Origin of the sequence: Pseudonocardia sp. TRM90224 (genome assembly GCF_021245725.1) — a bacterium.
Taxonomy (GTDB): Bacteria; Actinomycetota; Actinomycetes; order Mycobacteriales; family Pseudonocardiaceae; genus Pseudonocardia.
This window is the reverse complement of the sequence record NZ_JAJGSX010000003.1, coordinates 454,962-511,000: the sequence shown is the minus strand read 5'-3', so window position 1 is coordinate 511,000 and position 56,039 is coordinate 454,962. Positions and strand designations below refer to the sequence as shown.

Here is a 56,039-nt window from a genome sequence, read left to right as displayed (position 1 = left end):
CGGAGCGGCTCGCGTTGCGGGCCTCGTTGGCGACGATCCGCAGCAGCCACGGCCGGAACTCGCGCGGCACGCCGTCCCGCTCGGGCCGGAACCGCGCCAAGGCCCGGTAGGCCTTCACCAACGCTTCCTGCACGACGTCCTCCGCGTCACCGCGCCCGGCGAGCAGCACCGCGGTGCGGTGTGCCGCGGGCAGGTGGGGGCGGACGAGCTGCTCGTAGGCGTGCAGGTCACCGTCCAACGCCTGCCGCACCAGCTCGCCGTCGCGCTCGCCCTGCTCGATCCCGCCCAGTCCCGCGCCTCCGCCCTGAAGGTCCTTCATGCTCTCCTACACCGCTGGAACCGGGCGGGTTCCCGCGGTGTATCACCGGCATGGGACTCCTCAGGATCGCCGCGGCCGCGACGGCCGCGTTGCTGCTCGGGGTGCTCGCGGCCACGCCCGCGTTTGCGGGCGGGTGGGCGAACACGCTCCTCGACCCGTTGCCCGCCCGCGTGGAAGCGGGCCCCACCTACACCGTCGGGTACTGGGTGCTGCAGCACGGCACCCACCCGTACGAGGGCGATCTGGGCGCGACCGCGATCGTCCTGGTCGCCGAGAACGGCGAGACGTTGCCCTTCGCGGGAGTCGCGATGGCCGAGCCCGCGCACTACGCGACGGCCGTGCGCGTGCCGCGTGAAGGCACGTGGAAGGTGGTCGCCCGGCAGGGTCTCTTCGCCGACTACGAGATCGGCACCCTCACCGTCCCGGGCGCGCTGCAGCCCAACCCGTTGCCCGACGACCCGACCCCCGCGGGCCAGAACTACTGGGGCGCGATCCGGCCGCCCGACGCGCCGCACGCCGGCCCGCAACCGGCGGTGCTGCAACCGGCAGCAGCCACCACCCCACCCCCGTCCGGGGCGCCGACGTTCCCGGCGTGGGCCATCACGGGGGTCGTGCTGGTGGCCGCGGCCGGCGCCGGCGCCCTCTACGTCCGCAAGCGGCGGGCGTAGGGAGGACCGTCGACAACGACATTTTGGCTGTTTGTGAGCGCTAACAACAGCCAGAACGTCGTTGTCGACGTCAGGTGGCGTGCGCGCGGGTGGCGAGCTGCTCGAACTCCGCGGCGTTGTGCGCCGAGAAGATCGTCACCTCGGACCCGTGCTCCGCGACGAGCGCACGCAACCGGGCCTGGTTGTCCAACCTGGCCTGCCGCTCCGCCTGCATGATCGACTCGAAGAGCGCGCTCCCGGCGGGCTGGTGCGGTGTCGACGTCAGGATCCCGGGGTGGAAGTAGCCGTCGCCCGCGTTCAGCAGCCAACCGTTGCCAGTGTCGACGGCCACCCCGGAGTGGCCGCGGGTGTGCCCGGCCAGCGGGATCATCAGGATCTCCGGTGGCAGCCCGTCGAGCTGGCGGGCAGCGGTGAAACCGAACCACGGCTCGCCGTCGGCGTCGTGCGGCGCCCAGCGCGGCCCGTGCGCGAACTGCACGTCCCGGTAGCGGCGCCGCTCCTGCTTGTCGCGCGGCGACCGCAGCGCGTCGAGCTCGGTCGCGGCGACGTGCACGGTGGCGTGCGGGAAGTCGGCGAGCCCGCCGGCATGGTCGAGGTCGAGGTGTGTCACCAGGATGTGCCGGACGTCCGCCGCGGCGAAGCCGAGCCGTTCGACGTGGTGCAGCGCGGTCTCGTCGGGCGCCATCACGGGCTTGACGTACCGCCGGAAACGCTCGCCGAGCCACTCGGGTCGGGTGGTGGCCTGCGCGCCGACCCCGGTCTCGACGAGCACCAGCCCGGCCTCGGTCTCCAGCAGGAGGCAGTGACAGACCATCGTGGCGCGGCGCATGATCCCCGGTTGCCCGTCGAACAGCTTCCCGCCTGCCGGGTGCATGGTGCCGCAGTTGATGTGGTGGACACGCATCAGCCGTTTCCTTCCGAGAGCAACGTCATGAGGTGGGCGCGGGCAGCGCGGACGGGCGCGATGTCCCGGTCGGTCTTGGCGAGCAGCAACGCGCCCTCGATCAGCGAGAGCACCACCATGGCGAGCCCCTCGGCCCGTTCCGCCGAGGCGCCGTGGCGCTCCAGCAAGCCGGCTATCGAGGCCCGCCACGACGCGTAGCCCGCGCTGCACGCCGCCGCGATCAGCGGCGCTTCCGGCCCCGCGTCCTGCGCGACGGCGGCCAGCGGGCACCCGCCGCGGAAGTCGCTCTCGACGAGCGCGGTGCCGAGCAGGTCTACGGCCGCGCCGATCGCCGTCGCCGCATCGGGCGCCGCCGCGGCGATCTCCTCGAGCCGCGCGCGGACCGTCTCGGCCGCCTGCTGCATGGCCTCGGCGGCCAGCTGCTCCTTGCCGCCGGGGAAGTGGAAGTAGAGCGACCCCTTCGGGGCCTTGCCGGCCGCGACGATCTGGTTGAGGCCGGTTGCGTGGTAGCCCTGCGCCTGGAAGAGCTCCCGCGCGGAGTCGAGCATGCGTTGCCTGCTGTCGGTCCGTGCTGCCATGCCAAGGACCGTACTCGAAACTATGACGACCGGTCTAGTTATTTCGTCAACGCGACCCGCAACGTCTCCGCGGAGATGTTCGCCCCGCAGCTCACGACGGCGACCCGCCGCCCGTCGGTCGGGACGTCCCGCAGCGCCGCGGCGATCGCCACCGCGGCCGCGCCTTCCACCAGCTGGTGCTGGGTGTCGATGAACAGGCGCAGCGCCGCGCCGATCTCGGCCTCCTCGACCAGCACCCACTCGTCGACGAGCTCGACGCAGAGCGGGAGCGTCAACGCGCCCGGCTCGACGGCCCCAGCGGTGGCGTCGCTCAGCGTGGGCCGGGCATCGACGTCGACAACCTGCCCCGCCGCGACGCTCGCAGCCATCGCCGCGTCGTTCGCCGGCATTGCACCGATGATCCGCACGTGCGGGGCCGCAGCCTTGATCGTCGCGGCGATGCCGGAGATCAGCCCGCCGCCACCGACGGCGACCACAACCGCGTCGAGGCCGTCGACACCCGCCTGCTCCAGCAGCTCCAGGCCGATCGTGCCCTGCCCGGCCATCACGTCGACGTCGTTGTACGGGCTCACGTAGACCAGCCCGGCTTCCTCGGCGTGCGCCCTGGCCAGCAGCTCCGACTCGCCGGCCGCCCGCCCGCGGTGCTGCACCTCGACGCCGAGCCTGCGGATCGCGGCGACCTTGACGGCCGAAGCGCCCTCCGGCACGTAGACCGTGCCCTTCCCGCCGATCGACGTCAGCGCGTGCGCCATGCCGAGCCCGTGGTTACCCGACGACGCCGCGATGAGGCCGCGCGACCGGGCGTCGGCATCGACGGCGAGCACCTTCGCGGTCGCGCCACGGATCTTGAACGAACCGGAGCGCTGCAGGTGCTCCTCCTTGATCAGCAGCTCACCCGAGCCCACCGGCATGGGCGTCAGCGCCGTGCGGACGACGTGCTCCGCCAACGCAGGCGCAACCGCGCGCGTGCGCCGGGCCACCTCTGCCGCAAGCTCCGACAGCTCCACCACGATGGCCTCCTAGACCTAGCTCCAACCCGACGACTGCGTGACCGGCCGGTCCGGCGCAGCGCGCTGGACCGGCCGTCCGTCGTACTGCGTGGAGAGCACGATGTGCGTCCGGATCTCGCCGTGCTCGCCGAGCCGCTCGATGAACCCTTCCAGGTGCGCCATCGAGGCCGCACGGGCTTTCAGCAACGTGCAGTGCTCACCCGACGTCTTGTGCACCTCGACGATCTCGGGGAACTCGGCGGACGTGGTGGTCTTCAGCAGGCAGCGGCTGAGCGCGCACCTCAGCTGGACGAACAGGAGCAGCGGCTGGCCGGCCCGTGCCGGGTCGACGGTCGCCGAATATCCGGCGATCACGCCGGCGCGTTCGAGCCTGCGCACCCGCTCGGCCACGGCGGGGGACGAGAGGTGCACACGCCTGCCGAGCTCGTTGAACGAGAGCCGCGCGTCGGCCTGCAGCTCCGCGAGCAGCGCCCAGTCGACATCATCGAGTGTTTCCGAAGGATAAGCATCCACGGCGATGACCTTCCTTTCGTAAAGGCGAACCGCGTGAACAGCGTTCATCGGCCATTCACCGGGTCGCTGCACCTTTCTACCGTATTCCCATGCACATTCTCTGGTCGGCGACCGTCCTCGGCGGGCTCGCCCAATCCGTCACCGGCGCAGCGCTCGCGCTGCTGGCCGCGCAGGCCGCAGGGTCCGACGCCGCGGCCGGGCTGCCCCAGACCCTGCTCGTCGTGGGCGCCGCGCTCGCTGCGATCGGCATCGGCGAGCTGACCCGGAGAACCGGGCGGGCCCTCGCGCTCGCGGCAGGCGCGGGCATCGCCGCGGCCGGCAGCCTCGTGACGCTGGCCGGAGCCGTCACGTCGAACCTGACCGCCGTGCTGGCCGGGAGCGTCCTGATGGGCGCCGGCAACACCGCAGTGATGCTCGGACGCTACGCGGCGGCCGAGCTGAGCGAGCCCGAGCGGCGGTCACGGGCGATGGCATCGGTGCTGGTCGCGACGACGCTCGGGGCCGTCGTCGGGCCGAACCTGCTGGCCGGCTCCGCCGCGCTCGGCGAACGGCTGGGCCTCGGCCCGCTCGGTGGCCCCTACGTGGTCGGCGCGCTCGCCTTCGTCATGGCGGCGGTGCTGCTCGGCGCCTTGCGCAAGCAGCTGCCGGCGGTCGCCCTACCCGTGACGCGTGCACCCGCCGCCCGGCCCGACCGGGCGACGGTACTCGGGATCGGCACGCTCGCGATCGCGAACCTCGTGATGGTCGGCGTCATGACGTTGGCACCGGTCCACCTGCACCACCTCGGCGTCGACCTCGGCATGATCGGACTGGTCGTCAGCCTGCACATCGCCGGCATGTTCGCGCCGTCGCCGCTCTCCGGGCGGCTTGTCGAGCGGATCGGCGCCGGTCGCGCGACGGCCGTCGCCGCGGGCACGCTCATCGCCGCCGGGCTGCTTGCGGCAGCAGGCGGGGAGTCGATGGTGCTGTTCACGTTCTCGATGGTGCTGCTCGGCGTCGGCTGGAACATCGCGTTGCTGGCCGGCAGCACGATGGTCACGGACGGCGCGCCGGCCACCGAGCGGTCGCGGCGCGAGGGCTGGGGCGAGGTCGGGATGGGCGTTGCGGCCGCGGGCGGCGGGGCGGTGGCCGGTCCGCTGGTCAGCAGCTCCGGCTACCCGACGCTCGCCGTGGCCGGTGCGGCTGTCGCCGTGCTGCTGCTGCCGCTCGCCGTCACGCGGCTCCATAACGCAGCACAGCTACGCCGGAGGAGTACTGCTTCGACTCCAGCAGCGTGAGCACCTTGCGCCCGGTCCCGGCGCTGAACAGCGTGCGACCCGCCCCGATGACCACGGGCAGCACCCGCAGCTGCAGCTCGTCCACGAGCCCCGCCGCGAACAGCGCGCGGGCGATCGAGATGCTGCCCCACACCATGATCGTCCCGCCGGGCTCCTGCTTGAGCGCGCGGACGTGCTCGACGGCGTCGCCCGGCACCACGGTGGCCGGCTTCCACGTCCCCCACGGGGCAGCCTGCAGGGACGCGGAGTAGACGAACTTGGCCGTGGTGTTCACGGCCTCGGCGACGATCTCCTCCGAGGTCGGCCAGACGTCCACGAACAACCGGTAGGTCGTCGCGCCGAGCAGCACGGTGTCGACGGCACGCAGATCCTCGACGCTCTCCCGATCGATGTCGCCGAAGTCCGGCACGGCGGCGAAGAACTCCAGCCCGCCGCCGGGCTCCGCGACGAACCCGTCGGCGCTCACGAGCTCCTGGACGATGAGGTGACGCCCCATGCTTCCTCCCCGATTGACGCTTCTCCAGGGGGCAGACCCGACCCGGGCGGTGAACTCATCGGTCCGATTCTGTCGGTGGTCGACCGCACACTCTCCGACATGAGCAGCCACGCGTCCGCGACGGCCGGCTGGAGCGACCTCGCCGCCAACGCTCCGGGCATCACGATCCTGCACGAGGCGGCGCGGCGGCGGCGTGAGGAGGGCGAAGGTGCCGACCGCTCGTGGAGGGTCGGTGCCGACGGCGAGCTGGCGGTCGCCGCGCTGCTCACCGAGCTCACCGGGCCGTCGTCGCTGCGGCGCCGCACGCCGAGCTGGCGGGTGCTGCACTCCATCCCGGTCGGCGAGCGGCCACGCGACATCGACCACCTCCTGATCGGGCCGCCGGGGGTGGTCACGATCAACACCAAGCACCACCGCGAGGGTCGGCTCGTCGTCGACGGCGACGCGATCAGGATCGACGACATCACGACCGAGTACGTCGCACGGTCACGGGAGGAAGCGGCGGTGACGAGCGCGCTGCTCGGGGCCGCGCTGCGCCGGGCCGGCCGCCACCAGCTCGCCGCCGCGCTCGACGTCCGGCCGGTGATCGCCGTGCTCGGTGGGCTGCTGCACGTCGTGCGGTGGCCGGCCGGGGTCACCGTCACCACCACGACACGGCTGGTCCACGCGCTGCGCACCTTGCCGGCGCGGATCGATTCCGCAGCCACCGACGCGATCTTCGAGGTGGCCCGGCGCTCGACCACGTGGCAGCTCGAAAGCGTCGGAAATTCTTGACATGTCGGAGATCTCCGACGTAATCTTGCGAGGTGTCCGACGACGACGTGTTCCTCGCGCTCGCCAACCCGGTCCGCAGGCGACTGCTGGAGATCCTCGCCGAGGGCCCGCGCACGGCGGGTGACCTCGCCGGCCAGTTCGACCTGAGCCGGCCGGCCGTCGCCGAACACCTCCAGGTGCTGCGGCGGGCGAACCTCGTCGCCGACGAACCCGTCGGCCGCCAGCGGCACTACCACCTCAGCGTCGAGCGACTCGTGCAGGTCAGCGACTGGCTGCATCCGTTCGAACGGATCTGGCGCGAGCGCCTGCGCACCCTCGCCGACATCCTGGAAGAAGAGGAATCACCATGAGCGAGACCGCCACCATCACCGTCGACCAGTTCATCGCCGCACCGCCGGCCAAGGTGTGGCACGGCATCACCGATCCCGAGATGCACGCCCGCTGGTGGGCGCCGGGCGACATCGCCCCGGTGGTCGGGCACCGGTTCCACCTCGAGATGCCCGGTTGGGGGTCCATACCGTGCGAAGTCGTCGAGGTCGAACCCGAGCAGCTGTTCGTCTACACCTTCAATGGCGACTGGACGCTGCGGTGGCGGCTGGTCGCCGAAGGCAACGGCACCCGGCTGCTGCTCGAACACTCCGGCTTCGACCTCGACGACAAGCGCGGCCGCGATGCCTTCGAGCGCATGGGCCCTGGCTGGCGCGAGGGCGTGATCCCGCGCCTCGCTGCGCTCGTCAGCTGAGTTGAGCTACCCGACGGCGGCACCCCGGCGGATCGGCATGAACGTCGGGGCGCTGTCGCCGGTCAGGAAGTCGGCGACGATCCCGGCGCAGAGCGCCGGCTTCTCGAACATCAGCAGGTGCGTCGCCCGCGGAACGACGGCGAGCTCGGCGTCGGGGAGGCCGCGGTAGAGCTCCAGCGTGTGTTCGAGCGTGACGATGTCGTCGTCGCCCGCCATCACGAGCGTGCGGCAGGTGACGCGCGCGAGCTCGTCGGCCGTCAGCGCCTGCTGCCCCTCCATGCCGCGCACGACCTTCTCCACCACCACCGGGAAGTGCTCGCGGCCGTCCGGGGAGATCGCCGCGTAGGCGTCGACGACGACATCCGGGAACTCGCCGCCGAGGCCGGGGCGCACGATCAGCCCGTCCAGGTCGGCCGCGCCGCTGATCAGCACGAGCCGTTCGACCAGGTCGGGGCGCTGCACGGCCACGTAGAGAGCAACGCCGGCGCCCGAGCTGTACCCGGCCAGCCGGGCCGGGCCGCCCGCCACCTTCTCCAGGAACGCGATCGTGTCCTGCGCCATCACCTGCAGCGTGATCGGACCGTCGACGTCGGGCGTGTGCCCGTGGCCGCGCCGCTCGGGCATGAGCAGCCGGAAGCGGTCGGCGAGGGTGTCGAGGCTGCCGGCGAAGTCCGTCGCGTTCGAGAATCCGCCGTGCAGCAGCACGAGCGGATCGCCGGCGCCACGCTCGTCGTACCAGGTCTGGATGCCGTCGAGGTTGATGTCGGCCATTTGCTGATCTCCTTGTCGTAGCCCGTTCGCACCTACTACGGGGCCACGACCCGGATCTCATCGGTCCCGGTCAGGCGATCTCCGACGGCAACCCGAACAGCGGGAACAGCCGCGCGCCGTCGAGGTCGGTGAACTCCTCGACGATCGCGCCGTCGCGGATCTCCAGCACGAGCAGCGCGAACGGCACGAGCCGGCCGTCTTCGTCGGGGCGGTACTGACCGAAGGCCGGCGAGCCGTTGGCGACCGTCGGGACCAGCCGGTCGTCCTTGCAGGCGTCGCCGAACGTGAGGACGGCCCGCACCGTCTCGCGACCCCGCAACCACCACCGGAACGGCGGCATCGACGTCACGACGTCCTCGTGCAGCAGCTCCACGAGGGTCGCGACGTCATGGCTCTCGAACGCCTTCACGTACCGCGCGAGGAATTCCTGCTGCACCCCGTCCATCGGCGCGTAGGGCTCGCCCGCCCTGATGTCGCGGGTCGCGAGCGTGGCGCGGGCCCGCTGCAACGCACTGGAGATGCCGGCGGCCGTCGTGTCCAGCATTGCCGCGGCCTCGACCGCCGACCAGCACAGGACGTCGCAGAGGATCAGCGCCGCGCGCTGGCGCGGCGGCAGGTGCTGCAGCGCGGCCACGAACGCGAGCCGGATCGTCTCGCGCTGCGCGGCGATGTCGGCCGGGTCGCCGTCGAAGGGCAGCACCATCGCGTCGGGCACGGGCCGCAGCCAGCGGTTCTCCGGCAGCGGCGCCCCGAGGCCGGCACCCAGCGCCGTCGCCGGACCGAGGTCCATCGCCCGTGCGCGGCGCTGCGCGCTGCGCAGCATGTCGATGCAGACGTTCGTGGTGATCCGGTAGATCCACGCCCGCAGCGGTGCGCGCTCCTCGTCGTACGTGTCGATGTTGCGCCAGGCGCGGACCATCGCCTCCTGCACGGCGTCCTCCGCCTCGAAGGCGGAGCCGAGCATGCGGTAGCTGTAGCCCGTCAGCTCGGTGCGGAACTGCTCGAGGTCGCGCACCCGGCCGAAGCTACCCGCAGACTGCGCTGGAGCAGAACGGTGTCGAGCCAGGTGTCCTTCTTGAACCCGACGTCGGCCAGCCTGCCGGTCTCGGTGAAGCCGTGGCGCTGGTGCAGCGCGAGCGAGCGCGGGTCGCCGGTGTCGACGACCACCGCGATCACCTCGCGCACCCCCGCCGCGGCGCACATCGCGAGCAGCGAGTCGAGCAGCGCGCCACCCACCCCGCGGCCCGTCGCCCACGGCGCGACGTATACGGAGTCCTCGACCGTCCAGCGGTACGCGGCCCGCGCGTTCCAGGGTTTGCAGAACGCGTACCCGGCCACCCGGCCGTCGATCTCGGCGACGAGGAACGGCAGCCCCGTCTCGGCGATCCGCCAGAACCGCGTCGACCATTCCCGGACGTCCGGCGCGTCGATCTCGAACGTCGCGGTGGTGGTGTCGACGTAGTGGCGGTAGATCTCGCAGACGGCGTTCATGTCCTCCGGCCACGCCTGCCGGACGGTTGCGACTGCGGTCGACATAGCAGAGACCCTTTCCGCTATAGCAGAATCAGTCGCTACTATAGCGCACGTGGACCTCGAAGTGCTCGGAGAACGTGTCCGTGACCTGCGTCTCGAACGCGGGCTGACGCTCAACGGGCTCGCCGAGCGGTGCGATGTGAGCGTGAGCATGCTGTCGTCCGTCGAGCGAGGGGAGAAGGCGGCGACGATCGTTGTGCTCGACCGGATCGCGGGCGGGCTCGGCACGCGCCTGACCGACCTGCTCACCGGCCAGCTCGACCGCGGTGTCGTGCTGCGCAGGGCCGCCGACCAGGACATCGCCGACGAGCCGGGCGGCTGGCGGCGGATCATCCTCACGCCGGTCGTCCCCGGCGTGAACTTCGAGTGGATCCGCTCCACGCTGCCGCCGGGCTGCGACGCCGGGACCTTCCCCGCCTACGCGCCCGGCTCGCACGAGTTCATCGCCGTCGAGGCGGGCGAGCTGACCATGACGATCGGCGCCGAGCAGCTCGTCCTGACCGCCGGCGACTCCCTCTACTTCGCCGCGGACGTGCCGCACGGCTTCGCCAACAACGCCGGCGTCGAATGCAGCTACCACGTGGCCGCGCTGAACATGCGCAGCCGCAAACCGGGCCGGCGTTGACCGTCGACAACGACGTTCTGGCGATTTGTTAGCGCTCACAACAGCCAAAACGTCGTTGTCGACGCTTAGTCCAGGGGCGGGAGGGTGCCTTCTTTCGTGCGCATCCCCGCTATCAGGAGTGCTATGTAGCGGCGGTGGGGGGTGTGGCCGATCGGGAGGTGCACGGTGGCCAGCACCATCACGACGACGGCCGCGAGGTCGCGCATCTCCAGGTCGCGGCGCAGCAGACCTTCGCGCTGCGCCGCGGTGAGCACCTCAGCGAGCGGGAGCAGGTAGCGCTCGGCGACGTCGAACGAGACACCACCCGCCTCCCGCAGCGCGGCGAGCAGCTGCTGGTGGGCCATCAGCACCTCGACGGTGGCCGTCAGCGCCTCCACCAGGCCGTCGACGGGGTCCGCGGCCGCGCGCGCCGTCGCGACCAGCGGTTCGACCTGCTTCTCGAACAGCTGCCCGAAGACGGCCCTGACCAGCGCGCCGCGGCCGCCGAAGAGCCGGTAGAGCGTCGCGATCCCGACGCCGGCCCGGCGCGCGATCTCGTCGAGCGGAACGTCCGGCCCGGCCTCCTCGAACGCGGACAGTGCGGCGTCGAGGACGCGCGCGATGTTGCGCCGGGCGTCCGCCCTACGCGGTGTCGCTCGCACCGGCGCACGCTAACAGGAAAGGCGGGTTACTCGTCGACGAGCGACAACGCACCCGACGGGCAGTTCGCCACTGCCTCCTTGATCGAGGGCCCGTCGCCCGGGTCGTCGACGAGCAACGTGACGATGCCGTCGTCGTCCTGGTCGAAGACGTCGGCGTCGGTCAGCACGCACAGCCCCGCGCCGATGCAGAAGTCCTTGTTGACCGCCAGCTTGCTCACCAAGCCACCTCCATGGATGTCAGTCCGTAGATCACGTGGAACGAGCGGAAGTCGGGCGTGCTCGACACGGCTCGCAGATCGGGGAACCGCTTCAGCAACGCCGGGAGCGCCGTGCGCAGCTCCATGCGCGCCAGCGGCGCCCCGAGGCAGTGGTGGATGCCGTGGCCGAACGCGAGATGCCCGATCTCGCCGCGGGTGACGTCGAGCTCGTCCGGCTCGGAGCGCAGCTGGGGATCGCGGTTCGCGGTCGGCAACGCGCACATCACGAACTCGCCCTCCTTGATCAGCTGCCCGGCCACCTCGACGTCCCTCGTGGCGATCTTGCCAGTTCCCGAGTGCACGATGCTCAGCCAGCGCAGCAGCTCCTCCACCGCGGCGTCGACGCGCTCCGGCTGGTCGCGGACGATCGCGAGCTGGTCGGGGTGCTGCAGCAGTGCGAGCGTGCCGAGGCCGAGCATGTTCGACGTCGTCTCGTGGCCCGCGATGAGCAGCAGTCCGGCGATGCCGATCAGCTCGACCGAGGTGAGGTCGTCGCCGTGCTCGCGCACCAGCATGCCGAGCATGTCCTCGCCGGGATCGGCCTTCGCCCGCTCGACGAGCGTCGCCATGTAGTCGCGCGACTCCTCCTGCAGCGCGAGCCGCTCGTCGAGCGGCACCGAGAGGTCGAGCTGGCGGTTGCTGCGCTCCTGGAACCCGGCCCGGTCGGAGTACGGGACGCCGAGCAGCTCGCAGATCACCAGCGACGGGATCGGCAGCGCGAAGTCGGCGACCAGGTCGGCGGGCGGTCCCTTGCGCTCCATCGCGTCGAGGTGCTCGTCGACGATCTCGACGATCCGCGGCTCCAGCCGGCGGATGCGGCGCAGGGTGAACTCCGGGGTCAGCAGGCGGCGCAGCCGGCCGTGCGCGGGCGGGTCGAGCGCGAGCAGGTTGCCGGCCTGGCGCTCGGCGAGCTCCTTGCGCTTGATCTTGTCGACGCCGGGCAGCGGCAGCTCCGAGACGCGGGAGTTGCTGAACGTCGCCGGGTCGCTGAGCACGGCCCGCACGTCGGCGTAGCGCGTGATCAGCCAGGCGTCGATCCCGAACCCGGTGGAGACCTTGGTGATGCCCTCGTTCTCCCGGATGGCGGCAAGCGCGGGCGCCGGGTCGAAGCCCTCCCGTTGCATGCTCAGCGGAAGCTCTCGCGTCTCGGTCACTGATCCTCCCCGATGATCACGCGCCGCGATGGCGCGCTCACGGGACAAACGATAGTCGCCTATCGCATAGTTCCCCAGGGCCCACGAATCTCCCCACCGTTTTGGGTGGATGCGCGCTCCGCAGGCGCGCATCCACCCAGAACGATGGGGAAGTCGGACGTCCGTCCTGGTGCGGGAGACTGGCGCGGTGGCTTCCGACAACGAGCGTCCCGGGCCCGCCGGGGCCAGCAGCACGTCCATCGTGCTGCTGACGCTGGCCCGGAGGATCGAGAACGCGCTCTCGTCGGAGCTCGCTCCGCTCGGGCTGACGATCAGCCGGCTCGGCCTGCTCGGCCACATCCACGGCGTGCCGGGGGTGTCGTTCAGCGACCTCGCCCGGATGTCGGGCATCACCGTGCAGAGCGTGCACACCGCGGTGAACGCGCTCGCTGCCGCCGGACTGGTCCGCGACAGCACCGCCCGCGCCGGCTCGGCGTCGACGATCGAGATGACGGACGAGGGTGCCCGCCTGCTCCGGGCCGCGATGTCCGCGGTGGCGCGGGTCGACGCGCAGCTCTTCGGGCCCGAGGCGGACCCGATCCAGCAGCAGATCGGCGACACCGTGCGCGGGCTCTTCCCGCCGAACGACTGATCCCCTCCTTCAGGTCACCTGAAGCTCTGCTACCTTCAGATCATCTGAAGGTTGCGGAGCGAGGAGTCGCCGTGGAAGGCCTACTGCTGTCGTTGCACGTGCTCGCCGGGATCGTGTTCGTCGGCGGCTCGGCCGTCGCCACGAGCCTGTTCCCCCGCTACGCGCCCGTGGCCGTCGCCGTTGCGGCCGGCGGCCCCGCCGAGGCCCCGACGGAACGCAACCCTGCCGTCGCCGTGATGCTGCACCGGATCACCCGGGTGTACGGGTTGATCGGCATCGCCGTCCCGGTGATCGGGATCGTGCTGGCGGTCGTCCAGGGCCGGATGGGCGAGATCTGGATCAACATCTCGATGGTGCTGACGCTCGCCGCCGGCCTCGTACTGGCGCTGCTGATCCTCCCGCGGCAGCGGCTGGCGCTCACCGAACCCGACGACGGCAGGCGCCTGCGCATGCTCGGCATGCTCAGCGGGATCTACAACCTGCTCTGGGCCGCCGTGGTCGTCCTCATGATCGTGCGGCCGGGCGCGTACCACTGACTGCCTCCTGGACGGCCCGCAGCCGGCCGGACAGATCGCCCACGTCGGCGGTGGCGAGGTTGTCGGCGGCTGCGAGCACCCAGCGGTGATGGGCCTCGCTCATCCGGTCGAGTGCCGCCCGGCCGGCCGGCGTCACCGTCAACAGCTTCGCCCGACGATGGCGCGGATTCTCCGCATACCGGGCCATCCCGCCGGCGACCAGCAGGTCGGCGACCCGCTGCACGGACTGGCGAGCGGTGTCGAGCCGCGCCGCGATGGAGGCGACGGTGCGCGGCTCGTCGGCGATCTCCTGCAGGCAGACGCTGCGGGCATGGCTGAGGTCCGCCGCGGCGGCGATCTCCTCCCCGACGGCGAGCAGCGAGCGGTTGAGGCCTGCGACGACCCGCATGAAGTCGAGCAGTTCGGCCGCCGTCGGCACCTGGTCCGGTTCCTCCGCCATGGCGTGAGGGTGCCATTCGCACCATCAGGGCAATATTGACAGCATGCTGTCAACTTCGTAGCTTCGGCGTGTGCCCCTCACCGCCGATGACACCCTCGCCATCCACCACCTCCTCGCCATGCACGGACACCTCGTCGACTCCGGCGACCTCGGCCGTCTCGACGAGCTCTTCACCCCCGACGCCGTCTACGACGTCAGCGCGCTCGGCCAACGGCCCCTGCGGAGCATCGCGGAGTTCCGCGCCGCCACCGAGGCCTTCGCCGACCACCCGATGAACCCCGTGGGCCACCACGTCACGAACATCCTGGTCACCGAGCTGCCCGATGGCACCGTCACGGTGGCCTCCAAGGGCATCGGCGTGCGCGCCGACGGCACCGCCGGCTCCGTCACGTACCGGGACCGGGTGGTCCGCTGCGCCGACGGTTGGCGGATCGCGGAGCGGTGCGTGTCACCCGCACGGGAACGAGCCTGATCTACCGTCGCACCGTGGACGATCTCTTCGCACGAGCCGCCGCCGTCGCCGCCGCCTACCGGGCGGAGCTGCCGGAACGTCGGGTGCAGGCCGCGGCCGGCGACGACGCGGTCCGCGCGGCCTTCGGCGGCCCGCTGCCCAGCACCCCGACACCGGCCGCGGACGTCGTCGAAGCGCTGGTTGCGGCGGCGGAGCCCGGCCTCGTCGCCTCCGCCGGGCCGCGGTACTTCGGGTTCGTGACCGGCGGCGCGCTGCCGGCGGCGTCGGCCGCGGACATCCTCGCGACCGGCTGGGACCAGAACGCGTTCAACGCGGTGCTCTCCCCTGCGGCCGCAGCCGCGGAGGAGGCGGCCGCAGGCTGGTTGACGACGCTGCTCGGCCTGCCGGAGGGCTCGACCGTCGGGTTCGTCACCGGCGGCCAGGCCGCCAACACCGTCGGCATCGCGACCGGACGGCACGACGTGCTCGCCCGCGCCGGCTGGGACGTCGAACGCGACGGCCTGCACGGCGCACCTCGCGTTCGGGTGGTCGCCGGCATCGAACGGCACGGGACGATCGACCGCTCGCTGCGCCTGCTCGGCCTCGGGACGTCCGCGCTGGAGGAGGTGGCTGCCGACGCGAACGGCGCGATCGACGTCGCCGACCTGCGCCGGGTCCTTACCGAAGGGCCGCCGGGGCCGGTGATCGTCTGCCTGCAGTCCGGCAACGTCAACACCGGGGCGTGCGACGACCTCCGCAGCGCGATCCCGATCGCCCGCGAGCACGACGCGTGGGTGCACGTCGACGGCGCCTTCGGACTGTGGGCGGCGTCAAGCCCGGCGCACTCGCACCTCGTCGACGGCCGCGAGCTGGCCGACTCGTGGGCGTGCGACGGCCACAAGTGGCTGAACGTGCCCTACGACAGCGGGTTCGCGATCTGCGCGCACCCGACGACGCACGTCGCGGCGGTGTCGTACACGGCGCCGTACCTCGTCGGCTCCGGCGGCACCCGCCCCGGCATGGGCGATCTGACGCTCGACTCGTCGCGGCGGGCCCGCGGGTTCGCCACCTGGGCGGCGCTGCGCGAGCTGGGCTCCGACGGGGTCGCCGAGGTCGTGCAGCGCTGCTGCACGCTGGCCCGCCGGTTCGCCGACGGCCTCGCCGCCGGCGGCGTGGAGATCGGCAACGACGTCGTGCTCAACCAGGTGCTCGCCCGGTTCCGCGACGACGCCGGCACGGACGCCGTCATCGAGGCGGCACAGCGCGAGGGCACCTGCTGGTTCGGCGGCACCACCTGGCGCGAGCGGCGCTGGGCCCGGATCTCGATCTCCAACGCGGCGACGACGGAGGCCGACGTCGACCGGTCCGTCGAGGCCGTCCTCCGCCTCGCCCGGACATAGCCCAAAACTTCCCCACCGTTTTGCCTATTTGCACGCCCTTTTGGGTGTGCAGGTTGGCAAAACGGTGGGGAAGTTCGTCAGCTGGCCCCGCAGCAGGCCGAGGCGGCGGCTTCGGTGTAGCGGTCGTGGTGGCGCAGCCAGGTCAGAGCCTTGCCGTCGAGGTCGGGCATCCCGTCCCAGCCCTCCTGGCGCCCGCCGGGGGTGAGGTCCAGCCAGGCGTACGTCGAGAGCAGGTGGTCGAGTCCGCGGCCCGACGTCCAGTAGGAGAGCAGGATCCGGTCGCCCTCCCGGACGAGGACGCTGACGCCGGGGATCTCGCCTGCGTACTGCTCGGTCTCGACGGTCGCGGTGAAGTCGTGGTTGAAGTCGCTGCCGGCCGACGACACCCACGGCACCGTCCAGCCCATCCGCGCCTTGAACTCCTCGATCGCGTCGAGCGGCGCGCGCGAGACCATGACCAGCGTCGTGTCGCGGGCGTTGATGTGGGCGAGGTGGCCGATGCTGTCGGCGACGTGCGAGCAGCTGACGCACCCTTCGGCAGGTGCGGGCTGCGTCGGTGCCGGCCGGGCCGTGTCGAACATGAAGTGGTAGATGATCAGTTGGCCGCGCCCGTCGAACAGGTCCCCGAGCGAGCGGGGGCCGTCCGGCGTGTCGAACACGTAGTCCTTGCCGATCTCGACCATCGGCAGCCCGCGACGCAGCGCGTTGACCTCGTCGCGCGCCTTCGTCACCGCCTTCTCCCTGGTCAGCAGCTCCTCGCGGGCGGCGTCCCACTCCTGCCGCGATACGACGGTCCGTGCGTTCATCTCGTCCTCCAGTGGTCGGGTTCACCCTGTGACGAAGCTGCTCGCCGGTTCTCGACACTCACCCGGCATCGGACCCGGATTTCATCAGCACCTCGTCCGGCGCCGGCAACCAGATCTCGTCGCCCGGCCGCTGGAACTGCGCTCGGGAGTGCGCAACCAGTGCCGTGAGCAGCGGATGCCGCGTGTCGCGTCGCCACAGCAGGTACCACGGGTACGCGGGCGCCGGCCGGACGACGGGGATCCGCACGATGTCGGGCCGCCACGGCATGCGGGTGCCCTCACCGATGAAGCTGATCTGCCCGTCGGCGCTCGGCAGCTGTTCGAGCAGGTAGTCGAACCCGAAGTTCGGACCGCGCGTCTCGATGCGCAGGCCGAACCGCTCCGCCAGGTCGGTGTAGAAGTCGCTCCACTCGCTGCCCTGCTCGTTGCCGGGCATCCACGCGGTCACACCCTCGAGCTCCGATGCGTCGAGCGTCTTCCGGCCGGCGAAGCGGTGGGTGTCCCCGGCGATCACGTGCAGCGTCTCGGCGTGGACGGGGATGAACGCGATCCGGGGGTCGACGGTTCCCCGCACCCTGGCGTACGCGGCGTCGATCGTCCCCTCCAGCAGGGCCGGAACTGCAGAGCGGAGCCCGTTCGACTTGATGATGTCGATCTCCCCGCCGCCGACGGCCACGTGGAAGTCGTGCAGCAGTTCGGTCGCCGCGAACCGGGTGCCGAGCACGTCGACCCGCAGCGCGCGGCGCCGGTCGCGCAACGATCCGACGGCCTGGTCGGCGGCGGCCAGCACCGAGCGGGCGTGCGGGAGGAACTCCGTGCCGTCCTCGGTCAGTTCCGCGCCCGACGACATCCGGAGCAGCAGTGCCGCACCCAGCTCGTCCTCCAGCTTCGCGACCCGTTTCGAGACCGCCTGCTGGCTCAACCCGAGCCGATCGGCCGCCGCGCCGAAGTGCCGCAGCTCGGCGACCGCCAGGAAGGCCCGCACGGCGCCGAGATCGAGCTCCACCCTCATCTCACAACTCCCGGTTGTCGCGTTGGGCGTGTCCGTTGTTGGACGGCCGAGGTCAGCGCCGGTTGGAATGCGGCCTCCGACCACCGCGAGGAGTGTATTCGTGGACTCCTTCGTGCACCTGCACGTCCACTCCGAGTACTCGATGCTCGACGGCGCCGCCAAGATCAAGCCCCTGCTGGCCGAGGCCGAACGGCACGGCATGCCGGCCGTCGGCCTGACCGACCACGGCAACATGTACGGCGCCGACGAGTTCTACCGGCAGGCCACCCGCACCGGCATCACCCCGATCATCGGGATCGAGGCGTACGTCGCGCCGGAGAGCCGCTTCCACAAGAAGCCCGTGCGCTGGGGCACGCAGGCCGGCAGCGACGACGTCTCCGGCGGCGGCGCATACACGCACATGACGATGCTCGCGCGGAACGTCCAGGGCCTGCGCAACCTGTTCCGGCTCTCGTCGACGGCGAGCATCGAAGGCTTCTACCGCAAGCCGCGGATGGACCGCGAGCTGATCTCCCGGCACGCGGCCGGGATCGTCGCGACCACCGGGTGCCCGTCCGGCGAGGTGCAGACGCGCCTGCGGCTCGGCCAGCACCGCGAGGCGCTGCAGGCGGCCGCCGACTACCGCGACATCTTCGGCTCGGACAACTTCTTCCTGGAGCTGATGGACCACGGGCTGGCGATCGAACGGACCGTCCGGGAGGGCCTGCTCGACGTCGGGCGGACGCTCGGGCTGCAGCCGCTGGCGACGAACGACTCGCACTACGTCACGGCCGACCAGTCGGAGAGCCACGCCGCGCTGCTCTGCGTGCAGTCGGGCCGGACGCTGACCGATCCCGCCCGGTTCCGGTTCGACGGCGAGGGCTACCACCTGCGCTCACCTGCGGAGATGCGGGCGTACTGGGACGCGGAGGTGCCGGGCGCCGCCGATGCGACGCTGCGGGTCGCGGAGCGGGTCGAGCCCTACACCGAGGTGTGGGAGCACCGCGACCGGATGCCGCTCTTCGACGTGCCCGACGGCCACGACACGGCGTCGCTGCTGCGCCACGAGGTGGCCGAAGGGCTGCGGCGACGGCTGCCGGCCGGCGTCCCGGACGCCTATCTGGAACGGGCCGAGTTCGAGATCGACGTGATCGTCCAGAAGGGCTTCCCCGCCTACTTCCTGATCACCGCCGACCTCATGAACCACGCCAGGAGCGTCGGGATCCGGGTCGGCCCGGGGCGTGGTTCGGCGGCCGGGTCGCTGGTGGCGTACGCGATGGGCATCACCAACCTCGACCCGCTCGAGCACGGCCTCCTGTTCGAACGGTTCCTCAACCCCGAGCGGGTCTCGATGCCCGACATCGACATGGACTTCGACGACCGCAGGCGCGGCGAGATGCTCCGCTACGCCACCGAGCGCTACGGCTCCGACCGCGTCGCGCAGGTCATCACGTTCGGCACGATCAAGACCAAGGCCGCGATCAAGGACGCCGCGCGGGTGCACTTCGGCGCGGCCGGGTTCGCCGTCGCCGACCGGATCTCCAAGGCGCTGCCGCCGCCCGTCGCGGCGAAGGACATCCCGCTCTCGGGCATCTCCGACGCCGGTCACGAGCGGCACGCGGAAGCCACCGAGGTACGGGCGCTCATCGCGGCCGACGCGGACGTCGCCACGATCGTCGAGACCGCTCGCGGGCTCGAAGGCCTGATCCGCAACGCCGGCGTGCACGCCTGCGCGGTGATCATGTCGGCGCAGCCGCTGATCGACACCATCCCGCTCTGGCGGCGGGACGACGGGGCGATCATCACCGGCTGGGACTACCCGTCGTGCGAGGCCATCGGCCTGCTGAAGATGGACTTCCTGGGCCTGCGGAACCTGACCGTGATCGGCGACGCGATCGACAACCTGCAGGCCAACCGAGGCATCGACGTCGACCTCGACACCCTCCCCCTCGACGACCCCGAGACCTTTGCGCTGCTCGCCCGCGGTGAGAGCCTCGGCGTCTTCCAGCTCGACGGCACGGCCATGCGCGAGCTGCTGCGCCGCATGCGCCCGACGGGCTTCGGCGACATCATCGCCGTCAACGCGCTCTACCGGCCGGGCCCGATGGCGATGAACACCCACAACAACTACGCCGACCGCAAGAACGGCCGGCAGCGCGTCGAGCCGATCCACCGCGAGCTGGCCGAGCCGCTGCGCGACATCCTGGCCGAGACCCACGGCCTGGTCGTCTACCAGGAGCAGATCATGCAGATCGCGCAGCGCGTCGCCGGGTTCTCGATGGGACGTGCCGACGTGCTGCGCCGCGCGATGGGCAAGAAGAAGAAGGAGGTGCTGGAGCAGGAGTTCGAGGGCTTCCGCGAGGGCATGCGGGCCGGCGGCTTCTCCGACGCCGCCGTGCAGGCGCTCTGGGACACGGTGCTGCCCTTCGCGGGGTACGCGTTCAACAAGTCGCACGCCGCCGGCTACGCGCTCGTCGGCTACTGGACGGCGTACCTCAAGGCCAACCACCCCGTCGAGTACATGGCCGCGCTGCTCACCTCGGTCGGGGGCGACAAGGACAAATCAGCGATCTACCTGGGCGAATGCCGGCGGATCGGGATCCGGGTGCTGCCGCCCGACGTGAACGAATCGCAGCCGCGCTTCGCCGCGGTCGGCGACGACATCCGCTTCGGTCTGGAGGCCGTGCGCAACGTCGGCTCCGCGGTCGTCGAATCCGTCATCCGCACGCGTGCCGAAAGCGGGAAGTACACGTCGTTCGCCGATTTCGTCGAACGGTCCGAGCTGACCGCTTGCAACAAGCGGGTGCTGGAGTCGCTCGCCAAGGCCGGCGGCTTCGACTCGTTGGGCCACACCAGGGCGGCCCTCGTCCGCGTCCACGAGGCGGCCGTCGACGCGGTGGTGCCGCTCAAGCGGCGCGCCGCGGCCGGGCAGTACGACCTGTTCGACGAGCCGAGGGGTCCGGGCGGGCAGGAGGCCCAACCGTCGACGTCGCCGCTCGCGCACCTGCGGCTCGACGGCGAGGAGTTCCCCCGCGACCAGCTGCTGAGCCACGAACGGGAGATGCTCGGGCTCTACGTCTCGGCGCACCCGCTGGACGGCCTGGAGGACCTGCTCCACAGGCACGCCCGCCGGTCCATCGCCGGGCTGCTCGCCGATCGGCCGCACGAGGGTGACGTGCAGGTCGCCGGGCTGATCACCGCCATCGACCGGCGGGTCGACAAGCGCGGGCAGCCGTGGGCCATCTGCACCGTCGAGGACTTCGAGGGGAGCCTGGACGTCCTGTTCTTCGCCAGGACGTACGCGGTGGTCGGCGCCGAGCTCGTCGAGGACTGCCCGGTCGTGATCACGGGCAAGGTCAACTGGAGGGAGGACACGATGTCGGTGTTCGGCGAGACGATCACCCGGCTCGACCCGGCCGCCGCAACCGAACCGCTGACGCTCACCTGCGCCCCGCACCTGCTCGACGGCGACGTCGTCGCCCAGCTGCGGCAGAGCCTGACCGCCCATCCCGGACGGACCCCCGTGCACATCGAGCTGCGGTGCCGCTCGGGCCCCCGGCTGTTCGCGCTCGACGACTACCCCGTCGACGTGACCTCGATGCTCCTTGGCGAGCTGAAGGGGATCCCGGGGATCGCGGTGGCGGGCCGGGCGGCTCCATGAGGAAGAGGAGGCGGGATACTGCTGATCGTGTTCGTTGCGCTCTTCCACTCGGTGTTCGGCCTGCGTGGCGTCGAGCTAGCGGCGGCGGAACGGCTACGAGCTGCCGGCCACCAGGTCGTCGTGCCGGACCTCTTCGACGGCGTGACGAATCCGGGCGACTTCGACGCCGCCTTCGACCATCTCGACCGGATCGGCTGGAGCACCGTCCTCGAACGGGCGCACGACGCGCTCGCCGACGCGCCGGCCGAGACCGTGCTGGGCGGGCTCTCGATGGGGGCCGCGCTGGTCGGTGACATCTGGCCGGCCCGCCTGGACGCGGCAGGGGCCTTCTACCTGCACGCCGCGCCGCCCGTGCCGGCCGGGATCCGCACCGGCACCCCCGTCCAGCTGCACTTCGGAGCCGGTGATCCCTTCGTCCCGCCGGAACGGCTCGCGCGGTTCCGGGAGAGCGCCGAACGGAACGGGGCCTACGCGACGGTGCGCGAGTACGAGGGCGTGGGCCACTTCTTCACGGACGAGACGCTGCCCGACCACGACGCCGACGCCGCGACCAGCACGTGGCGCGACGTGCTCGGGATGCTCGACCTGCTCGAAGCCACGCGCTAGGCGCTCCTAGGTCGCCTGCGCGACCCCGATGAGGTTGCCCTCGCTGTCGTAGAAGAAGGCGCCGCGCTCGCCCGTGCCCTTGCTCGGGTAGTTGTCGGGGACCGTGACGATGTCGTCGGTGACGTCGAGGTCGCCCATGTCGAAGTTCTCGAACCGCACCCCGCGCGAACGCAGCTCGGCGACCGCCGCGTCGAGGTCGGGGACCTCGAACCCCAGCTGGGTCGCCTCCCCGGACGCCTCGCCGCTCGAGGCGAAGATGTGGAACTCGGTCCCGCCGAGCAGGTAGCGCAACCCACCCTCGCGCTCCTCGACGGGTTCGAGGCCGAGCAGCTCCCCGTAGAAGCGCCGGGCCCGGTCGAGGTCGGATGCGGGGATCTTGGTGATCGCGTGTGCCGCGTTCAGCGGGCCGCTCATGTCAGCTCCGTCGGTGGGTCTCCAGGGTGGTCACCCGCAGCGTAGGCACGCGCGCTGCTACCCGCCGAGCAGCGACATCACGGGGAAGGGGTGGTCCTGCCAGATCAGCCGGGACGCCTCCTCCGGGTAGGCCGTGACGCTCGGCGTCGAGTCGAAGAGCTGCGCGAGGCGGTGCTCGGCGTCGTACGCGGGCCAGCCGGGATCGCCTCCTTCGGCGAACGCAGTCCACGCCGCACGCATGTGCGCCGACAGTGCTTCAGCCGTCGGGTGCCGGTCGCCGATCAGCATGGCCGGCTGGCCGCTCTCGAGGTTGCCGAAGACGAGCGGGACGTCGAGGCCGTGGCACGCGCCGAGCTCGCCCTCCCACGTCAGCTCGTACAGGTGGGCCCGGCCGCCGGCGGCGACCTGCGCCTCGGCGAGGAACAGCGACGGCATCCGGAACAGCCAGTCGGACCTGACCAGCTCGTACAGCTCGTCCGGGCCGGCGTCCGGGTAGCCGTCGCGGTAGCGGCGAGCGCCCTCGGGGCCGGGGGCGAAGGCTGCCAGGGTTGTCGCCGCCATCTCGGGCGTCACCTCGCCGAGCACTCCTTCGATCATGGAGAGCAACCGGTGCTCGTCGCGGGTGTGGCCGACGAGCAGCTCGACGTCACGGCCGGTGCCGGTGGCCAGCGCCTGCCACGGGGTGCCGGGCAGCACCTCACCGTCGACGACCGGCGCGAACGGCGTCGTCGCCAGCGCGGCGCAGCCCCACCGCGGCGCCCGCTGACCGATCGTGGCGACCACGGCGTCGCCGAGCTCGGGCAGCATCTCCGGTGGGACCTCGGCGAGCTCGGCCGCTGTGGGCCGCAGTCCGAGCTCGTCGGCGCACGCCGCCGCGATGTCGGCCGCGAGCTCCGGCGCGAAGAACGTGCCCTGCACGCTCTGCGCGACTGCCCGGTGGAAGAGCCCAACCGCGCTGGGCATCGCCAGCAGCGCCGCCACCGATCCGCCGCCGGCGGACTGACCGAAGATCGTGACGCGGTCGGGATCGCCGCCGAAGGCCGCGATGTTCTCGCGCACCCACCGCAGCGCGGCAACCTGGTCGAGCAGGCCCCGGTTCGCCGGCGCGCCCTCGACCAGCGCAAAACCCTCCATGCCGACGCGGTAGTTGAACGTCACCAGGACGACCCCGTCGCGCGCGAGCCGGCCGCCGTCGTACTGCGGCAGGCCGGACATGCCGATCGTGTAGGCGCCGCCCTGGATCCACACCATCACCGGGAGCGCCGCGGCCCGCCCGGGATCCGGCGACCAGACGTTGATCGTCAGCCAGTCACCTGCGGAGTGGCCCGACAGGGCGGCCATGCCGAACGCGTCGGCCTGCGGTGGCGGCGGGCCGAACTCCACTGCCCCGCGGACGTCCCCCCACGGCCGGGCCGGCCGCGGCGCGGCGAACCGCAGCGCGCCGACCGGTGGTTCGGCGAACGGGATGCCGCGGAAGACGGCCGTGCCCGACTCCCACGTGCCACGCACGGGGCCGGACGACGTGCGGACGTCGGGCTGGGGCCGGGCGACGGTCATCACGGCCGCCTTTCGGGATCGAGGACAGCGGATCGTCCCCAGTAGGTCACCACGATCGCCAGCGATTTCGATACGTCGAGTTCCTGCACACGATGCGCAATCCACTCCGAAGTATCTGACCGCTAACGTGCACGCTCGGACCAGCGAGCAACGTCGGCACAAGGGACAGCGGGGGCGCACACGTGTCGTACAACGAGATCCTCATGTTCGTCTTCATCGACATCGCGATCGTGGTGGCCATCGCGAGGGTGGTGGGCTGGGTCTTCCAGCGGTTCGGTCAGCCCGCTGTCATCGGTGAGATCGTGGCCGGCATCGCGCTCGGCCCGACGTTGCTCGGCCTGCTACCAGGCGACTTGCACCTGGTCATCTTCCCGATGGAGGCCCGGCCCTACCTGAACGTGATCGCCCAGATCGGGCTGATCCTGTTCATGTTCATCGTCGGGCTGGAGGTCGACCTCTCGACGATCAAAGAGCGACGCAGCACGGCCAGCACGGTGTCGATCGTCTCGATCACGTTGCCGTTCGGGCTCGGCGTTCTGGTGTCGTGGTTCCTCTACGAGAACCACATGATCTTCACCAATGCCGATGGCACGACGAAGCCGGTGGAGTTCCTGCCCTTCGCGCTGTTCCTCGGTGTCGCCATGTCGATCACCGCGTTCCCGGTGCTCGCGCGGATCCTGTCCGAACGCCGGATGCACCGGACGTCGACCGGGGTGCTCGCGCTGGCCTGCGCGGCGATCGACGACGTGCTGGCGTGGTCGCTGCTCGCGGTCGTGGTGGCGGTCGGGTCGTCCGGCGGCAGCTTCCTGCACGTCCTGCAGATCCTCGGCCTCACGGCGATCTTCGCGCTGATCATGTTCTTCGTCGTCAAGCCCCTGCTGAGCCGGTTGGTGCCCTGGTACAACAGCAAGGGCCGGCTGACTTCCGACATGCTCGCGATCGTCCTGGTGCTCCTGCTGGTGAGCGCGTACGTGACCGAGCGGATCGAGGTCCACGCGATCTTCGGCGCCTTCATCCTCGGCACGATCATGCCGCGACGCGGCGCCGGCGGCCTGACCCGCGAGATCCTGGAACGGATCGAGCAGATCAGCGTGCTCCTGCTGCTGCCGGTGTTCTTCGTGGTCACGGGCCTGCGCGTGGACATCGGCGCGGTCGGGATCTTCGGGATCGTCGAGCTGCTGGTGATCCTGGCGGCCGCGATCGGCGGCAAGTTCCTCGGCGCCTACTACGCCGCCCGCTTCCGACGGGTGCCGCGGCGGCAGGCCGGCGCGCTCGGCCTGCTGATGAACACCAGAGGGCTCACCGAGCTCGTCATCCTGACCGTCGGTGTGCAGCTCGGCATCCTCGACCAGAACCTCTTCACGCTCATGGTGCTCATGGCGCTGATCACGACGGCGATGGCCGCGCCGCTGCTCAACCTGGTCTACCCGGCGCGCATCGTGAACCGGGAGATCGCGGAAGCCGACGCCGCGGAGCTCGGCGAGGTCGCCGCGTTCACCGTCGTCGTCGCCATCGCCGACGGCGCGGAGACCGAGGCGCTCGCCCGGATCGCGAGCGAGATCGCCGGGCGCGAGCAGCCGGCCCGGGTCGTGCTCTGCCGGTTCATCCCGGCCCGCGCGTCGCTGGAGATCGGCAGCGGCCTCGGCAACGAGCTGGCGATGATCACGGAAGCGGGCGACGCGATGCGGGCCGTTGCGGCGCAGGTCGAGGCGAGCGGCCGGGTGCAGGTCTCGGTGATCGCCCGGTTCTCGACCGATCCCGTCGCAGACCTGGAGACCGTTGCGGCCACCGCGCAGGCCGACGTCGTGCTGGCGCCGGAGACCGCCGCCCACGACGGGACCCCGCCGGCGTTGCCGTCCGCGGCCCGCGGGCTCGTATCGATCGGCTCGGCAGGGTCGGACGGTCGGGTCACGGTCGTCCTCGACGGGACGGCAGGCGCGCGGGCCGCGGTGCGGCTCGGCGCGCACATCGCGATCGCGCGGGGCGTCCCGCTGCTGGTGGGCAGCACCGACGCCCGGGCGGCGGCCAAGCGGGCGCGGGACACGATCGAGCTGCTCCGGCGGCGCGGCGTCGAAGTGGCGCCGCTCGAGGACGCCGACCACGACGGCGGGCTCGTGCTGTTCTCCGGCGATGCCGACCCGGTGGCAGCAGCCGCCGGCGGCGCCTCGGTCATGCGGATCTGGCCGAGCGAGCTGGATTCCGACGAGGACCTGGAGCAGCTGGTCGCGCGGATCGTGGTCGAGCGGCCCGAGGGGTCGACCACGCGATAGCCGGGTCAGCGCCGTGGGTTGCCCGCCGGTCAGGAAAGGCTTGCGCGTACGGCACCGAAGGGCAGCCGCGGTGCGATGTCGCGCCGGGCCGGGGCAACCGACCCTTGGTGGATGGACGCAGCGTTGACGATCGCCGGGCTGAGCAAGCGGTTCGGGCCCACCGTGGCCGTGCACGACGTGCACCTCACCGTGGCGCGCGGCTCGTTCTTCGGGCTCGTGGGGCCCAACGGCGCAGGCAAGACGACCGCGCTGTCGATGGCGGTCGGGCTCGTGCGTCCCGACGCCGGCGCGGTGCGCATCTTCGACCACGACGTGTGGGCGGACCCGGTCAGGGCGAAGGAGCTGGTCGGCGTGCTCCCCGACGGGCTGTCGCTCCCGGAGCGGCTCACCGGCCGGGAGCTGCTCACCTACAGCGCCCGCCTGCGCGGCCTCGACCGGGCCACCGCGGCGGAGCGGGCGTCCGAGCTGCTGGCCGTGCTGGCGCTGACCGACGCCGAGCACACGGTCGTGATCGACTACTCGGCGGGGATGCGCAAGAAGATCGGGCTCGCGGCCGCCTTGCTGCACGCACCGAAGCTGCTCGTGCTGGACGAGCCGTTCGAGGCGGTCGACCCGGTCTCGGCCTCGACGATCCGCACGATCTTGCAGCGGTTCGTCGCGGCGGGCGGCGCGGTTGTGCTCTCGAGCCACGTGATGGCGCTGGTGGAGAAGCTGTGCGACCACGTCGCGGTGATCGCGAGGGGGCAGGTGGTCGCGAGCGGCCGCGTCGACGAGGTGCGTGGTGCCGGCAACCTCGAGGACGCGTTCGTCAGCCTGGTCGGCGGGCAGGTCGGCGGCGAGGAGGGCCTGTCGTGGTTGACGTCCTGATCGCGATCAAGCTGCGGGCCCTGCGGCGGACGCTGCACGGGTGGACGGGCACCGCATACGTCCTGATGGCCGTCGCCGGCCTGAGCACCGCGCTGGTCTGCGTCGCGTTCATGGCGCTGTTCCCCGGCGGGATCACCGTCCGCGTCGACATCGCCGCGACCGTCTTCGCCGTGTGGACCCTGGGCTGGCTGTTCGGACCGGTGCTGGGCGCGAGCGACGAGACGCTGCGGCCCGAGAACTTCGCCCTGCTGCCGCTGCGCCCGACGGCGCTGGCATCAGGGTTGCTCGGCGCGTCTCTGGTGGGGGTCGCGCCGCTGGTCACGGCTCTGATCATGTTCGGGTTGGTGCTGGTGGCGATCCCGGCCGGGATCGGCGCGGTGCTGGTCGCGGTGGTGGCGGCGGCGGGGCAGCTGGCGCTCGCGGTGCTGCTGTCGCGGGTCGTGTTCGCCGGGCTCGGTGCGGCGTTGGCGTCGCGGCGGGGCCGGGACCTCGGGGTGCTGCTGGGCGCTCTGGTCGGGCTGGCCTACCTGCCGATCATCATGCTCACGCCGCACCTGGAACCGCTGGTGGTGGACCGCACCTCGCCGCTGTTCACGGCGGTGCTGCACGGTCTGCCCACCGGCTGGGGACCCGGAGCCGTCGCCGCTGCTGCCGAGGGGCGATGGGCGGTGGCGCTCGGTCTGCTCGCCGCGCTCGGTGTGCTCGACACGCTGCTGGTCGTCGCCTGGTCGCGACTGCTCGTCCGCAGGCTGACCACCGCCCAGCCCACCGCCCGCTCGCAGGCGGCCGGCTCGCGGCGCGGCGCGCTGCGCACGGTGTTGCCCGACAGCCCGCTCGGCGCGGTGATCGGCAAGGAGCTGCTGCTCTGGTGGCGCGACACGAGGCGCAAGGCGCTGATGTTCTCGTCGCTCCTCATCGGCATCCTGCTGCCCGTCTTCTACACATGGCAGAACTCGTCGCTCGTGCCGCTGGCGTCGGCCGGGATCTGGATCGTCGTCTTCGCATCGCTGCAGTGCGGCAACGTCTACGGGATGGACGGCAGCGCGGTCTGGCAAACGCTCGTCGCGCCGGCCGCCGCGCAAGTCGACGTGCGTGGCCGGCAGCTCGCCTGGCTGCTGATCGTCGGACCGTGCACGCTGCTCGCGGTCGCTGTGCTGCCCGCGGTGACGGGAACGGCCGAGTGGTACCCGTGGCAGCTGGCCATCGTGGCGGCGCTGCTGGGCGCCGGAAGCGGGACGTTCGTGCTCGCGTCGGTGCGCGCACCGGTGCCGATGCCGACCAAGGGTGGCAGCCCGTTCGCGACCGGACCGGGCGGCACCGCGGGGAAGGTCGTCAACGCCTTCGCCATGATGGGCCGGCTGCTGCTGGTCGTGCTGCCTCCGCTGGCCGTGCTGGTCGCCGGTGCGATCACCGGCTGGTCCGCACTGGCCTGGGCTGCGGTCCCGCTCGGCGTGGCGTGTGGAATCTGGGCGGCGTGGCGGTGGGGCGGCAAGGCCGCCCAGCAGGTATCGGAGCGCGGCCCCGAGCTGCTGGCGGCGGTGCGGCTGCCCGTTTAGGGGGCTGGATCAGGTCAGTCCCACCAAAAGAACCAGGAGTTCTGGCCTTTGAGCAGCTCGGCGTAGGCGGTGAGCGTCTCGTTGCCTTGCTCGCCTTGCTGGATGTTGTCGGGGCAGAACCCGAAGTGCTCGGCCGCGACCCGCAGCGCGTGCTCGGTGGTCATCGGGGGTGCGGCGACGCTCACGAGCAGGCTGGCGAAGCCGACCCGCACGACCCGGACCCCGAAGCGGTCCTCCCAGCTGCGCAGCACCGCGGAGAGCGGCGGGGTCGCGGAATGGTTGACCGGACCGTCCCACCCGGCGATCGTGAGCGAGTCGGCGCCGCACTCGGCCGCGACCAGGCCGAGCCGGGCGTCGCCGACGTCCAGCTGCCCCACGAACCAGTCGGCCACGGCGTCCGGGTCCTTCATCTGCACGCCCGGCGGGGCGATTCCGGGCCAGTCGGGACCGAACGGGGCCAGGTCGTCGAAGTCGTACTGCTCGTCCGGGTCGTCCGCGTCGTCCTCCTCGACCCAGTCGGCCCATGCCGCGGCCAGCACGGCGGCAGCGTCCTGGCCGTCGATCTCACCGACCGGGCGCGGGGTGACCTCGCCGTCGAGCCACGGCCGCGACGGATCGTCGTCCATGCCGTCGAGCAGCAACGGCCACAGCCCCGACCGCACGTGCTCGCTGCGCAGCTGCGCCCACAGCTCGGCCGACGCCGGCCCGTCGCTGATCCAGTAAGCGGGCGCTCCGGCACCCAGGTCGACGTCCGGTGTGATCAGCCGGCCGGCCGGCAGCGGGACGGACAACGTCCGTGCGGAGGAGTCGGGGAGCAGCGAGGCCAGTTCGGCAGGCAGCGGCACGGATCAGCAGCCTGCCACCCCGCCGACCTGGGCCGTCGACGGGGCGGCAGGTGCGGCGCGGGTCACCCGCCGTAGACGTGCAGGGTGGGCCGGTAGATCAGCTCCTGGATGTTCCCGTCGAGCGTCCGGTGTTCGAGCAGCTCGAGGTCGAAGTCGCCCGCACCACCGAGGACCGGGTCCGTCCCCAACCGGCCGGTGATCACCGGGAAGATCGTCATCTGGACCCGGTCGACCAGGCCGGCCGCCATCAACGCCCAGTTCAGCGACAGGCTGCCGTGGGAGCGCAACGGCACGTCCGACTCCTCCTTCAGCCGGGTGACGATGTCGATGGCGTTGCCGCTGGCGACGGTCGCGTCGGGCCAGTCGAAGGGCCCTTCCAGCGTCGACGAGATCACCGTGGCGGGCGAGTTCCGCATCCGGGTGACCCACGGGTCCCGGACGTCGTCGCCCTCGCTGCTCGCGGCCATCATGTCCACGAACTGCCGGAACGTGGTGGCCCCGAAGACCATCCGCGTCTCCGTCCCGAACGAGGCGAACCGGTGGTCGAGCAGCTCGGGCCCCTGCTTGCCCCAGTAGCCGCCCCAGTCGCCGTCGCCCGCGTAGGAGCCGTAGCCGTCGAGGCTGGAGAAGACGTCGAACGTGTAGGTGGCGGTCATGTGAACCTCCGTGGCCGGCGACCGACCCGCTGCCGGTCCCTCACCCTGGCTACGAACGGGCGCGGCGCCGTTCGACATGTCCCGCAGAAACTTTCGACGTCCGGGAGGCCGTCGCCACGGCAGCTCGAGGATCAGGCAGGGTGCCCCGTGCACGTACGAAAAGCCCCCAGTCCCGGAGGAAGGCGGGGAACCAGGCCACAATGCCGCGCGCTGGTCACTGGTGGCACCCTATCCCGATCGCCCGTAACTGCCTGGATCAGATGAAGCCAAGCGAATGTTTCATCGAACCTCGGCGAGATAGTGGCAATCTCTTGCTTGCCACCTGTCGACGCGATGCAGTTGCGATTGGCAACGAAAATCCGACCAGCAAGTCCCGCTTCACCCAACGCCCGGGCGCCGCCAGGGCCGGTCCGGCACGCTCGGCGTAAGCCAGATGTAAGGGCACTGTGGTGGTCTTACCCGGTGGCACGGCCCTGAACGAACCCTGTACGCACGCCATATCGCCGCGCGTGTGATTGATGGGTGGTCCGGGCCGGTCGAGCGGCTATGTGCGGAAATGCGGCGGATCGTAGTCGAGGTAGAATTCGGAACCATCGCTGACCGGATATACTTGTCAGCGTTTCGCAAGTCGATCGACCGGCATCGGCGCCAACCAGCGGACCGGGAGCGGATGCGCGGTAGCTGCTGCATGCGGCCGTCCGACTTCGGCTGAGCCCGAGACGACAGCAGTAGGGGGTTTGCACGATGCGTGTTCGGGGGGACGCAGGCGGCGGGGGCGCGGATTTCACGACGCCACCGTCGGGCGGTGTGATGGTCGGTCCGCCGCACACCGCTGACACCGGCCGGTACCAGCGGCGCGACCAGCACCTCGTGCCGAACCGCCTGCAGACGGCGGCCGCCGTCTTGCTGCCCACGACCCTGCTGATCTGGCACGCCACGCTGTACGGCGCGTGGATCGTCGACGACGCGGCCATCACCTTCGCCTATGCCCGCAGCATCGCAGCGGGCGCCGGTCCCGTGGTGCAGCTCGGTGCAGATCCGGTCGAGGGCTACTCCAACCCGGCGTGGATGGCGCTGCACGTGCTGGGCAGCTGGCTCGGCCTCTTCGACCGGGGCACCTGGTTCGGCGTGCCCGACTACGTCGCCTTCCCGAAGGCGCTCGCCATCGCGCTGTTCGTGGTGACGCTGCTGGGCTGCCACCGCGCAGCCCGCGCGATCACCGCCCGGCCTGCGCTCGTGACCGCGGCCACCGGTGTGCTGCTGGCGGCCAACCCGTCGTTCGTGATCTGGGTCGTCTCCGGGCTGGAGAACTCGTTGCTGGTCGCGGCCGCGGTGTGGCTGGCCGCTCTGATGACGCCCGCAGTGGCCGAGGGCCGTCTGTACGAACCCCGGACGGCGGTGTGGTGCGGTCTGCTCGTCGCGCTGGCCGCGCTGACGCGGCCCGACGGCCTCGTGTACATCGCCGCGTACCCGGTGGTGGCGGTGCTGGCGGTGAACCGCGGCGGCGTTGCGCGGATGGTTGCCTCCATCGCTCTGTCGACGGCGGCGTTCGCCGTGCCGTTCGGCGCGTACCTGGCCTGGCGGGTCGCGGTGTTCGGGGCCTGGCTGCCCAACACCGCCGTCGCCAAGGGGCAGGCGCTGCCCACCGCGGAGAACCTGGAGCGGTTCGACGAGCTCAACCGGAACCTCGGCTGGCCCTACGTCGTGGTCGTGTTGACCACCATCGTCGCCGGGCTGGTGTTCGGAGCGCCGCATCGACGAGCGCTGCTGGCCACGGCCGTGCCCTTCCTCGGCGCGGTGACCGCGTTCGTGGTGCTGCAGGCCGACTGGATGGGGCAGTACCGGTTCGCCACCCCGCTCTGGGCGCTCGGCGCGCTCTTGCTCTCCCTGTCCGTCGCCCGCCTGCTCGCGGTGCTCGCACCGCGGCGCTTGGCGATGATCGCTGTGGTTGTGGTCGTCGCGGCGGGCGTCGCCTCGAGCCTGCCGGAGATGCGGGACGACGCGCAGGACTTCAGCGCGGAGCCCACCTTCGGAGTCTGCATGGCGGCCGAGTACTCCGGGCATCTGGTCAACGAATACGCCACGGCGCTGGGTGTCTCCGGCGGCACGGTGTTCACACCCGATCTCGGTGGGTCGTCGATGACCAGCCGGTTGCAGTTGGTGGACATGGCCGGTCTGGTGGACGCGACCATCGCGAAGTTCTGGGCGGAGAAGGACTACGCCGGCCTGCGCGACCACATCTACGACCGGATCCGGCCGACCTTCATCAAGGCCGACGAGACCTATTACTTCCAGGAGCCCGGCCTCCACGAGGATCCGCGGCTCGCGCGCGACTACATCGCCATCGCCTCGCACACGACCGTCGACGGAACGTTCACCGACTACGTCCGTCTGGACGCTGTTGCGGATCAGGAGAAGCTCGCCCAGCTGAGGACGCAGGCCGAGACGACGTTGCTGCCTGCGGCGGAGCGGGTGAACGCGGAACCACTTGCGACGTGCGGGGATCGGCTCGTCCCCTGACGAGGGCGCGGCCGCCCTGCCGTCATCAGCACTCAGTAACAGCTGCGTGACCGAGCGCGATCAGGTTCCAGTCCCCCTCGACGGAAACGGAACCGATGAACGCCTCGCGCGCTGTCCCTCTCCTCTTCGTGGCGCTGACTGCGGCCGCGCTGGCCGGCTGCTCGATCGGCACGGCTCCTACACCGCCGCCAGTCACCGTCACGGTCACGGTTCCGGCACCTGTGCCTGCGACGCCGACGGACGGCGCTGCGCCCGCCGCCACCGAGTGGCCGATGCCCGACGTCGTCGGGATGAACCTGCAGGCCGCGCAGGACCACCTGCAGGCCGTCACGGGCTTCGGTGTGCCGCTGTCGACGTCGACCGACGCGACCGGGCAGGGGCGAGCTCAGATCCTGGACCGCAACTGGGTCGTCTGCGCGCAAACGCCGGCGGCGGGGACGAGGATCACCACCGGAGTCGTGCCGGACTTCAAGGTCGTCAAGACCGACGAGCGCTGCTGAGGCGATGAGTTGCGGGCGGCTCGGCGGTCTGCACGTACATGTCCGAGGTTGAAGGCAAGGTCCGGCTCTACATGTCGATCTCGCTCGACGGGTTCATCACCGGTCCTGACGACGGTCCGTCGCACGGGCTCGGGGTGGGCGGCGAACGGCTGCACGCCTGGCTGGGCGACGGTGGGGTCGATCCCGCGTCGTACCGGCCGGCCGACGCTACGGACGCCGAGGTGTTCGACGAGGGGATGGCGACCGGCGCGGTCCTGACCGGCCGCCGCACCTTCGAGCACGCCGGTGGCTGGGCCGGCGATCATCACGACGGCGTGCCGGTGTTCGTCCTGACCCGCTCGATCCCGGACGAGCCACCGCCGGGGCACGCGCGGTACATCACCGACGCCGAGTCCGGTGTGGCGCAGGCGAGGGCAGCGGCCGCGGGCCGGGACGTCATGATGCACGGCGCCTCGGCCGCGCAGGCGTGCCTGGTGGCCGGGCAGCTGGATGAGATCGAGCTGCACGTCGTACCGGTGCTGCTCGGAGGAGGTCGCCGCCTGTTCGACGGCCTTCCGCCGGGGCAGGTGGAGTTGGAGCTGTTGCGGTCCCTGCAGGGTTCGGGTGTGCTGCACCTGCGCTACCGCGTCGTCGGGGGAGGTCGGTGATGGGCACCATTCGTGTGGACATGACGATGTCGCTGGACGGCTACATCGCGGGTCCGGACGACGGGCCGGACGCGCCGATGGGCGTCGGCGGCTTCCGTCTCTTCAACTGGCTCGACAAGCGGAACGATCCCGGGCCGAGCGGCGAGGTGTACGCGGAAGGCCTGGCCACCCGAGCGCTGATCTCCGGCCGCCGGACCTACGAGCTGGCCGGCCGCTGGGGCGGCGACCACCACGACGGCGTACCGATCTTCGTGCTGACCCACGAGGTGCCCGACGAGACCCCACCGGGCACGGTCCGCTACGTCACCGACGCGACCGAGTGCGCGGCGCAGGCCCGGGCCGCGGTCGGCGACGGGGTCGCCATGGTGCACGGCGCCGGCGCGGCGCAAGCGCTCCTGCGAGCGGGCGAGGTCGACGAGCTGGATCTGCACGTCGTCCCGGTGCTGCTCACCCGCGGCCGCCGCCTGTTCGACCACCTCACCGCCGAACACGTCGAGCTCGAGCTCGTCCGGCAGATCCGCACGCACGACGTCGACGACCCCGGACAGCACGTCCTGCACCTGCGGTACCGCATCGCTCACGCAACGCCGGGCAGGTACCCGGCGCCGAGATGAACCTAAGTGCCGCCCGAGCTTGATCAAAGGGCGCTCCGGTCAATCTCGCCAGAACCAAGCAGCACCGGCGCGTGCCCGTCCGCAGGGACACGGATGCCGCCGGAGGCGACACCATGATCCTCTAGCAAGCGCTGCAGGCGAGGTAGGAACGATCGGACAGCGACGGGAGAAGCGATGAGCGCGACGTTCAGCAGTTGGGACGAGGTCAAGGCAAAGGGTGCCGCGGTCGACTCGCGCACTCCAACCGAACAACAGGCAGGTCGTGCTGCCGCCGCCGAACGCCGCGATGTCTACGTACGCGTCGCCCCGGGGGCAGCTGACCGGCCGCCGCCTGTTCGACCACCTCAAACGCCGGACGGGTACTCAGCGCCGAGATGAACCTCAGCGCCGTCCGAGGCTGATCAAAGGCGCTCCGGTCGATCTCGGCAACACAAAGCAACACCAAGCAGCACCGGCGCGTGCCCGTCCGCAGAGACACGGCTGCCGACGACGGTCAGATCAGCGCGCCGGTGGCCAGAAGCGGCCGGTGCGCGCCTCGATCTGGTCGGCGGCGTCGAGCAGCATGAGGTCGCTGTGCCGGCCGCCGACGAGCTGGACGCCGGTCGGCAGGCCGTCGGCGATGCCGGTCGGGACCGAGACGGCGGGTAGCCCGAGCACCGGCACGGTGATCTGCGGCCACTGCGCCGCGGTCATCGCCTCGACCTCGTCGGCCCCCCGGGTGTCGCGGTCCTGCACGAACGGCGGCTCGGCCGAGGACGGCGTCAGCAGGATCGGGAACTCGCGCAGTGCCGCCTCGGCCCGGGCGACCAGAGTTCCGCGGCGCGACCACTGATGGGCGTACTCGCTCAGGGCGGGCGGGGGTCCCCACATGCGCTCGGTCACCTCCAAAGTGGCCAGCATGTTCGCGCGAACGGTGTCGTCGGCGTGCTCGAGGATCGTCGGCATCGTTGCGCGCATCTCTTCGAAGATGAGGAAGTTCCAGAGCGGGTACGCCTCGCGCAGGATCGGGAACTCGATCTCCTTGATCTTGTACCCGGCGTCGAGCAGGCAGGCGACCGCATCGTCGATGGCGGCATCGACACTCGGATGGGGTGCGCCCAGACCGATGTCGCGGACGACGCCGACGTGCAGCGGGTGGGTGTGCCCGTGGCTTGTTCGGTGAGCCGGTAGGCCAGGCGGGTTTCGGGCGGGCTCATCGCCGCAAGACCGAGCCGCAGATCGCGGGTGCTGCGCGCCATCCAGCCTTCGACGGCGAGCAGCTGACCGGCGAGAGAGTCGTCCTCGGGCGGGACGTAACCGGCTCCGGCGCGCGCGAGCCAGTTGAGGTCGGCGCTCGACGTCGGGCGGATGGCGGTGACCCCGCAGACGAAGGCGGGATAGCGCACCGAGCCGCCGATGTCGTTGCCGTGGGCGATGGGGAGCATGCCGGCCGAGACGGCTGCGGCACCGCCGCTCGAGCCGCCGGGAGTGCGATCGTGGTTCCACGGATTGAGCGTCTTCCCGTGGAGGTCGTTGCCCGAGAACCAGCGCAGCGAGAAGGCCGGCAGGTTCGTGCCGCCCAGGAGGATCCCGCCCGCTTCGCGCACGTGCGCCACCAGCGGAGCGTCGTTCTCCGCGATCTTGTCGGCGAGCGCTGTGACACCGTGCGTGGTTGCGCGCCCGCGCTGGTCGACGTTGAGCTTGATACTGGTCGGGACGCCGTGCAGCGGTCCCACCGACGCGTTCGCCACGAGGGCCCGGTCGGCGCTTCCGGCCTGGGCGAGGGCGTCGGCGGGATCGAGTCCGACGATCGCGTTGATGACGTCGTTCGTCTCGGCGATCCGGTCCAGGAACGACGTGGTCACCTCGACGGACGAGACGCGACGGGCGCGGATCGCCTCGGCGAGCTCGGTGGCGGACCAGCGCCACAGCGGATCGTGCGGGTCGTGTTCCGACATGCGTTCCTCTCAGGTGGCTACGGGTCGGCGACTCAGCCGGTCGGCGCCGTCGCGCAGGCGTGGACGGCCGCCGGGAAGGTCACCCAGCGATCGGGGCTGAGAATGTCTCGCTCGGCCTGGTCGACGAGCTCGGTGGCGGCGGAGTCCCAGGCACCGACCTCCAGGAACGCGCGGGCCCGGCCGACGGTCTTGCGACCCAGGAAGGAGTTCGCGGGCAGGACGGCGCTGAAGGCGTGCAGGGTCGGCTCGAGGCCGACACGTCGGAACAATCCCGGCAGGTGCCCGGCCGCAGTGAAGTCGTACCCGAAGGTCTCCTCGACCCTGTCGTGGACCTCGGTGATCGCCGGCGTGGCGGGAAGGTAGTTCCAGGTCCGGAAGTCCATCTCGCATGCCATGAGGTGCCCGGCGGGAGCCATCAGGCTCCGCATCCAGTCGATCAACGCGTGGCGTCCCTCCACGTTCTCCGGCTCCCAGTAGAGGACCCGGCTCGCGAAGACGAGGCCGTAGTCGCCGGGCCGTGCCTCCGATCGGTCGATCACCTGGACCCTGTCGCGTCCGAGTTCCGCGACGCAGGCCGTGACGTCGGAGTCCTCGTCGTCTTGCGGGCCGCGGACGACGTCGACCTTGCCGGCGGAGCCGGCCCAGTCGGCCAGGAGAGCGAGGACCAGCGGATGCGGGCCGTCGAAGGCGAGCACCGAGCGGCTCGATCCGGGGGCGGCATCCGCGAGCAGCCGCTGGACGACGGGGACCTCGTGCTCCGCCACGAACGCGGCGTAAGCGTCGGAGTCGGCGGCGTCGTCGGCGTCGAAGATCTCGGTGAGCCTGGGCCACATGTCCGCTTCGATCATCTGGGCTCCTCTGTCCGTGCCCGTCGCCGGAGCGCGGGCGATTCGTCTGTCGATCGGCCCGCATCGAGGACCGTGGTTTCCGCACCGTACGGCTTGTCATCACCGCTGACAATATCGATGACAAAATCACGGCGAGAATTTGTCACCACTATTGACACCGCTGTTGACATATCTCAGACTCCGTAGCTCATCGGTGTGACCTGCAACGTCGCCCCGTCCACCGAGGAAGGAGCAGCTGGTGTCGCTCGCCCCTCATGCCCACACGCGCCCGGCGACGAAGGCCGGCGACGGTCTTTCGGTCAGCGACCTCGACGTCCGGGTGGGGGCAGGTGTCCTGGCGGTCAACGGCGTCGGATTCACACTGCGGCCCGGTGAGGCCATCGGCCTGGTCGGCGAGTCCGGATCGGGCAAGTCGACCGTGGCTCGAGCCGTGCTCGGGCTGCTGCCCTCCCCGTGCCTGGTCACCGCCGGCACGATCACTCTCGACGGGCGCGACATGACTGCTTTGTCGAGGTCCGGACTGCGCGCCCTCCGGGGTGCCCGGGTCGCGGCCGTCTTCCAGGATCCGCTCCGCTCGCTGAACCCCGTGATGTCCATCGGCGCCCAGCTGGCCGAGGCGGTGCGTCAGCACCACCGCGACCTGCGTCGACGAGCCGTCGTGGAGCGGGTGGACGAGCTGCTGCACGCCGTCGGTCTGCGCGAGCCACAGCGCGTGCGGGCGTCGTACCCGCACCAGCTCTCGGGCGGGATGCGGCAGCGCGTCGCGATCGCCGTGGCCCTGAGCGGCGATCCCGAGGTGATCGTCGCCGACGAGCCGACGACGGCGCTGGACGTCACCACCCAAGCCCAGGTGCTCGCCATCTTCGACCGGTTGCGCGCCGAGCGCGGCCTGGCCCTGCTGCTGATCAGCCACGACCTCAACGTTGTCGCCCGCCACGTCGACCGGATCGTCGTGATGTGCGACAGCCGCGTCGCCGAGTCCGGGCCGACCGCCGAGGTCCTGCAGCGTCCGCAGCACCCTTACACGCAGGCACTGCTCGCATCCGCCCTCGGCAGGGGCGGCGGGCCACGTCGCGTTCTGCCCGTGGTGACCGGTTCGGTACCGGTCCCGGTCCACGAACCCCGCCGTGCCTGCGGTTTCGCGCAGCGGTGCCCGCGCCCGGTCGCGGCTTGTGGCACCGCTGCCCCACCCCTGCTCCAGGTCGGCCCCGCCCACATGGTCGCCTGCGTCGAGCCTCGAACCGTCGGCAGCGAGGTCCGGCCCGGCGCCTCCGGTGCCGACGAGGTGGTCGATTCGACAGCCACGCCCCTCCTGAGCGTCACGGCCTTGTGCGTCGACTTCCGGGTGCGCGGTGCCGGAGGCGCCCGCATCCACCACGCCGTCCGCGACGTCGGTCTCGATCTGCGGCCCGGTGAGACGCTCGCGATCGTCGGGGAGAGCGGCAGCGGCAAGACGACACTGGGCCGAGCAGTTCTACGACTGGTCGAGCCCACGAGCGGCGAAGTGCGCTGGGACGGCTCCCTCGACCTGCGCTCCCTGGGTCCCGAGGCGCTGCGCGGCTGGCGCGTGAACGCACAGATGATCTTCCAGGACCCGGTTGCGAGCTTCGACCCGCGCAACACCGTCAACGAGGTCCTGCGTGAGGCGATCGCGGCGCATCCGAGCGATGGAGAGGCCACTGATGCAGCGACGCTCCTGAGCTCGGTCGGGCTGGATGCCGAGCTGCTCACCCGCTTTCCGCACGAGCTGTCGGGCGGTCAGGCACAGCGCGTGGCCATCGCACGGGCGCTGGCAACGCGACCGCGCATGCTGGTCCTCGACGAGCCGACCTCATCGCTCGACGTCTCGGTGCAGGCACAGATCCTCAACCTGCTGGTCGAACTGCAGTCGAGGCTCGGCCTCGCCTACCTCTTCGTCACCCACGACCTGACCGTCGTCGAGCACCTCGCCCACCGGGTCGCGGTGATGCGGGACGGAGAGCTCATCGAAGAAGGCTCTGTCCGCACGGTCTTCGACGCCCCACAGCACCCGTACACGCGCCAACTCCTGGCGGCCGCCCCGCTCACCGACCGGGCAGGACCACCGCGCCCGGAGGTCGAGGTGCCGGCTGCAACGCCGACCCCGGAACTGCCGACGCGGCTCGCCCGCCGCCGCGCCCCGGCCGGGTCGGCCCGATTCTGGCTCCAACGGGTCCTGCTGGCCCTCTTCGCCGCCTGGGGTGCCTGCACGATCGTCTTCCTGGTAACCCACCTGACGTGGGACCCGGCGGTCCAGCTCGCCGGCAAGTTCGGCACCCCGGAGAAGGTGGCCGAAATCCGGGCCCTCCTGGGATACGACCAGTCCTTGTGGTCGCAGTACGTGGGCTTCCTGCACCAGCTGATCACGGGAAACTTCCCGGACTCCCTGCAGTTCGGCATCTCGCCGTGGGAGGCCATCGGCAGCCGGGTGGGACCGACGCTGACCCTGGCCGGGACGACACTGGTGGTCATCGTGGCCGCCGGCATCGGGTTGGGGATGATCGCCGGCTACCACAACGGTCGACCTCTCGGCGTCGCGATCAACGCCTACATCATCACGGCTCAGGCCGTTCCGACGTTCGTCGTCGGCCCGCTCCTGGTGTTGCTCTTCGGCGTCACGTGGCGGGTGCTCCCGGTCTCGGGCTACACGAGCGCCGCCAGCGTCGTCCTTCCCGTGATCACACTTGCGTTCTACCCGGTCGCGGAAATCGCGCTGATCCTGCGCGCCAGCATCATCCACACGGTGCACAGCGAGCACGTCACCTTCGCCCGCTCGAAGGGGCTGTCCAAGTGGCGGATCGCCGTGCGACACGTGCTGCGGGTGGCACTGCTACCCATCATCACCGTGCTCGGGTTCAACGTCGTGTACATCTTCGCCGGCGTCGTCATCGCCGAGCAGATCTTCGCCCTGCCCGGCCTGGGCAATCTGCTGGCCAACGCGCTGACGGCGCAAGATGTGCCACTGGTCACCGCGATGGTGGTGCTGCTCGCACTCCTCGTTGCCGTGGTGAACCTCCTGGTGGACATCGCTTATCGCATCGTCGACCCGAGGTTGCGCCATGGCTGACAGCAGCAAGCCCGCCCGCGGCCACCGAAGCGGCCGCCCTCACCTCCGTGATGCCGGAGTCACCGTGTGTGCGGGCTTCGCCGGCTGCATCCTGCTCGGGCTGGTGGCGCTGCTCGGGCCGGTGTTCCTGGACGATCCCAACAGCCAGGACCTCGAGCACAACTACGCCCCGCCGATATGGGCCGCCGGGGGGTCGTCCGCGCACCTGCTCGGAACGGACGAGCTCGGCCGCGATCTCCTGGCCCGCGTGGCGACCGGACTGCGCATCTCCTTCGAGGTCGGCCTCCTGGCCACCGCCCTGGCCGCGGCGCTGGGGGTGACCCTCGGCATCGTGGCGGGCTGGCGCGGTGGCTGGCTCGAGCAGGTGATCATGCGGGTGATCGACATCCAGTTCACGATCCCCGGGCTGGTCCTGATCATCCTGCTGGCGGCCCTGACCCGCCCGGACGTCCTCGGGACCTCGGTCATCCTCGCGGTGGCGGCCTGGTTGTACTTCGCCCGCATCCTCCAGCCCGTCGTGGTCGCCCTGCGCGGCAGCGAGTTCGTCCAGGCGCTCACGGCGACCGGCGTGCCGCGCTCCCGGATCATCGTGCGCCACGTGGTACCGAACCTCGCGAGCCTCATCCTCTCGCTGACCGTGCTGACCTTCGCCACCACTCTCGTGGCAGAGGCGGCCCTCGGGTACCTCGGGCTCGGCATCCCACCGCCGACGGCCACGCTCGGCTCGCTGCTGAACGCGGGCCAGACAGCGCTGACCGCGGGACATTCCTGGCTGCTGATCCTTCCGGCCGCAGTCCTGACGCTGCTCCTCGCCGCGGTCGGTGTGATCGGGAACTGGATCGATGAGCAGCTCGACCCACGGACCTCGGCAGCGCAGACCCCTGCAGGGACGCGACACAAGCGCACCCGCACCAAGTACCGGACCCACCCTTCGAGAACGGAGACGAGCGATGCCTGAAGACACATCGGGTCCGCCGGTGTTCGCCGGCCCGGAGGACCTCCACGAGTTCGAGGGCCTGGCGGACCTCGAGCGACGCATGGACACCAGCGCCGCGGTCCTCGCCCAGGTCGATGTCCCGGTCGACGGGACCGTGCTGCACCTCGGCATCCAGGGAGGTGCGTGGCTGGCGCCGCTCGCGGCGGCCGTCGGGCCGGCCGGCCGGGTGACCGTCACGGGAGATTCCTCGGGCACGCCCGAGGAGGAGGAGGAGGAGGAGGAGGAGGAGGAGCTGGTCTGGATGTCCGCGGCAACCGCCAGGGTGGTGGCGGACGCCGGGTTGACCAACGTCCGGTTCGTGCACCCTGCTACTGCTTTCGACGGTCGGCTCTACGACGTCGTGGTCAGCTTCCGGGCCCTCTACGGGCGGCCGATCCGGGAGTGGGACGACTTCATCGACCGTGCGCTCGCGGTGACCCGCCCCGGGGGCACGCTCGTGGTGGTCGAGTACGACTACCGGAACTGGCACTACGCCCCTCCCGCTCCAGCGCTGGAGCTGCTCAGCGGCGCCATACAGAGCCACGCGCAGGAACGTGGGGACGTCGACTTCACGATGGACCGCATCCCCGGGATCTTCCTGACCCGCGCCATGGTTCCCGAACTGCACGCGGACTGCGCGGCGCTGCCGCCCGGGAACCTGCTGCTGACCAAGCCGGTCTCCGCAGCCGCGACCGGCACCGGCATCAGCGATCCGGTCCGCGCGGCGCTGGGCGACGACGAGGTCGAGCGGATGCGCGCCGCCGCCCACCCCGAGTCGATCGACCCCGAGCGCTGGACGTTCGCGCCCCTCGTGCTCGCGGCCTGGGCCCGCCTGCCCGCTCCTACCAGCACCGACGACGCTCCCAGCTCCGAGGCGATCTCATGAAGCCGCACCGTCCGTTCCGTCGCATGACGCTGCCCGCGCTGTCCTTCGCCGTCGTACTGGCGTCAGCATCCTGTGGCTTCGAGGGCGCCGATCCCGGTGCCGCCGGTTCGATCGTGGTCAGCACCGACCACGTCCCGTCCAGCCTCAACCCGGGACTCGATGCGTCCGGGTCCCAACTGGACCTCAACTTCCTCGAGACCGCCGTCACCACCACGATCAACAGTGATGGGGCCGTCGTCACCGTGCCGATGCTCGCCACGTCGTGGAAGCAGGTCGACGGTGACACGTGGAGCTTCGACGTTCGACCGAACGTCACCTTCTCCAACGGTGAGGCGCTGACGGCCGGGGCGTTCGAGTACAGCCTGGAGCTGGCGAAGAAGGAGAGCCTGCAGACCGGGCCCATCCTCGCCGACTACACGATCACGGTGGTCGACGAGCTGACGTTCGAGGTCTCGAACACCAAAGCCGCGGACGCCGTCCTGCCGGACCAGATGAACTGGCTCTACGTCTACCCGCCGAAATACACCGAAGAGGTCGGCTTCAATGCGTTCGGCACCAAGCCGGTCGGCACCGGACCGTACGAGGTCAGCATGTTCCAGGGCGATACATCGGTGTCCCTGACAGCGAACGACACCTACTGGAACGGCAAGCCGACGATCGAGAAGGTGACGGTCAACACCGTCGCGGATGCCGCGACCCGGGTGGGCACACTGCTCTCGGGCGACGCGCAGGTCGTCCTCCCGATCCCCACGGGGCAGGAGGGCCGTGTCGAAGGTGATACGAAGCTCAAGCTGACGTCATCTCCGAGCTCGACCAGCGACTACCTCCAGCTCAACGTGGCCCAGCCGCCGTTCGACGATCCGCGGGTGGCCGAGGCGGCGTCGCTGGCGATCGATCGCAAGGCACTGATCACCGGGATCCTCAACGGGGACGCGCACCCCTACAACGGACTCGTCTACCCCAGCATGCTCGACGGCGCCGGCGCGCAACTGCAGAGGCCCATCGACCCGGACGTCACGCGGGCCAAGGCGCTCATGCGCGAGGCGGGCAGCGCCGCACAGACACCGTTCACCCTTTTCACCGCTCAAGACATCCCCCAGGGTTCCCTGCTGGCGCAGGCCATCGCGACACAGCTCGAGTCGATCGGCCTGAAACCGCAGGTCCGCTCGTTCGAGAACTCCGGGCAGTACTTCGACGCGTGGGCGTCCGGCAAGGAGAAGGGCATCGCGCTGGGTCAGAACCTCCTTCCCTGGCCTGCTCCCGACATCCTGTTCCAAGGCTTCTTCTCGCCCGGCACACTCTTCTCCCCGCTCGGCAGCTGGCCGGAGGCGAAGACGCTGGCCGATCGAGCCCGGGGCGAGGCCGACCCGGCGACGCGAATCGCGCTGTTCAAGGACCTGCAGGACTTGATCCTCGGCCAGCACCACGCCTGGATACCGCTGTTCATCCTCGACACCACATACGCGAGTTCGACATCGGTCGAGTTCCCGCCCGTCGCCGCCCTCTACGGCACGTTCGCCGGCCTGAGACTGAAGTAGCAAGTCCGGCGGGGCCCGCAGGACAGACCCTAGGGACGACGCGGGACCCGCCGATACGCTGAGGCCATCCCACACCAGCGATGTCCCGCTCTGACAGAGCGGCCGAATTCGCAGAGTCCGGAAAGCAGGCAATGACCGCGAACGCAGATCGACGCCGGGTTGCCTCGGACACGGCTACCTCCTCGCCCCCGAAGACCAACGGGGCACGCCGCGGTCGACGTCCGGTCCTCGCCCGCGAGCGCATCGTCGACGTGGTCTTCGAGCTCGCCAACTCCGAGGGCGCCTCCGCCCTGTCCACCAGGCGAATCGGCGAGGAGCTCGGTGTCGATCCCACCGCGTACTACCGCCACTTCCGCAACAAGGACGACCTGATCCTGGCGCTCGGCGAGCGGATGCGCCACCTGGCGTTGGACCGGGCACGGGCGGCCATGCCGGCCGACCCGTCGTGGGACCAGGTGCTGCGGTCGCTGGCGGACGCCGTCTGGGACGTCGCCATGGAGCACCCCGCTGCGCACGCCCTGACGTTCTCACGCACGAGCGGTGGCGCCAGCGAGCTCGAGGGCGCCGAGTTGATTCTCGCGACCCTGTACCGGGAGGGTCTCTCACGCACCGACACGGTCACCCTTTACCAGACCTTCGTGGTGGTCATGCTCAGCGTCTCCGGTGAGTTCGCGGCTCGTGCGTCGCTCGACGATGAAGGGCGCGCCAACCAGTCCGCGATCTGGCCGGCGGTCTACCAGTCGCTGCCCCGCGATCAGTACCCGATCGCACACGAGCTCGCGGAGGAGCTCGGGGCGGACGATGAGGACCGCGTCTTCTACATGACGGCGGTCGACGCCTGCATCGCCGAGATCGCGCGGCGCATCGCCGCCGCCGCCGACACCACCCCGAGCGCCGAAGGCTGAGCGCGGGAGCCGATCCCCGCCGCGGCCAGCGCCGAGATGAACCTCAGCGCCGTCCGAGCATGATCAAAGGGCCCTGTGGTCCATCTCGGCGGAGCGTTGCTCCGTATCAACTCGGTTCGCGATGACACCTGGCCCACAACGTGGGCTTACGCCCGCAACATCAGAGGTGGCCCGAGTACTGGGCGCGCCATCGATCGATCAGGGCCGGCAACTCGGCCTGCATGAACCCGTAGAAGTCACGCATCGCGTTCAGCCTGCCCTGCGCGGGACCATTCGCCTCGACGGCCGCCACGCCGGCCGAGCCGATTTCCTGCATTACCTCGATCATGGCGTTCTGGCCGCTCATCAACCGTACCCACGCATCCGGGCGCATCGAGAAGTGATCCCGTCGGCTGCCCGGCACCGGAACCTGCTCGACCAGACCGACCGTGCGCAACATCGTCACCGCCGCCGCGGCGCGACCCTGGCCGCCCATCTGCTCGTACCTGCCACCCAGACCGGGACCGCGCTGCGCAACACAGCATTCAAGCTCTGGCCGAAGATCGCCCTCGACGCCCGTGACGTTCGCCCTGCAAAGGATCTATGGAGCCGGTCTACTCCCGATGGTGTGCGGCGCACGCCTGAGGACGATCTGGGTTGAGCCGCCACAGCTGAAGCGTCCAGGGCACGTCGTAGCAGATCACCCAGGCCGTGTAGGGCGCCAGCAGCACGCTGGAGCGTCGGTCCTTCGCCACGGCGATCTGCAGCGCGGCCAGAGGCACCAGGAAGACGAGGATGCCGAAGAAGCCGGTCCGCACGCTACGCCGGCCGAAGAACCCGACGTTCCACACCTCGTTGAGAACGAGGACCACGAGGGCCAGCCGGGTCGCGACGCTGTCGCGCCGATCGACCGCCCGGTACAGCACACATCCCAGCAGTGCGTAGTACACCACGCCCACGGCCGCGAAACCTGGGAGCGGCAGCTGCATGCGCGGCTGCCGCAACCCGTAAAGCCAGTTGAGGTCGTCCTTACTGATCAGGGCGTTGCCGGCGCCGGCCGCAACCAGCGTCGCGCCCGCGGCGGTCACGAAAGGTCGCGGCATGCGGCGAAGGGTCGCAGAGGATGCTCCGCCACGGCAATCGTTGGGTCCGCCTGCTCCGGGTGCGCCCGAGCGCATCGAGCAGGCCTGCCGAGGCCTGGCCGTCGCAGAACGGCCCGATTCGAACGTCCGGAATGGATCGATTGCGGTCGGCGTTCTGCGACGGTCGAAACGGCTCGGTCAACGGCTGCGGACAACCTTGGTCCGCTACGCGCTCAGATGGCCGCCGGGCAGGCGGTGGGCGTCAGGTTCTCGCGACCTCGCAGCATCGGATGGTCGGAACGCTGGCGGGTGTGCGGAGGAGTCGCTCGACGAGGTAGTTCGCGTCACGTCCGACTCCGCGGAGGGTTGCGGAGGCGAGGCTGCGTTGCCATTCCAGCCCGACGTAGGCGAGGCCGGGGTGAGTGCGAGACAGTCCGCGGATCTGCCGGGGTGCCCCGGTGGCGTCGAGGGCGCCGAGGCCGGCGAGGTAGGGCAGGTCGGGGCGGTATCCGGTGGCGAGCAGGATCGTGTCGACGTGCTCGGTGCGCCCGTCGGGCCAGGTGACCTGGTTGCCGTCGATGGTGGTGAAGAGTGGCGAACGGGCGGGGCGGCCGGCGTCGATGGTGTGGCGGTAGGTGCCGTCGTCGATGACGGGGACACTGGGCTTGGTGCGCAGGTAGGGACCGATGGGCAGGTGATCGAATCCCAGGGTGGTGGCCCACCAGTGCATGTCGCGGCCGAGGATCGTCTGCGGCGCGTACTTGATCGGGGCCCGGGTGCCGAGGGTGACGTGTGCGTGGCCGGCGAGCTCGACCCCGACCTGGGCGGCGGAGTTCCCGGCTCCAACTACGACGACACGTTGGTCGGCGTAGCGGTCGGGGTTGCGGTACTGGCTGACGTGCAGGACATGGCCGGTGAACTGGTCGAGGCCGGGCAGTGTGGGCCGGTAGGGGTTGCCGAAGCCGCCGGTCGCCGCGATGACGATCGGCGCGGTGAACCTCTGCTCGTCGGTGTCGACGGTGAAGAGGCCGGCGACGCGGGTGACGGCGCGGACGCGTTGCCCGGTCTGGATGTCGGTGTCGAGGCGGTCGGCGTAGCGGCGCAGGTAGTCGATGACCTCGTCGCGGTGTGGGTAGCGGTTCGGGTCGCCGGGGAAGGCCATGCCGGGCAGTTCGCTGTATCGGGCGGGGGAGAACAGGGTGAGGCTGTCGTAGTAGTGCGGCCAGGACCCGGTGGGTTCGGGGCCGGCTTCCAGGACGAGCGGGGAGAGCCTGGCGGCGCGCAGGGCGTGTGCGGCGGCGAGGCCGGACTGGCCGGCGCCGATGACGATCGCGTCGTGGTGGGACATGGGCACCTCGAAGAGACGGTCCTCCGTCGGAGGAACGCGGGCAGGGTGAATGACCGGTCCGCACATGGCGGCCGGTTCCGGTAGTGGGTCTGCGGGGCCGGGCGATGCCCGGTGGGGGTCAGTCGGTGGCGCGTCGGCGTTCGAGGAAGACGGTGTCGCGCCAGACGCCGTGGTGTTGGCCGATGCGTTCGCGCAGGCCGAGGGTGCGGTAGCCGGCGGACTGGTGCAGCGCGATCGAGGCGCGGTTCTCGGGGAAGATCGCGGTCTGCAGGGTCCAGAGGCCGGCGTCGTCGGCGGCGGTGACCTGCTTGTGGATCAGGGCTTTGCCGATGCCGCGGCCGCGGACACCGTCGGCGACGTAGATCGAGGTCTCGGCGACGCCGGCGTAGACGGGCCGGGTCGAGATCGGGCTGAGCGCGGTCCAGCCGACGACCGTGCCGTCGAGTTCGGCGACCCAGCGGTGATCAGGCAGCCATTTGCGGTCCAGCTCGCGCCGCTCGGGGACCTCGGTCTCGAAGGTGGCGTCGCCGGTGGCGATGCCTTCGGCGTAGATGCGCCGAACATCGGCCCAGTCACCGACCTGCATCTGGCGGACGGTGACGTCGACGGGCAGGTCGGTGGGGCAGCACGGCCGCGGCCCGAGCATGCCCATCACCGCGTCGGCGGCGTGCGGCAGGCCGGTGCAGCAGGCCGGGTTGACCGACACGAGTGTGGTCGTGCCCTCCTTGCGCAGGTGCACGAACCCCACGTCGGCGAGCTTGCGCAGGTGATGCGAGCAGGTGGACTGGCTGATGCCCAGCTGCACAGTCAGTTCTCCGACGCTGATCTGGTGGCCGGCGACGGCGACCGCGTGCAGCATGCGAACCCGGGTCGGTTCGGCGAGGCAGGCGAACCACTCGGCGTAGGTCGCCGCTTCCTGAGCTGGGAGCTGCGTCGGCGGCCCGGAGATGTCCGTCAGCGGCAGGCTGGTGCTCATGAGGACAGAGTATCGACTCACATCGATGGTTGCGTCAATCGACCGCCGTCGATAGAGTCCTGGCCATTGAATCGATGAGCGTCGATGAATGACGTTGGAGTGAGGAGAGCGTGATGGACGAGTCGAGCCTGCCGGTCGTCGTGGTCGGAGCGGGGCCGGTCGGGCTGGCCGCGGCGGCCCATTTGCTGGAGCGGGGGATCGAGCCGGTGGTGCTGGAGGCCGGGGCGGCGGCCGGGGCGAATGTTCGGGAGTGGCACAGCGTGCGGCTGTTCTCCCGGTGGGCCGAGGTCGTCGACCCGGTCGCGGAGAAGCTGCTTGCCCCGACCGGATGGCGACACCCCGACCCCGACACGTACGCAACCGGCGCGGAGTGGGCAGAGCGATACCTGCAGCCGCTGGCCGATGTGTTGGGTGATCGGGTCCACTACAGATCGAGGGTGGTCGGGGTGGCGCGTCGCGGGCGTGACCGGATCGTCGACGCCGGCCGCGACACCGAACCGCTGTCGGTGCATGTCGAGACCGCAGACGGCGAGGAGCGGATCCTGGCCCGCGGGCTGATCGACGCCTCGGGAACATGGTCGACCCCCAACCCGCTCGGCGGGGACGGACTGCCCGCGATCGGGGAGAAGGCCGCAGCCGACCGGATCGCCTACCAGGTCCCGAACCTCGCCGACCCGGTCGTGCGGGCCCGATACGCGGGCAAGCGGATCACGGTCGCGGGTAGCGGTCACTCGGCGCTGACCGCGCTGGTCGCGTTCGCCGATCTCGCCCGGGACGAGCCGGGCGCGCACGTGGACTGGCTGCTGCGCCGCGGCCAGGTGGGCGACACCTTCGGCGGCGGCGACGCCGACCAGCTCCCGGCCCGCGGCGCGCTCGGGCTGCGCGCAGCCGCAGCGGTCGAGGCCGGCCACATCACCACAGTGACGGGATTCCGCACGACCGCCGTCCAGCGAGCCGGGGAGCAGCTGGTACTGGAGTCACTGGACGGGCGCCGGCTCGACCCGGTCGACGAGGTGGTCGTACTGACCGGATTCCGCCCGGACCTGTCGTGGCTCTCGGAGGTGCGCCTCGACCTCGACCCGACCTTGCAGGCCGCCCGGGAGTTGGCCCCGTTGATCGACCCGAACGTGCACTCGTGCGGCACGGTCTACCCGCACGGCGCCCGCGAGCTGGCCCAGCCCGAGCCGGGCGTGTTCCTGGCCGGGATGAAGTCCTACGGCCGCGCGCCGACGTTCCTGGCCATGACCGGCTACGAGCAGGTCCGTTCGGTCGCCGCGGCGCTGGCCGGGGACCAGGAGGCCGCCGACCGGGTCGAGCTCGTGCTGCCGGAGACCGGAGTGTGTGGCGGCGCCGGCGTGTTCGACGAGGCCGCAACGACCGACGCCGGCGGATGCTGCGGTGCTCCAGAACCGGGGGCCGCGGAGCTGGTCGGCATCGGGGTCGGCGCGCCTGCCCGTCCCTGACCGTCGCAGGTCCACGTCCGAGAGGAAGCCGTGCCGCGATCAGAGGCCGAGGACCACACCGTGGGTGGGCTGAGCGAGTTCGGTCTGCGCCGGGTGCTTGTCGTGCTGTGCGTGACCGAGATCGTCAGCTGGGGAGTGCTCTACTACGCCTTCCCGGTGCTGGCGCCCACGATCGCGCGCGACACCGGCTGGTCGGTGTCGGTCCTGACCGCGGCGTTCTCGACCGGGTTGGTCGTCTCGGCACTGGTCGGGATCCCGGCCGGGCGCTGGATCGACCGCTTCGGACCGCGACGGGTCATGACCACCGGATCGATCCTCGCCGTACCGGCCGTCGTCGGGATCGCACTCGCCCCGTCGCTGCCGGTGTTCTTCGCGGCCTGGGTGCTGGCCGGTGTTGCCATGGCCGGCACCCTCTACGCGCCGGCGTTCGCGGCGTTGACGCGCTGGTGGGGGCCGCGCCGGGTGACCGCGTTGACCGCGGTGACGCTGCTGGCCGGGCTGGCTAGCACCGTGTTCGCGCCGCTGACCGCGGCGCTGTTGGGCCCGTTCGGGTGGCGCGACACCTACCTCACCCTGGCCGGGGTGCTGGCCGCGGTGACGATTCCCGCCCACCTGTTCGGGCTGCGCGGCCCCTGGCCCGCACCCGAGCGCGTCGCCGGGACGGTCGACCACGCCCCGGCCGACGTCGTGCGCAGCCGCACGTTCCGGGTCCTGGTCGTGGCTGTTGCGCTGGCGACGTTCGCCGCGTTCGCGGTCGTGGTCAACCAGGTCCCACTGCTGATCGAGCGCGGCCTGTCCACGACACAGGCGGCGTGGGCGCTGGGCCTGGGCGGCCTCGGGCAGGTCCTGGGCCGGCTCGGCTACGGACGCCTGTCAGGGGCCTTGTCGGTCCGCGCCCGCAGCGTGGCCATCATCGCCGCCTCCGCAGCCGCGACCTTGCTGCTCGCGATCCTGCCGGGCCCGACCGCGCTGCTGATCGCGGCGGCGATGCTCGCCGGTTCGGCGCGGGGGGTGTTCACGCTGCTGCAGGCGACCGCGATCAGCGACCGCTGGGGCGCCACCCACTACGGACGGCTCAACGGGCTGCTCACCGCACCAGCCATGGTCGCCACCGCCCTGGCTCCCTGGGCCGGCGCCGCCCTGGCCGAGCTCCTCGGCGGATACCCGACGGTCTTCGTCGTCCTCGCCGTCCTGGCCGGCATCGCCGCCGTGCTCGCCGCCGCAACGGTCCCGCCTGCACCAGCCGGCTCGCCCACCGCTCGTCCGTCCCGGCCCGTCGGGGGCGATCACCAGCACGACTGAACCCATCCACGAGAGGAACCTCATGTCCGAGCCCTGGCCCACCGACCAGATCCGCGACAACGTCCGCGCCCGCTACGCAGCCTCCGCCACCCGCATCGCCACCCGCATCGCCGCCCGCCAGAGCGAGGCAGCCACGGCCACAGCACCATCGTCGTGCTGCGGCCCGGCCACCGACGCCGCAACAGAGCCGGCAGGATCGTCGTGCTCGACGAGCTGCTGCGGGCCGGCGGCAACCGAGGAATCGTTCGGGGCTCAGCTCTACGACCCGACCGAAGCCCAGGGCGCACCCGCGACAGCGGTCGAGGCCTCCCTGGGGTGCGGTGTGCCGACCGCGGTCGCGGATCTCAAGCCCGGCGAGACCGTGCTCGACCTCGGGTCCGGCGCCGGCGCCGACGTCCTGATCTCCGCCCGCCGGGTCGCACCGGGCGGGCGCGTCTACGGCTTGGACATGACTCCGGAGATGCTCCAGCTCGCCCGCGCCAACGCCGAGACCGCCGGGGTGGACAACGTCGAGTTCCTGCAGGGCTACCTCGAACAGATCCCGCTGCCCGACGCCAGCGTCGATGTCGTCATCTCCAACTGCGTGATCAACCTCGCCGCCGACAAGCCCGTCGTGCTCCGCGAAGCCGCACGCGTGCTGCGCCCCGGAGGCCGGTTCGCCGTCTCCGACGTGATCGCCGACCCCAACCTCGACCCGTCCGTGCGCTCGGACCCCGATGCCTGGTCCGGATGCGTCGCCGGCGCCCTGACCCGCACCGACTTCGAGACCGCGCTGGCTGAGGCCGGGTTCGTCGACATCGACATCAACGAGACCCACCGCGTCCACGACCACGCCGCGTCCGCGATCGTGCGCGCGACCCGCGCCGAGACCTGATCGTCACCCGCTACGTGGTGGTGTTCACCCGGTGTGCACTTGCGAGCTGAATCGACACCTATCAACATAGACGTGTGTCGATTCAGCTTCCGGTCCTGTGTTCGTCGGTCCAGACCCACGAGCCCCTCACCGCGTACGAGGCAAGTGAGTTGGCGACGGCGTTCAAGGCGCTCGGCGACCCGGTCCGGTTGCGTCTGTTGTCGCTGATCGCCGCGCACGAGGGCGGCGAGGCGTGCGTGTGTGATCTGACCGGTGCGTTCGAGCTGTCGCAGCCCACGATCAGCCACCACCTCAAGGTGCTGCGCGAGGCCGGACTGGTCACCAGCCAGCGCCGGGCCACCTGGGTCTACTACCAGGTCGTGCCACACCGGATCGCGCTGCTCGCCGACGTCCTCGCCCCGAGCGACGACCCCACAACCCGCCGGTCGCACAGCAGCGTGGCGAGCGGTTGCTGCGCGCCGGTCGCGGCCGGAGCCACGTCGTGAGCGCCACCCCTGAGGTCGCACCCGATGCTGCGGTCGTGCGGCAGCTGTCCACGCTGGATCGGTTCCTGCCGGTCTGGATCCTCGCCGCGATGGCCGTCGGGCTCGGCGCCGGGCGGTTGATCCCCGGCCTGGGTGCTGCGCTGGACGCGATCGCGATCGACGGTGTCTCGCTGCCGATCGCGCTCGGTCTGCTGATCATGATGTATCCGGTGCTGGCGAAGGTCCGTTACGACCGCCTCGACACCGTCACCGGCGACCGCCGGCTGCTGATCAGCTCGCTGGTGCTGAACTGGATCATCGGGCCGGCACTGATGTTCGCGCTGGCCTGGCTGCTACTGCCCGACCTGCCCGAGTACCGGACCGGGCTGATCATCGTCGGGCTGGCCCGCTGCATCGCGATGGTCATCATCTGGAACGACCTCGCGTGCGGTGACCGTGAAGCCGCCGCCGTGCTCGTCGCGATCAACTCCGTCTTCCAGGTGGTCGCGTTTGCCGCGCTGGGCTGGTTCTACCTGTCCGTGCTGCCGGGCTGGCTCGGTCTTCCGCAAGCCGACCTCGACGTGTCCGCGTGGCAGATCGCGAAGTCGGTGCTGATCTTCCTGGGCATCCCGCTCGTCGCGGGCTACCTCACCCGCCGGTTCGGGGAGCAGGCCAAGGGCCGGCGGTGGTACGAGGATACGTTCATTCCGCGGATCGGGCCGTTCGCTCTCTACGGGCTGCTGTTCACCATCGTCGTGCTGTTCGCTCTGCAGGGTGACGCCATCACCTCCCAGCCGCTGGACGTCGTCCGTATCGCGGTGCCGCTGCTGGCCTACTTCGCGCTGATGTGGTTCGGCTCCCTCGCCCTGGCCCGCGCGGTCGGGCTGGGCTACGAACGCTCGGCCACGCTCGCGTTCACCGCGGCGGGCAACAACTTCGAACTCGCCATCGCGGTCGCCATCGCCACCTTCGGCGTCACCTCCGGCCAAGCACTCGCCGGCGTCGTCGGACCCCTGATCGAGGTCCCAGTCCTCGTCGCCCTGGTCTACGTCTCGCTCGCCGCGCGGCGGCGCTGGTTCGCGACGCCCGCCTCTACCGCTTCCTCGTCCCCGGCTCGGAAGGACGGCCCGCTATGACCGATCCCTGGCAGCGCAGCACCCTGCCCATCGACCAACGCCTCGCGCTCAAGACTGCTGCCGCCAACCTCGCCCGCGAGTTCGACGGCATCTTCGGCGCCGAGACCATCGAACGGTTCCTGCACAGCTCCTACGACGAGTTCGCAGGCCGCGCCGCCGTGCTCAACTTCCTGCCCCTGCTGGCCGAGCGGTTCGCCCGCCAACGCCTGCGCGCACTGGCCAAGGTCGAAGGCAAGGCCGGCGACGGGACCCCGGTCGTGCTGTTCCTGTGCACCCACAACGCCGGCCGCTCGCAGATGGCTCTCGGGTTCTTCAACCACATCGCCGCCGGCCGCGCGATCGCCTGGTCCGGCGGCTCCGAACCCGGCACCGCGGTCAACCCCGCAGCCGTCGCGGCCATGGCCGAGCGCGGCATCGACATCAGCGGCGAGTACCCCAAGCCCTGGACCGACGAGATCGTCCGCGCCGCCGATGTCGTCATCACCATGGGCTGCGGCGACGCCTGCCCCGTGTTCCCCGGCCGCCGCTACGAGGAATGGGTCCTCGACGACCCCAACGGCCTCGACGTCGCCGCGGTCCGCCCCATCCGCGATGAGGTCGAACGCCGCGTCCGCGCACTCGTCGACGAACTCGCCCCCGCAACCCACTGACCAGCCATCGAGGAACCCACACCGTGTCCGACATCCCCAGCGTGCTGTTCGTCTGCGTGCGCAACGGCGGCAAGTCCCAGATGGCCGCCGGCCTCATGCGCCACCTCGCCGGCGACCGCGTCGAGGCCCACTCCGCCGGCACCAACCCCGGAACCTCGATCAACGCCTTGTCCGCCGAGTCACTCACCGAGGTCGGCGCCGACATGTCCGGCGAGACCCCGAAGCCCATCGACCCTGCCCTGCTCGCCCGCGTCGACCTCGTCATCACCCTCGGCCGCGAAGCCCACGTCGACGTGCCCGACGGCGTCGAGCTGCGTACCTGGGACACCGACGAGCCGTCCGAGCGCGGCATCGAGGGCATCGAGCGCATGCGTCACATCCGTGACGACATCGCTGACCGCGTCAACGCCTTGATCACGGAGCTCGTGCATCCGCAGCCATCGGATCACGCTGCCGGCGCTGCCGGCGTATGAGTCGGCGAGCGTTGACAAGCAGGTCCGGTAGAGGGTGTTCCCGCCGGTTATCGCGATCCCACCGCGGCCGGATCGATACGCCGCGGTCGCCTGCTGTCGTCGCATTGAGTCACTGATTCGATGATGACGACGGCTCTGCCGCAGTGCCTGCGTGGCCGCCTCCGCAGGAACCCAAGCGGGAGAAATGAGACGGGGAACTGAGACGGACGCGGCCCGAGACTGCGTCGCTGCATCGGAAATCGCTGGTGGGAGTGGAGCCGCCTTGGGGAGTCGAACCCCAGACCTACGCATTACGAAGCCCTAGCGGCAGCGTTCGCCGACGTCCGCGTGTGACGCGAGCGCTGGTCATCGTCCTCCCGAAAATCCCTTGGGAGGACGCGAACGCGCCCGAACTGAGCCCCTGATGAGCCCTCGCTCAGGCGGACACTGAGCCTTTGCCAACCTGGTGAGCGGGCTGGCCAGCGGTTGTGCGGCGTGGCGTGCGGCCCGGGAGTGGAGTGGATGTGCCAGCGCTGCGGCCGTCGTCGACAGCTTGGTCAGGGCGGTGGTAAAGGTGGTGCCCACCGTCCTGGGCGGACGGATCGATCGCGTCGCCTTCGCGGTTGGAGTGTCCGACACTCCTACGCCCGACCTGTTCCCCTAGTGTCCGGCGGGTGAGTGAGAACGAAGCGTTAGATCGGACCCGCCGAGACTACGACGAGGTCGCCGAGTTGTACGACGATATGGTGCGACGGGGCGACGAAGTCACCGATGCGCTGTCAGCAGCGATGATCAACGCCTTCGCCGACCTCGTCCGCGCCGGTGGGTCGGTGGGTGCTGTGGTCGATGCGGGTTGCGGTCCCGGACAGTGGACCGATCACCTGGATCGTGCCGGCATCCGGGCTTACGGGATCGATCTGTCACCGGCCATGGTCGCGATCGCCCGCCGGTATCGTCCCGACCTGCGCTACGAGGTCGGTTCTATGCTCCATCTCGACGCAGGGGACGAGTCGATCGCGGGCATCCTGGCTCACTTCTCGTTGATCCACACTCCGCCGGACCTGCTTCCGCGCGTCCTGACCGAGTTCGCCCGAGTGGTAGAGCCGGGCGGACCCCTGCTGATCGGTGTGCAGATCACCGACACCGCAGACGCCAACGGTTGGGTCCCGTACGACCACAGAGCCTCACCGGCGTATCTGTGGACCCTCGACGCGCTCACCGACCGACTGCGCGAGCACGACTTCGCCGAGCTCGGACGCCTGCGAATCGTTCCTCCGGCGCCAGGCAAGCCCCCCGCCGGATACCTGCTGGCGCGCCATGACGCCAGAGGTAACGAATGAATTTGCCGACCTGGGCGGGCAGTCAGCGGGTGTGCAGCGTGGCGTGACCTCGAATGGGTCACGCTCCTGGTACACGGGCGATTGCCTACGTCAACACGTCTTACCAGGATCTTCAGGGTGCTGTCCTACCCGTCCGGGCGCGAACGCCTTCAGCGGATCCTGGACGACCCGGACGACGGCGAGCCGGAGGGGTCGATGGTGCCGGCATAAAGAGGAACAACTGAGCCCCGAACTGAGCCCTTCATGCGACCAGGGACCTTCCCGGATGGGAAAGTCCCTGGTCAGAGGTGAGCCGCCTTGGGGAGTCGAACCCCAGACCTACGCATTACGAGTGCGTCGCTCTAACCGACTGAGCTAAGGCGGCGTGGTGCTCGCCCAGTGTACCGACCGTGTGATCTGCCCCGTCGAGGGGTTAACCGCGCTGCAGCGCCACCATCATCGCCTCGACGGCGATGTCCGGCTTGACGTTCTGGTCGAGTGCGGTGCGGCAGGCGAGCACCGCCTCCAGCCTGCGCAGAGCTGATTCGGCCGACCAGTCGGTCGCGGCGGAGCGGATGTCGCTCTCCCGG

General features: G+C 70.8%; 58 protein-coding genes, 1 tRNA gene and 1 pseudogene (2 of these 60 cut by a window edge). 32 read left to right on the top strand and 28 right to left on the bottom strand.

Annotation, left to right across the window (positions count from 1 at the left end; all coding sequences use genetic code 11):
- Positions 1-319, bottom strand: the 5' portion of a protein-coding gene (locus LL648_RS06515) for an RNA polymerase sigma factor (RefSeq protein WP_232661489.1). Its footprint begins 308 nt before the window's first position; 319 of the gene's 627 nt are visible here — the first part of the coding sequence; its start codon is at positions 317-319; its stop codon lies beyond the left edge, outside the window.
- A gap of 50 nt (positions 320-369) precedes the next feature.
- Between LL648_RS06515 and LL648_RS06510 the strand changes: the two genes are divergently transcribed.
- Entirely contained in the window at positions 370-987 is a 618-nt protein-coding gene (locus tag LL648_RS06510; RefSeq protein WP_232661488.1) for a hypothetical protein, read from the top strand.
- 70 nt (positions 988-1,057) lie between these two features.
- On the opposite strand, the gene LL648_RS06505 is transcribed toward LL648_RS06510, so the two are convergent.
- Genes LL648_RS06505 through LL648_RS06490 form a run of 4 tightly spaced genes read right to left on the bottom strand, consistent with a single transcriptional unit; the run spans position 1,058 to position 3,992 of the window.
- Positions 1,058-1,891, bottom strand: a complete 834-nt coding sequence (locus LL648_RS06505) for an MBL fold metallo-hydrolase (protein WP_232661487.1) — start codon at positions 1,889-1,891, stop codon at positions 1,058-1,060.
- Entirely contained in the window at positions 1,891-2,469 is a 579-nt protein-coding gene (locus LL648_RS06500) for a TetR/AcrR family transcriptional regulator (RefSeq protein WP_232661486.1), read from the bottom strand. Before LL648_RS06500 ends, LL648_RS06505 begins: the two co-directional genes overlap by 1 nt.
- Positions 2,470-2,507: 38 nt before the next feature.
- The gene (locus tag LL648_RS06495) at positions 2,508-3,479 is read right to left on the bottom strand and encodes a pyridoxal-phosphate dependent enzyme (protein ID WP_232661485.1); all 972 of its coding nucleotides are present in this window, start codon (positions 3,477-3,479) and stop codon (positions 2,508-2,510) included.
- A 15-nt stretch (positions 3,480-3,494) separates the two neighbouring features.
- Positions 3,495-3,992, bottom strand: coding sequence for an Lrp/AsnC family transcriptional regulator (locus LL648_RS06490; RefSeq protein WP_232661484.1), 498 nt, complete (start codon positions 3,990-3,992; stop codon positions 3,495-3,497).
- Positions 3,993-4,081: 89 nt separating this feature from the next.
- On the opposite strand from LL648_RS06490, the gene LL648_RS06485 reads away from it, so the two are divergent.
- Positions 4,082-5,269 carry an MFS transporter gene (locus LL648_RS06485; RefSeq protein ID WP_232661483.1) on the top strand — a complete coding sequence of 396 codons (1,188 nt, stop codon included), beginning with the start codon at positions 4,082-4,084 and terminating at the stop codon, positions 5,267-5,269.
- On the opposite strand, the gene LL648_RS06480 is transcribed toward LL648_RS06485, so the two are convergent.
- Entirely contained in the window at positions 5,205-5,765 is a 561-nt protein-coding gene (locus LL648_RS06480) for a dihydrofolate reductase family protein (RefSeq protein WP_232661482.1), read from the bottom strand. The genes LL648_RS06485 and LL648_RS06480 overlap by 65 nt on opposite strands.
- 99 nt (positions 5,766-5,864) lie before the next feature.
- Here LL648_RS06480 and LL648_RS06475 point away from each other — a divergent pair, with 99 nt between their 5' ends.
- The 3 genes from LL648_RS06475 to LL648_RS06465 are packed head-to-tail and all read left to right on the top strand — an operon-like array spanning position 5,865 to position 7,281.
- On the top strand, positions 5,865-6,539 hold the full coding sequence (locus LL648_RS06475; protein ID WP_232661481.1) for a nuclease-related domain-containing protein: 675 nt from the start codon (positions 5,865-5,867) through the stop codon (positions 6,537-6,539).
- Between the two features lie 32 nt (positions 6,540-6,571).
- The gene (locus tag LL648_RS06470) at positions 6,572-6,889 is read left to right on the top strand and encodes an ArsR/SmtB family transcription factor (RefSeq protein ID WP_232661480.1); all 318 of its coding nucleotides are present in this window, start codon (positions 6,572-6,574) and stop codon (positions 6,887-6,889) included.
- Positions 6,886-7,281: an SRPBCC family protein gene (locus LL648_RS06465; protein ID WP_232661479.1), complete on the top strand. Its 396-nt coding sequence runs from the start codon at positions 6,886-6,888 to the stop codon at positions 7,279-7,281. The genes LL648_RS06470 and LL648_RS06465 overlap by 4 nt, the downstream gene beginning before the upstream one ends.
- Positions 7,282-7,287: 6 nt before the next feature.
- On the opposite strand, the gene LL648_RS06460 is transcribed toward LL648_RS06465, so the two are convergent.
- The 3 genes from LL648_RS06460 to LL648_RS06450 form a co-directional block, all read right to left on the bottom strand.
- Positions 7,288-8,052: an alpha/beta fold hydrolase gene (locus LL648_RS06460; RefSeq protein WP_232661478.1), complete on the bottom strand. Its 765-nt coding sequence runs from the start codon at positions 8,050-8,052 to the stop codon at positions 7,288-7,290.
- Positions 8,053-8,122: 70 nt separating this feature from the next.
- The gene (locus LL648_RS06455) at positions 8,123-9,067 is read right to left on the bottom strand and encodes a sigma-70 family RNA polymerase sigma factor (RefSeq protein ID WP_232661477.1); all 945 of its coding nucleotides are present in this window, start codon (positions 9,065-9,067) and stop codon (positions 8,123-8,125) included.
- Complete coding sequence (locus LL648_RS06450) at positions 9,034-9,588, bottom strand: GNAT family N-acetyltransferase (RefSeq protein ID WP_232661476.1); 555 nt, start codon at positions 9,586-9,588, stop codon at positions 9,034-9,036. The genes LL648_RS06455 and LL648_RS06450 overlap by 34 nt, the downstream gene beginning before the upstream one ends.
- 49 nt (positions 9,589-9,637) lie before the next feature.
- Here LL648_RS06450 and LL648_RS06445 point away from each other — a divergent pair, with 49 nt between their 5' ends.
- Entirely contained in the window at positions 9,638-10,210 is a 573-nt protein-coding gene (locus LL648_RS06445) for a helix-turn-helix domain-containing protein (RefSeq protein WP_232661475.1), read from the top strand.
- Positions 10,211-10,275: 65 nt separating this feature from the next.
- On the opposite strand, the gene LL648_RS06440 is transcribed toward LL648_RS06445, so the two are convergent.
- From LL648_RS06440 to LL648_RS06430, 3 genes are read right to left on the bottom strand one after another with little or no spacing between them, the layout of a single operon-like run.
- The gene (locus LL648_RS06440; protein WP_232661474.1) at positions 10,276-10,851 is read right to left on the bottom strand and encodes a TetR/AcrR family transcriptional regulator; all 576 of its coding nucleotides are present in this window, start codon (positions 10,849-10,851) and stop codon (positions 10,276-10,278) included.
- 26 nt (positions 10,852-10,877) lie between these two features.
- A complete protein-coding gene (locus LL648_RS06435) occupies positions 10,878-11,069 on the bottom strand; it encodes a (4Fe-4S)-binding protein (protein WP_308190251.1) in 192 nt (63 codons plus the stop codon).
- A complete protein-coding gene (locus tag LL648_RS06430; protein ID WP_232661472.1) occupies positions 11,066-12,262 on the bottom strand; it encodes a cytochrome P450 in 1,197 nt (398 codons plus the stop codon). Before LL648_RS06430 ends, LL648_RS06435 begins: the two co-directional genes overlap by 4 nt.
- 187 nt (positions 12,263-12,449) lie before the next feature.
- On the opposite strand from LL648_RS06430, the gene LL648_RS06425 reads away from it, so the two are divergent.
- Together LL648_RS06425 and LL648_RS06420 are read left to right on the top strand one after the other, a co-directional pair.
- Positions 12,450-12,893, top strand: coding sequence for a MarR family winged helix-turn-helix transcriptional regulator (locus LL648_RS06425; RefSeq protein ID WP_232661471.1), 444 nt, complete (start codon positions 12,450-12,452; stop codon positions 12,891-12,893).
- Between the two features lie 71 nt (positions 12,894-12,964).
- Positions 12,965-13,429, top strand: a complete 465-nt coding sequence (locus LL648_RS06420) for a hypothetical protein (protein ID WP_232661470.1) — start codon at positions 12,965-12,967, stop codon at positions 13,427-13,429.
- Here LL648_RS06420 and LL648_RS06415 read toward each other — a convergent pair.
- Entirely contained in the window at positions 13,398-13,868 is a 471-nt protein-coding gene (locus LL648_RS06415) for a MarR family winged helix-turn-helix transcriptional regulator (protein ID WP_232661469.1), read from the bottom strand. The two genes, LL648_RS06420 and LL648_RS06415, sit on opposite strands and share 32 nt — an antisense overlap.
- A gap of 70 nt (positions 13,869-13,938) precedes the next feature.
- On the opposite strand from LL648_RS06415, the gene LL648_RS06410 reads away from it, so the two are divergent.
- Both LL648_RS06410 and LL648_RS06405 read left to right on the top strand, forming a co-directional pair.
- On the top strand, positions 13,939-14,340 hold the full coding sequence (locus tag LL648_RS06410; protein WP_232661468.1) for a nuclear transport factor 2 family protein: 402 nt from the start codon (positions 13,939-13,941) through the stop codon (positions 14,338-14,340).
- Positions 14,341-14,354: 14 nt separating this feature from the next.
- On the top strand, positions 14,355-15,719 hold the full coding sequence (locus LL648_RS06405) for a pyridoxal phosphate-dependent decarboxylase family protein (protein WP_232661467.1): 1,365 nt from the start codon (positions 14,355-14,357) through the stop codon (positions 15,717-15,719).
- 77 nt (positions 15,720-15,796) lie between these two features.
- Here LL648_RS06405 and LL648_RS06400 read toward each other — a convergent pair whose 3' ends face one another.
- Both LL648_RS06400 and LL648_RS06395 read right to left on the bottom strand, forming a co-directional pair.
- Positions 15,797-16,525, bottom strand: a complete 729-nt coding sequence (locus tag LL648_RS06400) for a DUF899 domain-containing protein (RefSeq protein WP_232661466.1) — start codon at positions 16,523-16,525, stop codon at positions 15,797-15,799.
- A gap of 58 nt (positions 16,526-16,583) precedes the next feature.
- A complete protein-coding gene (locus LL648_RS06395; protein WP_232661465.1) occupies positions 16,584-17,537 on the bottom strand; it encodes a LysR family transcriptional regulator in 954 nt (317 codons plus the stop codon).
- Positions 17,538-17,679: 142 nt separating this feature from the next.
- Between LL648_RS06395 and dnaE the strand changes: the two genes are divergently transcribed.
- Both dnaE and LL648_RS06385 read left to right on the top strand, forming a co-directional pair.
- Positions 17,680-21,177, top strand: a complete 3,498-nt coding sequence (gene dnaE / locus LL648_RS06390) for a DNA polymerase III subunit alpha (protein ID WP_374112007.1) — start codon at positions 17,680-17,682, stop codon at positions 21,175-21,177.
- A 27-nt stretch (positions 21,178-21,204) separates the two neighbouring features.
- Entirely contained in the window at positions 21,205-21,783 is a 579-nt protein-coding gene (locus LL648_RS06385; RefSeq protein WP_232661463.1) for a dienelactone hydrolase family protein, read from the top strand.
- A gap of 6 nt (positions 21,784-21,789) precedes the next feature.
- Here LL648_RS06385 and LL648_RS06380 read toward each other — a convergent pair whose 3' ends face one another.
- Both LL648_RS06380 and LL648_RS06375 read right to left on the bottom strand, forming a co-directional pair.
- Complete coding sequence (locus LL648_RS06380) at positions 21,790-22,197, bottom strand: VOC family protein (protein ID WP_232661462.1); 408 nt, start codon at positions 22,195-22,197, stop codon at positions 21,790-21,792.
- Between the two features lie 57 nt (positions 22,198-22,254).
- On the bottom strand, positions 22,255-23,754 hold the full coding sequence (locus LL648_RS06375; RefSeq protein ID WP_232661461.1) for a carboxylesterase/lipase family protein: 1,500 nt from the start codon (positions 23,752-23,754) through the stop codon (positions 22,255-22,257).
- A 182-nt stretch (positions 23,755-23,936) separates the two neighbouring features.
- Here LL648_RS06375 and LL648_RS06370 point away from each other — a divergent pair, with 182 nt between their 5' ends.
- The 3 genes from LL648_RS06370 to LL648_RS06360 all read left to right on the top strand — a co-directional run bounded on the left by LL648_RS06370 (position 23,937) and on the right by LL648_RS06360 (position 28,447).
- Positions 23,937-26,024 carry a cation:proton antiporter gene (locus LL648_RS06370; protein WP_232661460.1) on the top strand — a complete coding sequence of 696 codons (2,088 nt, stop codon included), beginning with the start codon at positions 23,937-23,939 and terminating at the stop codon, positions 26,022-26,024.
- A 111-nt stretch (positions 26,025-26,135) separates the two neighbouring features.
- On the top strand, positions 26,136-26,891 hold the full coding sequence (locus LL648_RS06365; protein WP_232661459.1) for an ABC transporter ATP-binding protein: 756 nt from the start codon (positions 26,136-26,138) through the stop codon (positions 26,889-26,891).
- A complete protein-coding gene (locus LL648_RS06360; RefSeq protein ID WP_232661458.1) occupies positions 26,876-28,447 on the top strand; it encodes a hypothetical protein in 1,572 nt (523 codons plus the stop codon). The genes LL648_RS06365 and LL648_RS06360 overlap by 16 nt, the downstream gene beginning before the upstream one ends.
- Before the next feature lie 14 nt (positions 28,448-28,461).
- Here LL648_RS06360 and LL648_RS06355 read toward each other — a convergent pair whose 3' ends face one another.
- Entirely contained in the window at positions 28,462-29,292 is an 831-nt protein-coding gene (locus LL648_RS06355) for a DUF4253 domain-containing protein (protein ID WP_232661457.1), read from the bottom strand.
- 62 nt (positions 29,293-29,354) lie between these two features.
- Positions 29,355-29,948 carry a dihydrofolate reductase family protein gene (locus LL648_RS06350; protein WP_232661456.1) on the bottom strand — a complete coding sequence of 198 codons (594 nt, stop codon included), beginning with the start codon at positions 29,946-29,948 and terminating at the stop codon, positions 29,355-29,357.
- A 744-nt stretch (positions 29,949-30,692) separates the two neighbouring features.
- On the opposite strand from LL648_RS06350, the gene LL648_RS06345 reads away from it, so the two are divergent.
- From LL648_RS06345 to LL648_RS06330, 4 genes are all read left to right on the top strand, one after another.
- Positions 30,693-32,468 carry a hypothetical protein gene (locus LL648_RS06345; RefSeq protein WP_232661455.1) on the top strand — a complete coding sequence of 592 codons (1,776 nt, stop codon included), beginning with the start codon at positions 30,693-30,695 and terminating at the stop codon, positions 32,466-32,468.
- 128 nt (positions 32,469-32,596) lie between these two features.
- Positions 32,597-32,968, top strand: coding sequence for a PASTA domain-containing protein (locus LL648_RS06340; protein WP_232661454.1), 372 nt, complete (start codon positions 32,597-32,599; stop codon positions 32,966-32,968).
- A gap of 38 nt (positions 32,969-33,006) precedes the next feature.
- Entirely contained in the window at positions 33,007-33,615 is a 609-nt protein-coding gene (locus LL648_RS06335; RefSeq protein WP_232661453.1) for a dihydrofolate reductase family protein, read from the top strand.
- Positions 33,615-34,229, top strand: coding sequence for a dihydrofolate reductase family protein (locus LL648_RS06330; protein WP_232661452.1), 615 nt, complete (start codon positions 33,615-33,617; stop codon positions 34,227-34,229). The genes LL648_RS06335 and LL648_RS06330 overlap by 1 nt, the downstream gene beginning before the upstream one ends.
- Before the next feature lie 498 nt (positions 34,230-34,727).
- On the opposite strand, the gene LL648_RS43785 is transcribed toward LL648_RS06330, so the two are convergent.
- From LL648_RS43785 to LL648_RS06320, 3 genes and pseudogenes are all read right to left on the bottom strand, one after another.
- Positions 34,728-35,330: an amidase family protein gene (locus LL648_RS43785; RefSeq protein ID WP_255684787.1), complete on the bottom strand. Its 603-nt coding sequence runs from the start codon at positions 35,328-35,330 to the stop codon at positions 34,728-34,730.
- An 83-nt stretch (positions 35,331-35,413) separates the two neighbouring features.
- Positions 35,414-36,166, bottom strand: a pseudogene (locus LL648_RS43780) (amidase family protein); the annotation flags it as partial.
- Positions 36,167-36,198: 32 nt separating this feature from the next.
- Entirely contained in the window at positions 36,199-37,014 is an 816-nt protein-coding gene (locus LL648_RS06320; RefSeq protein WP_232661451.1) for a hypothetical protein, read from the bottom strand.
- A gap of 238 nt (positions 37,015-37,252) precedes the next feature.
- Here LL648_RS06320 and LL648_RS06315 point away from each other — a divergent pair, with 238 nt between their 5' ends.
- The 5 genes from LL648_RS06315 to LL648_RS06295 all read left to right on the top strand — a co-directional run bounded on the left by LL648_RS06315 (position 37,253) and on the right by LL648_RS06295 (position 44,404).
- The gene (locus LL648_RS06315; protein ID WP_232661450.1) at positions 37,253-40,099 is read left to right on the top strand and encodes a dipeptide ABC transporter ATP-binding protein; all 2,847 of its coding nucleotides are present in this window, start codon (positions 37,253-37,255) and stop codon (positions 40,097-40,099) included.
- 64 nt (positions 40,100-40,163) lie between these two features.
- Positions 40,164-41,057, top strand: a complete 894-nt coding sequence (locus LL648_RS44815) for an ABC transporter permease (protein WP_232661449.1) — start codon at positions 40,164-40,166, stop codon at positions 41,055-41,057.
- Positions 41,050-41,961, top strand: a complete 912-nt coding sequence (locus LL648_RS06305) for a class I SAM-dependent methyltransferase (protein WP_232661448.1) — start codon at positions 41,050-41,052, stop codon at positions 41,959-41,961. Before LL648_RS44815 ends, LL648_RS06305 begins: the two co-directional genes overlap by 8 nt.
- A 23-nt stretch (positions 41,962-41,984) precedes the next feature.
- Positions 41,985-43,499, top strand: a complete 1,515-nt coding sequence (locus LL648_RS06300; protein ID WP_232661447.1) for an ABC transporter substrate-binding protein — start codon at positions 41,985-41,987, stop codon at positions 43,497-43,499.
- 251 nt (positions 43,500-43,750) lie between these two features.
- Positions 43,751-44,404, top strand: coding sequence for a TetR/AcrR family transcriptional regulator (locus LL648_RS06295; RefSeq protein ID WP_232661446.1), 654 nt, complete (start codon positions 43,751-43,753; stop codon positions 44,402-44,404).
- 160 nt (positions 44,405-44,564) lie between these two features.
- On the opposite strand, the gene LL648_RS06290 is transcribed toward LL648_RS06295, so the two are convergent.
- The 4 genes from LL648_RS06290 to LL648_RS06275 all read right to left on the bottom strand — a co-directional run bounded on the left by LL648_RS06290 (position 44,565) and on the right by LL648_RS06275 (position 47,789).
- Complete coding sequence (locus tag LL648_RS06290) at positions 44,565-44,879, bottom strand: hypothetical protein (protein WP_232661445.1); 315 nt, start codon at positions 44,877-44,879, stop codon at positions 44,565-44,567.
- A 118-nt stretch (positions 44,880-44,997) separates the two neighbouring features.
- Positions 44,998-45,471: a TspO/MBR family protein gene (locus LL648_RS06285; RefSeq protein ID WP_232661444.1), complete on the bottom strand. Its 474-nt coding sequence runs from the start codon at positions 45,469-45,471 to the stop codon at positions 44,998-45,000.
- A gap of 256 nt (positions 45,472-45,727) precedes the next feature.
- On the bottom strand, positions 45,728-46,813 hold the full coding sequence (locus LL648_RS06280; protein ID WP_232661443.1) for a flavin-containing monooxygenase: 1,086 nt from the start codon (positions 46,811-46,813) through the stop codon (positions 45,728-45,730).
- A gap of 118 nt (positions 46,814-46,931) precedes the next feature.
- Positions 46,932-47,789 carry a helix-turn-helix domain-containing GNAT family N-acetyltransferase gene (locus LL648_RS06275; protein WP_232661442.1) on the bottom strand — a complete coding sequence of 286 codons (858 nt, stop codon included), beginning with the start codon at positions 47,787-47,789 and terminating at the stop codon, positions 46,932-46,934.
- A gap of 113 nt (positions 47,790-47,902) precedes the next feature.
- On the opposite strand from LL648_RS06275, the gene LL648_RS06270 reads away from it, so the two are divergent.
- The 8 genes from LL648_RS06270 to LL648_RS06235 all read left to right on the top strand — a co-directional run bounded on the left by LL648_RS06270 (position 47,903) and on the right by LL648_RS06235 (position 55,470).
- Positions 47,903-49,252, top strand: a complete 1,350-nt coding sequence (locus tag LL648_RS06270) for an NAD(P)-binding domain-containing protein (protein WP_232661441.1) — start codon at positions 47,903-47,905, stop codon at positions 49,250-49,252.
- A 30-nt stretch (positions 49,253-49,282) separates the two neighbouring features.
- Positions 49,283-50,554 carry an MFS transporter gene (locus tag LL648_RS06265; protein ID WP_232661440.1) on the top strand — a complete coding sequence of 424 codons (1,272 nt, stop codon included), beginning with the start codon at positions 49,283-49,285 and terminating at the stop codon, positions 50,552-50,554.
- 22 nt (positions 50,555-50,576) lie between these two features.
- The gene (gene arsM, locus LL648_RS06260) at positions 50,577-51,428 is read left to right on the top strand and encodes an arsenite methyltransferase (protein ID WP_232661439.1); all 852 of its coding nucleotides are present in this window, start codon (positions 50,577-50,579) and stop codon (positions 51,426-51,428) included.
- 74 nt (positions 51,429-51,502) lie between these two features.
- Positions 51,503-51,913 (top strand): ArsR/SmtB family transcription factor, encoded by a 411-nt coding sequence (locus tag LL648_RS06255; RefSeq protein ID WP_232661438.1) that lies wholly within the window; start codon positions 51,503-51,505, stop codon positions 51,911-51,913.
- Positions 51,910-53,028 carry an ACR3 family arsenite efflux transporter gene (gene arsB / locus LL648_RS06250; RefSeq protein WP_308190250.1) on the top strand — a complete coding sequence of 373 codons (1,119 nt, stop codon included), beginning with the start codon at positions 51,910-51,912 and terminating at the stop codon, positions 53,026-53,028. The genes LL648_RS06255 and arsB overlap by 4 nt, the downstream gene beginning before the upstream one ends.
- Positions 53,025-53,678 (top strand): arsenate reductase ArsC, encoded by a 654-nt coding sequence (locus LL648_RS06245; protein ID WP_232661437.1) that lies wholly within the window; start codon positions 53,025-53,027, stop codon positions 53,676-53,678. Before arsB ends, LL648_RS06245 begins: the two co-directional genes overlap by 4 nt.
- A gap of 23 nt (positions 53,679-53,701) precedes the next feature.
- Complete coding sequence (locus LL648_RS06240) at positions 53,702-54,151, top strand: arsenate-mycothiol transferase ArsC (RefSeq protein ID WP_232661436.1); 450 nt, start codon at positions 53,702-53,704, stop codon at positions 54,149-54,151.
- Between the two features lie 653 nt (positions 54,152-54,804).
- Positions 54,805-55,470 carry a class I SAM-dependent methyltransferase gene (locus LL648_RS06235; RefSeq protein WP_232661435.1) on the top strand — a complete coding sequence of 222 codons (666 nt, stop codon included), beginning with the start codon at positions 54,805-54,807 and terminating at the stop codon, positions 55,468-55,470.
- A 290-nt stretch (positions 55,471-55,760) separates the two neighbouring features.
- Here the strand turns inward: LL648_RS06235 and LL648_RS06230 are convergent.
- Together LL648_RS06230 and LL648_RS06225 are read right to left on the bottom strand one after the other, a co-directional pair.
- Positions 55,761-55,834, bottom strand: a tRNA-Thr gene (locus LL648_RS06230).
- A gap of 48 nt (positions 55,835-55,882) precedes the next feature.
- Positions 55,883-56,039, bottom strand: the final stretch of a protein-coding gene (locus tag LL648_RS06225) for a DNA polymerase III subunit delta' (protein WP_232661434.1). It continues 995 nt past the right edge of the window; the window shows 157 of its 1,152 coding nt (coding positions 996-1,152); the start codon falls outside the window, past its right edge — the gene reads right to left on this strand; its stop codon occupies positions 55,883-55,885.

Coding starts and splice junctions, on each gene's coding strand:
- LL648_RS06290 (WP_232661445.1), bottom strand. CDS start 44,879: ATGGGCGGCCAGGGTCGCGCCGCGGCGGCGGTGACGATGTTGCGCACG.
- LL648_RS06245 (WP_232661437.1), top strand. CDS start 53,025: ATGACCGATCCCTGGCAGCGCAGCACCCTGCCCATCGACCAACGCCTC.
- LL648_RS06350 (WP_232661456.1), bottom strand. CDS start 29,948: ATGACCGCCACCTACACGTTCGACGTCTTCTCCAGCCTCGACGGCTAC.
- LL648_RS06480 (WP_232661482.1), bottom strand. CDS start 5,765: ATGGGGCGTCACCTCATCGTCCAGGAGCTCGTGAGCGCCGACGGGTTC.
- LL648_RS06510 (WP_232661488.1), top strand. CDS start 370: ATGGGACTCCTCAGGATCGCCGCGGCCGCGACGGCCGCGTTGCTGCTC.
- LL648_RS06280 (WP_232661443.1), bottom strand. CDS start 46,813: ATGTCCCACCACGACGCGATCGTCATCGGCGCCGGCCAGTCCGGCCTC.
- LL648_RS06300 (WP_232661447.1), top strand. CDS start 41,985: ATGACGCTGCCCGCGCTGTCCTTCGCCGTCGTACTGGCGTCAGCATCC.
- LL648_RS06460 (WP_232661478.1), bottom strand. CDS start 8,052: ATGGCCGACATCAACCTCGACGGCATCCAGACCTGGTACGACGAGCGT.
- LL648_RS06450 (WP_232661476.1), bottom strand. CDS start 9,588: ATGTCGACCGCAGTCGCAACCGTCCGGCAGGCGTGGCCGGAGGACATG.
- LL648_RS06400 (WP_232661466.1), bottom strand. CDS start 16,525: ATGAACGCACGGACCGTCGTATCGCGGCAGGAGTGGGACGCCGCCCGC.
- LL648_RS06305 (WP_232661448.1), top strand. CDS start 41,050: ATGCCTGAAGACACATCGGGTCCGCCGGTGTTCGCCGGCCCGGAGGAC.
- LL648_RS06330 (WP_232661452.1), top strand. CDS start 33,615: ATGGGCACCATTCGTGTGGACATGACGATGTCGCTGGACGGCTACATC.
- LL648_RS06375 (WP_232661461.1), bottom strand. CDS start 23,754: ATGACCGTCGCCCGGCCCCAGCCCGACGTCCGCACGTCGTCCGGCCCC.
- LL648_RS06465 (WP_232661479.1), top strand. CDS start 6,886: ATGAGCGAGACCGCCACCATCACCGTCGACCAGTTCATCGCCGCACCG.
- LL648_RS06365 (WP_232661459.1), top strand. CDS start 26,136: ATGGACGCAGCGTTGACGATCGCCGGGCTGAGCAAGCGGTTCGGGCCC.
- LL648_RS06485 (WP_232661483.1), top strand. CDS start 4,082: ATGCACATTCTCTGGTCGGCGACCGTCCTCGGCGGGCTCGCCCAATCC.
- LL648_RS06275 (WP_232661442.1), bottom strand. CDS start 47,789: ATGAGCACCAGCCTGCCGCTGACGGACATCTCCGGGCCGCCGACGCAG.
- LL648_RS06380 (WP_232661462.1), bottom strand. CDS start 22,197: ATGAGCGGCCCGCTGAACGCGGCACACGCGATCACCAAGATCCCCGCA.
- LL648_RS06505 (WP_232661487.1), bottom strand. CDS start 1,891: ATGCGTGTCCACCACATCAACTGCGGCACCATGCACCCGGCAGGCGGG.
- LL648_RS06395 (WP_232661465.1), bottom strand. CDS start 17,537: ATGAGGGTGGAGCTCGATCTCGGCGCCGTGCGGGCCTTCCTGGCGGTC.
- arsM (WP_232661439.1), top strand. CDS start 50,577: ATGTCCGAGCCCTGGCCCACCGACCAGATCCGCGACAACGTCCGCGCC.
- LL648_RS06335 (WP_232661453.1), top strand. CDS start 33,007: ATGTCCGAGGTTGAAGGCAAGGTCCGGCTCTACATGTCGATCTCGCTC.
- LL648_RS06500 (WP_232661486.1), bottom strand. CDS start 2,469: ATGGCAGCACGGACCGACAGCAGGCAACGCATGCTCGACTCCGCGCGG.
- LL648_RS06345 (WP_232661455.1), top strand. CDS start 30,693: ATGCGTGTTCGGGGGGACGCAGGCGGCGGGGGCGCGGATTTCACGACG.
- dnaE (WP_374112007.1), top strand. CDS start 17,680: ATGCTCGACGGCGCCGCCAAGATCAAGCCCCTGCTGGCCGAGGCCGAA.
- LL648_RS06320 (WP_232661451.1), bottom strand. CDS start 37,014: ATGATCGAAGCGGACATGTGGCCCAGGCTCACCGAGATCTTCGACGCC.
- LL648_RS06415 (WP_232661469.1), bottom strand. CDS start 13,868: ATGGCGGAGGAACCGGACCAGGTGCCGACGGCGGCCGAACTGCTCGAC.
- LL648_RS06475 (WP_232661481.1), top strand. CDS start 5,865: ATGAGCAGCCACGCGTCCGCGACGGCCGGCTGGAGCGACCTCGCCGCC.
- LL648_RS06270 (WP_232661441.1), top strand. CDS start 47,903: ATGGACGAGTCGAGCCTGCCGGTCGTCGTGGTCGGAGCGGGGCCGGTC.